The 57,671-nt window shown below is 70.7% G+C and carries 51 protein-coding genes and 1 pseudogene; 26 read left to right on the top strand and 26 right to left on the bottom strand.

What is annotated here, in order from left to right:
• Positions 1–65: 65 nt before the first annotated feature.
• From E9998_RS10770 to E9998_RS10750, 5 genes are all read left to right on the top strand, one after another.
• A complete protein-coding gene (locus E9998_RS10770) occupies positions 66–1,325 on the top strand; it encodes an extracellular solute-binding protein (RefSeq protein ID WP_136529713.1) in 1,260 nt (419 codons plus the stop codon).
• A gap of 105 nt (positions 1,326–1,430) precedes the next feature.
• On the top strand, positions 1,431–2,384 hold the full coding sequence (locus tag E9998_RS10765; protein ID WP_136529712.1) for a carbohydrate ABC transporter permease: 954 nt from the start codon (positions 1,431–1,433) through the stop codon (positions 2,382–2,384).
• Entirely contained in the window at positions 2,381–3,307 is a 927-nt protein-coding gene (locus E9998_RS10760; protein ID WP_136529711.1) for a carbohydrate ABC transporter permease, read from the top strand. The genes E9998_RS10765 and E9998_RS10760 overlap by 4 nt, the downstream gene beginning before the upstream one ends.
• Before the next feature lie 43 nt (positions 3,308–3,350).
• Complete coding sequence (locus E9998_RS10755) at positions 3,351–5,780, top strand: glycoside hydrolase family 2 protein (protein ID WP_136529710.1); 2,430 nt, start codon at positions 3,351–3,353, stop codon at positions 5,778–5,780.
• A gap of 72 nt (positions 5,781–5,852) precedes the next feature.
• Entirely contained in the window at positions 5,853–6,428 is a 576-nt protein-coding gene (locus E9998_RS10750) for a hypothetical protein (RefSeq protein WP_136529709.1), read from the top strand.
• 64 nt (positions 6,429–6,492) lie between these two features.
• Here E9998_RS10750 and E9998_RS10745 read toward each other — a convergent pair whose 3' ends face one another.
• Positions 6,493–7,644, bottom strand: coding sequence for a nicotinate-nucleotide--dimethylbenzimidazole phosphoribosyltransferase (locus E9998_RS10745; protein WP_136529708.1), 1,152 nt, complete (start codon positions 7,642–7,644; stop codon positions 6,493–6,495).
• Positions 7,645–7,694: 50 nt separating this feature from the next.
• Between E9998_RS10745 and dapF the strand changes: the two genes are divergently transcribed.
• A complete protein-coding gene (dapF, locus tag E9998_RS10740) occupies positions 7,695–8,477 on the top strand; it encodes a diaminopimelate epimerase (RefSeq protein WP_136529874.1) in 783 nt (260 codons plus the stop codon).
• Between the two features lie 277 nt (positions 8,478–8,754).
• On the opposite strand, the gene E9998_RS10735 is transcribed toward dapF, so the two are convergent.
• Complete coding sequence (locus E9998_RS10735) at positions 8,755–10,143, bottom strand: NAD-dependent malic enzyme (protein ID WP_136529707.1); 1,389 nt, start codon at positions 10,141–10,143, stop codon at positions 8,755–8,757.
• Between the two features lie 221 nt (positions 10,144–10,364).
• On the opposite strand from E9998_RS10735, the gene hflX reads away from it, so the two are divergent.
• Both hflX and E9998_RS10725 read left to right on the top strand, forming a co-directional pair.
• Entirely contained in the window at positions 10,365–11,765 is a 1,401-nt protein-coding gene (hflX, locus tag E9998_RS10730) for a GTPase HflX (protein WP_240037562.1), read from the top strand.
• A 71-nt stretch (positions 11,766–11,836) separates the two neighbouring features.
• On the top strand, positions 11,837–13,516 hold the full coding sequence (locus E9998_RS10725; RefSeq protein ID WP_136529705.1) for a hypothetical protein: 1,680 nt from the start codon (positions 11,837–11,839) through the stop codon (positions 13,514–13,516).
• A gap of 47 nt (positions 13,517–13,563) precedes the next feature.
• On the opposite strand, the gene lexA is transcribed toward E9998_RS10725, so the two are convergent.
• The gene (gene lexA, locus E9998_RS10720; RefSeq protein WP_051704768.1) at positions 13,564–14,220 is read right to left on the bottom strand and encodes a transcriptional repressor LexA; all 657 of its coding nucleotides are present in this window, start codon (positions 14,218–14,220) and stop codon (positions 13,564–13,566) included.
• 400 nt (positions 14,221–14,620) lie between these two features.
• Between lexA and nrdR the strand changes: the two genes are divergently transcribed.
• The 5 genes from nrdR to E9998_RS10695 all read left to right on the top strand — a co-directional run bounded on the left by nrdR (position 14,621) and on the right by E9998_RS10695 (position 22,317).
• The gene (gene nrdR, locus E9998_RS10715; protein ID WP_136529703.1) at positions 14,621–15,088 is read left to right on the top strand and encodes a transcriptional regulator NrdR; all 468 of its coding nucleotides are present in this window, start codon (positions 14,621–14,623) and stop codon (positions 15,086–15,088) included.
• Between the two features lie 57 nt (positions 15,089–15,145).
• A complete protein-coding gene (locus tag E9998_RS10710; protein WP_136529702.1) occupies positions 15,146–19,276 on the top strand; it encodes a vitamin B12-dependent ribonucleotide reductase in 4,131 nt (1,376 codons plus the stop codon).
• Between the two features lie 222 nt (positions 19,277–19,498).
• Positions 19,499–20,743, top strand: a complete 1,245-nt coding sequence (locus E9998_RS10705) for an Hsp70 family protein (protein ID WP_136529701.1) — start codon at positions 19,499–19,501, stop codon at positions 20,741–20,743.
• Positions 20,744–20,789: 46 nt separating this feature from the next.
• Complete coding sequence (locus E9998_RS10700) at positions 20,790–21,386, top strand: TetR/AcrR family transcriptional regulator (RefSeq protein ID WP_136529700.1); 597 nt, start codon at positions 20,790–20,792, stop codon at positions 21,384–21,386.
• Between the two features lie 16 nt (positions 21,387–21,402).
• Positions 21,403–22,317 carry an alpha/beta fold hydrolase gene (locus tag E9998_RS10695; RefSeq protein WP_136529699.1) on the top strand — a complete coding sequence of 305 codons (915 nt, stop codon included), beginning with the start codon at positions 21,403–21,405 and terminating at the stop codon, positions 22,315–22,317.
• A gap of 78 nt (positions 22,318–22,395) precedes the next feature.
• Here the strand turns inward: E9998_RS10695 and E9998_RS26735 are convergent, their stop codons facing one another.
• From E9998_RS26735 to E9998_RS10670, 5 genes are read right to left on the bottom strand one after another with little or no spacing between them, the layout of a single operon-like run.
• Entirely contained in the window at positions 22,396–23,544 is a 1,149-nt protein-coding gene (locus tag E9998_RS26735) for an FHA domain-containing protein (RefSeq protein ID WP_136529698.1), read from the bottom strand.
• Positions 23,541–24,608, bottom strand: a complete 1,068-nt coding sequence (locus tag E9998_RS10685) for a PP2C family protein-serine/threonine phosphatase (protein ID WP_136529697.1) — start codon at positions 24,606–24,608, stop codon at positions 23,541–23,543. The genes E9998_RS26735 and E9998_RS10685 overlap by 4 nt, the downstream gene beginning before the upstream one ends.
• 12 nt (positions 24,609–24,620) lie before the next feature.
• On the bottom strand, positions 24,621–27,008 hold the full coding sequence (locus E9998_RS10680) for a serine/threonine-protein kinase (protein ID WP_136529696.1): 2,388 nt from the start codon (positions 27,006–27,008) through the stop codon (positions 24,621–24,623).
• 10 nt (positions 27,009–27,018) lie between these two features.
• Positions 27,019–27,999 (bottom strand): glutamate ABC transporter substrate-binding protein, encoded by a 981-nt coding sequence (locus tag E9998_RS10675; protein WP_136529695.1) that lies wholly within the window; start codon positions 27,997–27,999, stop codon positions 27,019–27,021.
• Positions 27,996–29,372 carry an MCP four helix bundle domain-containing protein gene (locus tag E9998_RS10670; RefSeq protein WP_136529694.1) on the bottom strand — a complete coding sequence of 459 codons (1,377 nt, stop codon included), beginning with the start codon at positions 29,370–29,372 and terminating at the stop codon, positions 27,996–27,998. Before E9998_RS10670 ends, E9998_RS10675 begins: the two co-directional genes overlap by 4 nt.
• Before the next feature lie 172 nt (positions 29,373–29,544).
• Between E9998_RS10670 and E9998_RS25830 the strand changes: the two genes are divergently transcribed.
• From E9998_RS25830 to E9998_RS10655, 3 genes are read left to right on the top strand one after another with little or no spacing between them, the layout of a single operon-like run.
• Positions 29,545–30,012: a deaminase gene (locus tag E9998_RS25830; RefSeq protein ID WP_204745378.1), complete on the top strand. Its 468-nt coding sequence runs from the start codon at positions 29,545–29,547 to the stop codon at positions 30,010–30,012.
• Positions 30,013–30,021: 9 nt separating this feature from the next.
• Positions 30,022–30,816 (top strand): sulfurtransferase, encoded by a 795-nt coding sequence (locus E9998_RS10660; protein ID WP_136529693.1) that lies wholly within the window; start codon positions 30,022–30,024, stop codon positions 30,814–30,816.
• Positions 30,813–31,424 carry a hypothetical protein gene (locus tag E9998_RS10655; RefSeq protein WP_136529692.1) on the top strand — a complete coding sequence of 204 codons (612 nt, stop codon included), beginning with the start codon at positions 30,813–30,815 and terminating at the stop codon, positions 31,422–31,424. Before E9998_RS10660 ends, E9998_RS10655 begins: the two co-directional genes overlap by 4 nt.
• 295 nt (positions 31,425–31,719) lie before the next feature.
• Here the strand turns inward: E9998_RS10655 and E9998_RS10650 are convergent, their stop codons facing one another.
• The 5 genes from E9998_RS10650 to E9998_RS10630 all read right to left on the bottom strand — a co-directional run bounded on the left by E9998_RS10650 (position 31,720) and on the right by E9998_RS10630 (position 35,023).
• The gene (locus E9998_RS10650) at positions 31,720–32,376 is read right to left on the bottom strand and encodes a metal-dependent transcriptional regulator (protein ID WP_240037579.1); all 657 of its coding nucleotides are present in this window, start codon (positions 32,374–32,376) and stop codon (positions 31,720–31,722) included.
• Between the two features lie 167 nt (positions 32,377–32,543).
• On the bottom strand, positions 32,544–33,512 hold the full coding sequence (locus E9998_RS10645; protein ID WP_136529690.1) for a sigma-70 family RNA polymerase sigma factor: 969 nt from the start codon (positions 33,510–33,512) through the stop codon (positions 32,544–32,546).
• Between the two features lie 149 nt (positions 33,513–33,661).
• On the bottom strand, positions 33,662–34,285 hold the full coding sequence (locus E9998_RS10640) for a trimeric intracellular cation channel family protein (RefSeq protein ID WP_192907076.1): 624 nt from the start codon (positions 34,283–34,285) through the stop codon (positions 33,662–33,664).
• 80 nt (positions 34,286–34,365) lie between these two features.
• Positions 34,366–34,590 (bottom strand): DUF3039 domain-containing protein, encoded by a 225-nt coding sequence (locus E9998_RS10635; protein WP_136529871.1) that lies wholly within the window; start codon positions 34,588–34,590, stop codon positions 34,366–34,368.
• A gap of 106 nt (positions 34,591–34,696) precedes the next feature.
• Positions 34,697–35,023, bottom strand: coding sequence for a DUF3099 domain-containing protein (locus tag E9998_RS10630; protein ID WP_136529689.1), 327 nt, complete (start codon positions 35,021–35,023; stop codon positions 34,697–34,699).
• Positions 35,024–35,129: 106 nt separating this feature from the next.
• Between E9998_RS10630 and dtd the strand changes: the two genes are divergently transcribed.
• Positions 35,130–35,552 (top strand): D-aminoacyl-tRNA deacylase, encoded by a 423-nt coding sequence (gene dtd / locus E9998_RS10625; RefSeq protein WP_136529870.1) that lies wholly within the window; start codon positions 35,130–35,132, stop codon positions 35,550–35,552.
• A 96-nt stretch (positions 35,553–35,648) separates the two neighbouring features.
• The gene (locus E9998_RS10620) at positions 35,649–37,361 is read left to right on the top strand and encodes a DEAD/DEAH box helicase (RefSeq protein WP_136529688.1); all 1,713 of its coding nucleotides are present in this window, start codon (positions 35,649–35,651) and stop codon (positions 37,359–37,361) included.
• A 99-nt stretch (positions 37,362–37,460) separates the two neighbouring features.
• On the opposite strand, the gene E9998_RS10615 is transcribed toward E9998_RS10620, so the two are convergent.
• The 3 genes from E9998_RS10615 to E9998_RS10605 form a co-directional block, all read right to left on the bottom strand.
• Positions 37,461–37,700 carry a DUF7455 domain-containing protein gene (locus tag E9998_RS10615; protein ID WP_030162469.1) on the bottom strand — a complete coding sequence of 80 codons (240 nt, stop codon included), beginning with the start codon at positions 37,698–37,700 and terminating at the stop codon, positions 37,461–37,463.
• Positions 37,701–38,040: 340 nt separating this feature from the next.
• Positions 38,041–39,636: an RNA polymerase sigma factor gene (locus E9998_RS10610; protein ID WP_275669501.1), complete on the bottom strand. Its 1,596-nt coding sequence runs from the start codon at positions 39,634–39,636 to the stop codon at positions 38,041–38,043.
• Between the two features lie 213 nt (positions 39,637–39,849).
• Positions 39,850–40,323: a LytR C-terminal domain-containing protein gene (locus tag E9998_RS10605; protein ID WP_158299775.1), complete on the bottom strand. Its 474-nt coding sequence runs from the start codon at positions 40,321–40,323 to the stop codon at positions 39,850–39,852.
• Positions 40,324–40,715: 392 nt separating this feature from the next.
• Between E9998_RS10605 and E9998_RS10600 the strand changes: the two genes are divergently transcribed.
• The gene (locus tag E9998_RS10600; protein ID WP_136529685.1) at positions 40,716–41,012 is read left to right on the top strand and encodes a DUF4193 domain-containing protein; all 297 of its coding nucleotides are present in this window, start codon (positions 40,716–40,718) and stop codon (positions 41,010–41,012) included.
• Positions 41,013–41,106: 94 nt separating this feature from the next.
• Here E9998_RS10600 and E9998_RS10595 read toward each other — a convergent pair whose 3' ends face one another.
• Positions 41,107–41,568: a DUF3093 domain-containing protein gene (locus E9998_RS10595; protein ID WP_204745377.1), complete on the bottom strand. Its 462-nt coding sequence runs from the start codon at positions 41,566–41,568 to the stop codon at positions 41,107–41,109.
• 73 nt (positions 41,569–41,641) lie between these two features.
• Between E9998_RS10595 and dut the strand changes: the two genes are divergently transcribed.
• Genes dut through E9998_RS10575 form a run of 4 tightly spaced genes read left to right on the top strand, consistent with a single transcriptional unit; the run spans position 41,642 to position 44,019 of the window.
• The gene (gene dut / locus E9998_RS10590; RefSeq protein ID WP_136529683.1) at positions 41,642–42,118 is read left to right on the top strand and encodes a dUTP diphosphatase; all 477 of its coding nucleotides are present in this window, start codon (positions 41,642–41,644) and stop codon (positions 42,116–42,118) included.
• A complete protein-coding gene (locus tag E9998_RS10585) occupies positions 42,111–42,854 on the top strand; it encodes a DUF3710 domain-containing protein (protein ID WP_158299774.1) in 744 nt (247 codons plus the stop codon). The genes dut and E9998_RS10585 overlap by 8 nt, the downstream gene beginning before the upstream one ends.
• Positions 42,855–42,859: 5 nt before the next feature.
• Positions 42,860–43,222, top strand: coding sequence for an OB-fold nucleic acid binding domain-containing protein (locus E9998_RS10580; protein ID WP_136529681.1), 363 nt, complete (start codon positions 42,860–42,862; stop codon positions 43,220–43,222).
• Positions 43,223–43,269: 47 nt separating this feature from the next.
• Positions 43,270–44,019: a DUF3159 domain-containing protein gene (locus E9998_RS10575; RefSeq protein ID WP_136529680.1), complete on the top strand. Its 750-nt coding sequence runs from the start codon at positions 43,270–43,272 to the stop codon at positions 44,017–44,019.
• A gap of 14 nt (positions 44,020–44,033) precedes the next feature.
• Here E9998_RS10575 and E9998_RS10570 read toward each other — a convergent pair whose 3' ends face one another.
• The 4 genes from E9998_RS10570 to E9998_RS10555 form a co-directional block, all read right to left on the bottom strand.
• Entirely contained in the window at positions 44,034–45,125 is a 1,092-nt protein-coding gene (locus tag E9998_RS10570) for a lytic polysaccharide monooxygenase (protein ID WP_204745376.1), read from the bottom strand.
• Between the two features lie 260 nt (positions 45,126–45,385).
• A complete protein-coding gene (locus E9998_RS10565) occupies positions 45,386–46,453 on the bottom strand; it encodes a lytic polysaccharide monooxygenase auxiliary activity family 9 protein (protein WP_136529678.1) in 1,068 nt (355 codons plus the stop codon).
• Positions 46,454–46,567: 114 nt separating this feature from the next.
• The gene (locus tag E9998_RS10560; RefSeq protein ID WP_136529677.1) at positions 46,568–47,233 is read right to left on the bottom strand and encodes a potassium channel family protein; all 666 of its coding nucleotides are present in this window, start codon (positions 47,231–47,233) and stop codon (positions 46,568–46,570) included.
• Positions 47,230–47,898, bottom strand: a complete 669-nt coding sequence (locus E9998_RS10555) for a potassium channel family protein (protein WP_136529676.1) — start codon at positions 47,896–47,898, stop codon at positions 47,230–47,232. The genes E9998_RS10560 and E9998_RS10555 overlap by 4 nt, the downstream gene beginning before the upstream one ends.
• Positions 47,899–48,043: 145 nt before the next feature.
• Here E9998_RS10555 and E9998_RS10550 point away from each other — a divergent pair, with 145 nt between their 5' ends.
• The 3 genes from E9998_RS10550 (at position 48,044) to E9998_RS25690 (ending at position 52,255) form a co-directional block, all read left to right on the top strand.
• The gene (locus E9998_RS10550; RefSeq protein WP_136529675.1) at positions 48,044–50,014 is read left to right on the top strand and encodes an APC family permease; all 1,971 of its coding nucleotides are present in this window, start codon (positions 48,044–48,046) and stop codon (positions 50,012–50,014) included.
• Positions 50,015–50,165: 151 nt separating this feature from the next.
• Positions 50,166–51,344, top strand: a complete 1,179-nt coding sequence (locus E9998_RS10545; protein ID WP_136529674.1) for a class I SAM-dependent RNA methyltransferase — start codon at positions 50,166–50,168, stop codon at positions 51,342–51,344.
• Positions 51,345–51,454: 110 nt separating this feature from the next.
• Positions 51,455–52,255: a hypothetical protein gene (locus E9998_RS25690; RefSeq protein ID WP_192907075.1), complete on the top strand. Its 801-nt coding sequence runs from the start codon at positions 51,455–51,457 to the stop codon at positions 52,253–52,255.
• 1 nt (position 52,256) lies between these two features.
• Here E9998_RS25690 and E9998_RS10535 read toward each other — a convergent pair whose 3' ends face one another.
• The 5 genes and pseudogenes from E9998_RS10535 to E9998_RS10515 form a co-directional block, all read right to left on the bottom strand.
• Entirely contained in the window at positions 52,257–53,420 is a 1,164-nt protein-coding gene (locus E9998_RS10535) for a DUF5685 family protein (RefSeq protein WP_136529673.1), read from the bottom strand.
• A 420-nt stretch (positions 53,421–53,840) separates the two neighbouring features.
• A complete protein-coding gene (locus E9998_RS10530; RefSeq protein WP_136529672.1) occupies positions 53,841–54,767 on the bottom strand; it encodes a glycine betaine ABC transporter substrate-binding protein in 927 nt (308 codons plus the stop codon).
• Between the two features lie 62 nt (positions 54,768–54,829).
• Complete coding sequence (locus tag E9998_RS10525) at positions 54,830–55,729, bottom strand: ABC transporter permease (protein ID WP_204745375.1); 900 nt, start codon at positions 55,727–55,729, stop codon at positions 54,830–54,832.
• On the bottom strand, positions 55,726–56,787 hold the full coding sequence (locus E9998_RS10520) for a quaternary amine ABC transporter ATP-binding protein (protein WP_192907074.1): 1,062 nt from the start codon (positions 56,785–56,787) through the stop codon (positions 55,726–55,728). Before E9998_RS10520 ends, E9998_RS10525 begins: the two co-directional genes overlap by 4 nt.
• A gap of 298 nt (positions 56,788–57,085) precedes the next feature.
• Positions 57,086–57,671, bottom strand: a pseudogene (locus tag E9998_RS10515) (hypothetical protein); the annotation flags it as partial.

Raw genomic sequence — 57,671 nt, 5'->3', positions numbered from 1 at the left:
GGCCGTATGGCACCTGACCGGCCATCCCCCTCACGAACGGAGTGCATCACCCCGTGATCTCTCGAATGAAGCGATTCAGTGCCGCAGCCGCGGCGGCGGCCGTCGTCCTCGCGGCGACCGCCTGCTCCGACGACGGCGGCGGCGGCGAGGCCACCAGCATGGAGGAGGAGAACGCCGACTCCATCACCGTCTGGCACACCGGCGACGCCTCGCAGCAGCCCATGCTCGACGCGGTCGGCGCCGTCTTCGAAGCCGAGACCGGCGTCAAGGTCGACGTCGAGATCATCGACTGGGCCGACGCGCACACCAAGATCCTCACCGCCATCCAGAGCGGCGACGGCCCCGACATCTTCACCGGCGGCCTCTCCTGGGGCATCGAGTTCGGCGAGCTCGGCGGCCTCCACGACCTCCGCTCCTACGAGACCGAGAACCTCGAGTCGAACGTCATCGAAGGCCTCTGGCAGTCGATCGAGTCGCCCGGCGGCGAGCTCTACGGCGTCCCGCTCAACATGACCACCTACTCCATGTACTACCGCTCCGACATCCTCGAAGCGAACGGCATCGCCGTCCCCGCCACCTGGGACGAAATGGACGCCGCTATCACCGAGCTCCAGGGCGCCGGGTACGAGACCCCGTTCGTCTCCACCTGGGAGCCCATCGGCTGGCTCGACTGGTTCAACTACATGTACGAGGCCGGCGGCAGCCTCTACAGCGAGGACTGCACCCAGGTCACCGTCGACTCGCCCGAGGTCGTCGCGGGCACCGAGTACTGGGCCAAGCGCTTCAGCGAGCAGAACGTCCCCACCGACGCGCCCGACATCTCCGGCTTCGCCAACGGCGAGTACGTGTTCGCCACCGGCGGCTCCTGGAACTACGACGGCCTCACCGCCGGCTTCCCCGAGATCGCCGGCAAGTGGTCCTCCGCGCCGCTCCCCGCCGGGCCCGCCAACGCCGGCTCCTTCATCGGCGGCAACGTCATCGGCGTCATGGCCGAGTCCGACGCACCCGGCACCTCCGCCGCGTTCATCGACATGGTCTACTCCGACGAAGGCGTCGCCGCGACCCTCGCCGCCGCCGAGGAGGGCAACGTCCTCTGGTTGCCCCCGCGCACCGACAAGGTCATGGACACCCATCTCGACGACGCCAACAAGCAGGCCCTGACCGAGATCTTCGAGACCTCCGTGGGCCCGCCGAACTGCACCGGCTGGGAGCCCGCCTCCCCGAACGTCCAGCTCGCACTCCAGTCCATCGTGCTCGACGGCGTCCCCGTCGAAGAGGCCCTCGCCACCGCCAAGGCCGAGATGGAAGCCACCCTCCAAGGCTGAGCGCGCCCGGTCCGGCCGGACCGGCTCCCCCCCACGGTCGCGGCGGCGCGCAGCGCGCCGCCGCGACCCGAGCACCCCGCCCCCTCACCGCTTCGGAGAACTCCCTTGACCGCCAAGCAGACCGACAGCCCCGAGCGGACCGGGGCCCCACCGCGCAACCGCCACCGGCTCCAGCGCTACGGCCCCGCCTACGCCATGCTGCTGCCCTTCGCGCTCCTCTTCGCCGTATTCCTGATCTACCCGCTCATCAGGTCGATGTACTACTCGCTCACCGACTTCAACGCCATCAAGCCGCCCGAGTTCGTCGGCTTCGACAACTTCACCGAGCTCCTCCTCCACGACGACCGGTTCCACAAGGCCATCTGGAACACCTGCAAGTACGTCGTCTTCTCCGTCGTCCTCACCATCGCCCTCGGCATGGTCCTCGCCGTCGCCTTCAAGTCCACCTCGCTGCGCGACCGACTCCTGCGCACGATCTTCTTCCTCCCCTCCGTCTCCGCCGGCGTCGGCGTCATCCTGGTGTGGAAGTGGATCTTCATGGTCGACTCCTGGGGCCTGGCCAACACCGTCGTCCGCTTCTTCGGCGGCGACAACCGCGCCTGGCTCGCCGAACCGTCGATGACCATCCCCATCCTCGTCACGATGGCCGTCTGGGGCGGCGCCGGCTACGCCATGGTCCTCTTCGTCGCCGGCATCAACGCCATCCCCGACGAGCTCTACGAGCAGGCCTCCATCGACGGCGCCTCCAAGAGACGCCAGTTCTGGCACATCACCCTGCCGCTCCTGCGGCCCGTCCTCGTCTTCGTCTTCATCACCTCGACCATCGGCGCGTTCCAGATCTTCGAGCCGATCTACCTCCTGTGGCGACGCTCCGCCTCGATCGTCGGCGGCCCCCTCGACAGCGCCCTCACGATCGTCCCCTACCTCTACGACATGGGATTCAACCGCTTCCAGCTCGGCTACGCCTCCGCGATCGCCTGGATCCTGTTCGCCATCATCTTCGTCGTCACCCTCGTCCAGCTGCGCGTGACGAAGACCTTCAAGGAGTTCGACCGATGAGCGTCCCCACCATCGCCTCGGCGGGCACCGTCACCAAACGGCCCAGGAAGGCCAATCTCGGCGCCGAACTCGCCCGCCTCCCCCTCTACCTGTGGGCCGTCGTCGTCCTCATCCCCTTCTGGTGGATGATCATCGCCGCCTTCAAGACCGTGCCCGAACTCATGAAGAACCCGCCCACGTTCTACCCCGCCGATCCCTCGCTCGACTCCTTCTACGACCCCACCCTCGACGACCCCGACAGCGTCCCCGGCGTCTTCCAGCGCTGGGAGGACGTCGCCGGCGGCTTCCTCCGCTTCGCAGGCAACACCTTCGCCATCACCGTCGTCGTCACCGTCGTCAGCCTGCTCATCGCCTCGCTCGCCGCCTACATGCTCACCAAGACCCAGGCGCCCGGCCGCAGGACCGTCTTCGTCGTCATCATCTCCTCGATGATGATCCCCTGGCAGGTCAGCCTCATCCCCAACTACCTGCTCACCTCCGACCTCGGCATGACCGACTCCTACCTCGGCTACGTCATCCCCGGCCTCGCCAAATCCTTCGTCGTCTTCTTCCTCGTCCAATACCTCAGATCGATCCCCGACGAACTCGTCCACGCCGCCCGCGTCGACGGCGCCAGCGAATGGCGCATCTGGTGGCAGATCGTGCTCCCGCTCCTGCGCCCCGCCCTCGCCGCGATGGCCATCTTCGTCGCACTGGGGGAGTGGAACAACTTCCTGTGGCCGCTCATCATCATCCGCACCGAAGAGCTCTACAACCTGCCCATCGCCCTCTCCAGCCTCAGCAACGCCATCGTCTCCAGCCCCGCCTCCATGGGCGTGGCGATGGCCGCCTCGATGATGGCCACTCTCCCGACCGTCGTGTTCTTCTTCCTGTTCCAGAAGCACTTCATCAAGGGCATAGCGTTGTCTGGTATCAAGGCCTAGCGACCCGCCCGCCACACCAGCACCTGCATACCAAGGAGACCCATTGAGCGCCAAGCGAACCCTGCACGACGGCTGGACCCTCTCCGGAACGCCCGGAGCCCCGGTGGCAGTCGACGGCGTCCCCGCGACCGTCCCCGGCAACGTCCACACCGACCTGCTCGCCGCCGGCCTCATCACCGACCCCTACCTCGACGACGCCGAACGCGCCCTCGCCTGGATCGGCCGCACCGACTGGACCTACCGCACCGCGTTCGACGCCCCCGAAAGCACCTGGGACGGCATCGACCTCGCCTTCGACGGCCTCGACACCGTCGCCACCGTCACCCTCAACGGCACCGTCCTCGGCGAGACCGCCAACATGCACCGCCGATACCGCTTCGACCTGCGCGGCGCCCTCCGCACCGACGCCCCCAACCACCTCGAAGTCGCCTTCACCGCCCCCTACGCCTACGCCGAAGCCCAACGCGACCGCCTCGGCGACCGCCCCAACGCCTACCCCGAACCCGGCAACTTCATCCGCAAGGCCGCCTGCAACTTCGGCTGGGACTGGGGCCCCAACCTCGCCGGCGCCGGCATCTGGCGCGACGTGCGCCTCGAAACCTGGCGCACCGCCCGCATCGACGAAGTCGTCCCCCGCGCCGCCCTCGACGGCGCCACCGGCGTCGTCGACCTCGCCGTCCGCCTCCAGAAGGCCGCCGACACCGACGTCGGCCTCCGCTGCCGCATCGGCGACCACGAGGCCACCGCCACCGTCCCCGCCGGCACCACCACCGCCGACGTCCGCGTCGAAGTCCCCGACGCGCGGCGCTGGCAGCCGCGCGACCGCGGCGACCAGCCCCTCTACGAGGCCGCCGTCACCGCCCTCGCCGACGGCGAGGAACTCGACAGCTGGAGCGGACGCGTCGGCTTCCGCACCGTCGAACTCGACACCGAGCCCGACGAGCACGGCCGCCCCTACGACCTCAAGGTCAACGGCGAGACCGTCTGGGTCAAGGGCGTCAACTGGATCCCCGACGAAGCCCTGTTCAGCCGCATCGACCGGCCCCGCATCGAGCGTCGCCTGCGCCAGGCGATCGCCGCGGGCGTCAACTTCGTGCGCGTGTGGGGCGGCGGGATCTACGAGTCCGAGGACTTCTACGACCTGTGCGACGAACTCGGGCTCCTCGTCGGCCAGGACTTCCTGTTCGCCTGCGCCGCCTACCCCGAGGAGGAGCCGTTCCGGTCCGAGGTCGAGGCCGAGGCGCGCGACAACCTCGCCCGCCTCGCCCCGCACCCGAGCCTGGTGACCTGGACGGGCAACAACGAGAACCTCTGGGGCTGGCACGACTGGAACTGGCAGTCCGAGCTCGGCGACCGCACCTGGGGCGCCGGGTACTACCACGACCTCCTCCCGAAGGTCGTGGCCGAAGTCGACGGCACCCGCCCGTACTGGCCCGGCAGCCCCTACTCCGGCACCCGCGACCTCCACCCGAACGAGCAGGCCCACGCCTCGGTCCACATCTGGGACGTGTGGAACGACCTCGACTACGCCCACTACCGCGACTGGAAGCCGCGCTTCGTCGCCGAATTCGGCTACCAGGCGCCCCCGACCTGGGCCACGGTGCGGCGCATGGTCACCGACGAACCCCTGGAGGCCGCCTCCCCGGCGATGCTGTGGCACCAGAAGGCCATGAACGGCCAGGAGAAGCTCCAACGCGGCCTCGACGCCCACCTCCCGCCCGTGCGCGACTTCGACGACTGGCTGTACTTCACCCAGGTCAATCAGGCCCGCGCCATCGCCCTCGGCATCGAGTACTTCCGCTCCCTCCAGCCCTACTGCTCGGGCGCGATCGTCTGGCAGCTCAACGACTGCTGGCCCGTCACCTCCTGGGCCGCGATCGACGGCGAAGAGCGGCCCAAACCGCTCTGGCACGCCCTCCGCAACGTCTTCTCCGAGCGGATCGTCACCTTCCAGCCCTCCGCCGAAGGCGTCAACCTCGTGGCGGTCAACGACTCCGCCGAACCCTGGAACGCCGTGATCGGCTTCTGGAAATGCGACCCCCAGGGCCGCATCAAGGGCCGCGCGCTCGTACAGATGGAGATCGACCCGCGCGACACCGCGGTCCTGGAGATCGAACCCGGCGCGCTCCCCGCCGACGGCGAATTCCTCGTCACCGGCCGCGAGGACTTCCCCCGTGCCACCTGGTTCACCAAGGAGGACAAGGACATGGACTGGGCCACCGCCCGCTTCGAGTCCGCCGTCGCCGTCGACGGCCACGACACCACCGTGACCATCACCGCCGACACCGTCCTGCGCGACCTCTGCCTCTTCCCCGACCGCCTCGACCCCGACGCCACCGTCGACAAGGCACTCCTCACCCTCCTCCCCGGCGAGACCGCCACCTTCACGGTGACGAGCGCGGCCATCGCCGCCTCCCCGGAACTGCGGGCGGCCCTGACCACCAAACCGGTCCTGCGAGCGATCAACGACTGACACCGGCGGGAGCACGCTCCAGGCGTGCTCCCGCACCGCCACCGCCCTCGCGCCCTGCGTTAATGTGAGCGAGTGCCCAAGACCTCTCATACAACTCAATGGACCCTCGCCCTCGGATCCTCCGTCGCTTTCGCCCTGATCGCATGGATCGTCGCGCTCGCGTGGCTTTCGTCCTCCGACCCGCTGCAATGCGCGTACCCCGACGCGATCCCGAGCGGATGCCCCTTCGAAAAGGCCCGCTACTCGGAGTTCTTCATGGCCGTCTACTGGACGGCCGCCATCGGCGGGCCGCTGCTCGCACTGGGCGCCTGGACGTTCCTGACCCCGGCGGGCCGTCGGGACCGGGCGGCCTGGGCCGTGGTGGCCGGCGTGCTGCTGCTGCCGGGACCGTGGCTCCTCCACGACGCCACGGGCTTCCTCTGGGTCGACGCCGTCCTCGCCGAGATCGCACCGAGCCTCATGGAACCGCGGATCATCCTCGTGGTGCACGGCTTCGGCAGGCTCGCGCTCGTGCTGTGCACGCCCCTCGTGCTGGCGATCCTCATGTTCAGGAGGGAACGGTGGATCTACGCGCTGGGCTGGACCGCCGTCACGCTCAACGTGGTCGTAGCGATGGCGGTCGTCCTGTGGGCGGGCGTCACCGGCTGAGACCGGACGCCTTCCCGGCACCGAGACGCCTCCGCCGGTCCGTCGCCGCGACGACGGACCACCATCAGTCCTCGGCCGGCTTCTCCTCGGCCGCAACCGATTCGACGCCCGCATCGTCGGCCTCGGCCGACGAAGACCCCTCGACCGGAGCCGCTTCCTCCACGGCCGCTTCAGGCTTCGCCGTAGGCGCCTCAGTCTCGGGCGCGGCGGGCTCGGGATCGTCCTTGACCGGCATCGGCAGCGCCTGCGAGACCCGGAGGGCCTGCTGGACGAGGTCCCAGCCGATCGGGAGCGCGACCGCGTCCGGCAGATCGAGACCGAAACCCAGGTCGTCGGCGAGGCTGCCCTGCTTCGCGAGCTTCGTGACGACCGGGTGCGCCGAACGGTTCGGCGCATAGCACCACTTCGGCGCGGCCAGACCGAAGTCGCGCGCGATCATCATGGCGGCCATCGAAGCCGGACCGTCGATGAGCATCGCGGTGGAACGAGTCGCGGCCGTGAAGATCGCCGCGGCCATCGCACCGATCGCGGCGCCGCCGAGACGCGACACGATCGCCTCAGGACCGCGCTTGAAACCGCGGTTGAACGCGACATGGTCGCGCAGCGCCGAGATGCGGCCCATCCACGCGGCGTCGAAGACCGCCCCGCCCGGGGCGTGCAGCTGCGGCAGGTAGGACGTGATGTCCTCCTTGGCGATGAACGAGCAGACGCCGACCGAAGCGGTCGAGGCGCCCGCGCCCAGGCCCGAGATGAGCAGCAGGTCGGCGCCCTCGTCGATCGCGCGGTCGGCCGTCTCGCGACCCAGTCGCAGCGCCGCCTCCGTCTCCGTGTCGTCCAGGAGCGGGCCCTCGGCGCCGGCGCTGGCGCCGGTGCGGACCACGGTGACCGGGAGTCCGGAGCGCGCGGCCTGCTCGGCCAGCGCCCCCTCGCCCTTCTCCAGGGCCGCGGCCTGCTCCTCGACGGGCGCATAGTCGCCGGTGTCCCAGCCCTCGGGGTACTCCCCGGCGAACAGGAGCATCCGCGGGGACGCGAACGGCGCGGGCGCCTCGGTGGCCTGCATCCGGGCGGCCCACCCGACGGCGGCTTGGAGGCCTCCGAGTCCGGCGCCCTCGATGAGGGCGTCCTGGAGCCGCGCGTTCGCGCGGGTGGTCCACACCCCGTTGGGGAACTTCGCTTTCAGGTCGGCGATAGGCCCGGCGTCGGTCGTCTGAGTCACGGCACAAGGCTAGCGCGGGAGCGGTGGGGCACAATTGCCACGTGACCACCATCGACTTCGCCAAGGGCCACGGCACCGGCAACGACTTCGTCATCGTGCCCGACCTGGAGGACGCCCTCCCGCTGAAGGACGCCCAGGTGGCGGCGCTGTGCGACCGCCGGTTCGGCATCGGCGGCGACGGGCTGCTGCGCGTCGCGCCCTCCGACGACCCGGCCGCGGAGTGGTTCATGGACTACCGCAACGCCGACGGCTCGATCGCGGAGATGTGCGGCAACGGCGTGCGCGTCTTCGTGCGCTACCTCCTGGAGCGCGGCCTGGCGACCGGCCCGGAGGTCGCCGTCGCCACGCGCGCCGGAGTCAAGAACGTCGTGGTCGAGGACGACGGCCTGCGGGTCGACATGGGCCCGGCGGTGTTCGGGCCGCCCTCGCAGGCGTCCGTTGAGGGCTTCACGTGGCCCGGACAGGCCGTTTCGATGGGGAACCCGCACCTGGTGTGCCACCTGGGCGACGAGGCCGAACTGGAGGCCCTGGAGCTGTTCCACCAGCCGCGCTACGACGAGGCCGTGTTCCCCGACGGCGTGAACGTGGAGTTCTCGGTTGGCGCCGCGCCGCATGTGCGGATGCGCGTCCACGAACGCGGCGTCGGCGAGACGGCCTCCTGCGGCACCGGCGCGTGCGCCGTCGCGGCCGTCGCCCTGCGCCACGCGGGCCAGGACACCGGCACCTGCCGCGTCGACCTCCCCGGCGGCACCCTCACGGTGACGGTGACCGACGAGACGGTCTACCTGGCGGGCCCGGCCGTGATCGTCGCCGAGGGCACCTTCCGATTCTGAGCGGTCGACGCGAGCGCCCATCGAGGATTTCCGCCCAAGGAACGCCGTAGTTCGAAGGCCGCCTGAAGAAGGCCGCCTGAACACGGAACGCGCACACAGTGCTGAAGGTGGATAAGGCCGTCCCCAACCCCCACCCACCCGGGGAACGTGGCCCAACCTTCGCCGACGGGTACGACAGAACGCCCCGGAGACCGCCGGCCTCCGGGGCATGAACCGTGTCACGTCGCTTGACGAGTCGAGTCACGTACCAAGACGCATCGCTTACCGCAGCACGTCGCTACCGCATGACGCGCTTGACCGCCGCCGCGACCGCCGGAGCCACGTTCGGGTCGAAGACGCTCGGCACGATGTAGGTCGCGTTCACCTTCTCGGAGCCGACGCAGTCGGCGATCGCCATCGCCGCCGCGACCGCCGCGTCGTCGTTCCAGTCCCGCGCCTGCGCGTCGAGGAGCCCTCGGAACACGCCCGGGAAGGCGAGCACGTTGTTGATCTGGTTCGGCTGGTCCGACCGCCCGGTCGCCACGATCGCCGCGTACCGCGCCGCCTCGGTCGGGCTGATCTCCGGGTCCGGGTTCGCCAGCGCGAACACGATCGGGTCCTTCGCCATCTTCGCCACGTCGGAGCCCTTGAGGATGTTCGGCGCGCTCACGCCGATGAACACGTCCGAGCCCTCGACCGCCCCGGAGAGGTCCCCGGAGTAGTCCTCCTTGTTGAAGTGGCTCCCGAGCCACCGCCACGTCTCGTTCTCGCACTCCATCGCCGAATGCAGCGCCCCGTCGCGGTCCACGGGGATGATGTCGCCGATCCCGGCCTTCTCCAGCAGCCGCATGATCGCCGTCCCGGCGGCGCCGCAGCCGACCACGGTCGCGCGCACGTCGGCGAACTCCTTGCCGACCACGCGCAGGGCGTTGGTGAGCGCCGCGAGCACCACGATCGCGGTGCCGTGCTGGTCGTCGTGGAACACGGGGATGTCGAGCCGCTCGCGCAGCCGCGCCTCGATCTCGAAGCAGCGCGGCGCGGCGATGTCCTCCAGGTTGATGCCGCCGTACGTGGGGGCGAGCGCGGCCACGATGTTGACGATCTCGTCGGTGTCCTGCGTGTCCAGGCACACCGGCCACGCGTCGACGTCGCCGAACTTCTTGAACAGGGCCGCCTTGCCCTCCATGACCGGCATCGCGGCGGCGGGCCCGATGTTGCCCAGGCCGAGCACGGCCGAGCCGTCGGTGACGACCGCGACGGTGTTGCGCTTGATCGTAAGGCGCCGCGCGTCGTCGGGGTTCTCGGCGATCGCCATGCACACCCGAGCCACGCCGGGCGTGTACGCCATCGACAGGTCGTCGCGGTTGCGCAGCGGCACCTTGGGGCTGACCTCGATCTTGCCGCCCAGGTGCATGAGGAAGGTCCGGTCGGAGACCTTCTTGACGTCGAAGTCGGGCATCGCCTCGAGGATGTGCGTGACCTGCTCGGCGTGCGCGGCGTCGGAGGTGTCGCAGGTGAGGTCGACGGTCATGCGGCGGTTGTCGGAGCCGACCACGTCGAGCGCGGTGACGATGGCCCCGGCCTGACCGACCACCGTGGCGAGCCGTCCCGCCGCCCCCGGGTCGGCCGAGAGGGCCAGTCGCACGGTGATCGAGAACCCGGCGCTGGGAAGACGGGCTGTAGTCATGCCGCTCCTTAGGTGTGCACTTCGTCGTGGACACCGCCTCGGCGACGCTCGGAAAACGCGCCAAGCCGGATGCCTTGAATGATGCCACCGCGCCACCCGCCCCCGACCATCCCGGGTGGTGGGAATCGGCTCCGCCACTGCCGCCCGGGCGGGGCGGGCGCCATATTCGTTCGCCGTTGTCACCACCGCGTGTCAAGCTTGTGGTGATGCGCGAAGAGGACATGAACTTGCACGAAGACTTCCCGACCACCGCGGCCCCCTCGACGGGGGACCTGGACCTGGAGGCCCGACAGGCGCTGCGGCGCGTGGCCGGCGTCGCCTCCACCGAACTCGAAGACGTCAACGACGCCGAGTACCGGCGACTGCGCCTGGAGCGCGTCGTCCTGGTCGGCGTGTGGACCGAGGGCACGATCGAGGACGCCGAGAACTCCCTGGACGAGCTCGCCCAGCTGGCCGAGACGGCCGGTTCCGAGGTCGTCGACGGCCTGATCCAGCGCCGCTCCAAGCCCGACGCGGGGACCTTCATCGGTTCCGGCAAGGTCCAGGAGGTCAAGGACACCGTCGAGGCCCTCGGGGCCGACACGGTCATCGCCGACGGCGAGCTCTCCCCGGGCCAGCTGATCGCGTTGGAGAAGGCGATCAACGTCAAGGTGATCGACCGGACGGCGCTGATCCTCGACATCTTCGCCCAGCACGCCAAGAGCGCCGAGGGCAAGGCCCAGGTCGAGTTGGCGCAGCTCCAGTACCTGCTGCCGCGCCTGCGCGGCTGGGGCGACGCCATGAGCCGCCAGGGCGGCTCGAACGGCGGCGTGGGCCTGCGCGGTCCCGGCGAGACGAAGCTGGAGACCGACCGGCGCCGCATCCGGGCGAAGGTCGCGAAGCTCCGCCGGGAGCTCGCGAAGCTCACGGTCACCCGCGAGACGAAGCGCGACTCGCGCTCGCGCAACCGGGTGCCGGGCGTGGCGATCGCCGGGTACACGAACGCGGGCAAGTCGAGCCTGCTCAACGCCCTCACCGGCGCGGGCATCCTCGTGCAGGACGCCCTGTTCGCGACCCTCGACACCTCGACGCGGCGCTCCCGCACCGCGGAGGGCCGGGAGTACACGGTGACCGACACGGTCGGGTTCGTCCGGCACCTGCCGCACCAGCTCGTGGAGGCGTTCCGGTCGACGCTGGAGGAGGTCGCCGAGGCCGATCTCATCGTCCACGTGATCGACGGCTCGCACGCCGACCCGCTCGGCCAGGCCGAGGCGGTGCGCGAGGTGCTCGCCGAGGTCGGCGCGGAGGACATCCCCGAGCTGGTGGTGGTCAACAAGCTCGACCTGGTCGACCCGGACGGGCTGCTCCAGCTGCGCTCGGACTGGCCGGACGCGGTGTTCGTGTCCGCGCATTCGGGCGAGGGCATCGACAAGCTCCGGGCCGCGATCGAGGGCGCGCTGCCGCAGCCGGACACGACGCTGACGGTCTGCATCCCGTACGTTCGCGGAGACCTGGTGTCGCGCATGCGATCTCGTGGCGAGGTGCTCTCGACGGAGCACCGCGGCGACGGCACGGTCATCACGGCCCGCGTGGACGACTCGCTGGCCGGTGAATTGCGAGCGTTCGTCCTGGAAACGGATTGAAACGCCGTGGTCCCGAACATGTCTCATGGGGGCCCCGCCGCTGACCGGGCGTGTTCTGGAACACTTGCGTGATGCGAGAGCGCCGTGTGGGCCGAGTGGCCCTGCCTGCGCGGCTCGTCGCCGGGGCGGCTGGTGCCGCAATCCTGGTCACGGCCGCGCCCCCCGTTTACGCCCAGGACGACGAGTCGGGCGGCGGAGAGGTGCTATGCCCCGTCCACGACTCGCGCGTCGCCGACGCGACGGCGATCGTGCCGACCGCGGACGGCGAGGGCTGGTGGGTGCTCCCCGACGGCAACGGCCAGACCGACGGCATGATGACGATCCGCCAGGTCGGCGCCGACTGCACGGTGCACGACACCGAGGCGGGCAGCCTCGCCGTCGAGTGGCAGCCGCGCGACCCGCAGGACATGTCCCTGGAGGCCGAGAAGGGCTTCCTGTGGATCGCCGACATCGGCGACCCGAACGGCGAGCGCTCGGACATCTCGATGACCCAGGTGTCCACTTCGGACGCCGGTAACTTCGACATGACCCGGTACGTCTACCCCGACGGCCCGAAGCACGCCGAGGCGTTCTTCCTGCTGCCGGACCGCACGCCGGTGTTCATCCCCTCCGTCTCCGGCGAGGCGCCCCTGTACTCCTCGAACGGGCTCGGCGAGGAGTACGACACCCCGCTCGAACTCGCGGGCACCGTCGCGCTGCCCGAGGGCGCGGGAGCGGTCACCGGCGCGGCCCTCAACGCCGACGCGAGCAAGGTCGCCCTGCGCACCGACGAGACCGCCTTCGAATGGGACGTCGCCGACGGCGACGTCATCGCCTCGATGACCGACGGCGCCCCCCGCGAGACCCCGCTCGACGACGGCGGCGGCGACATCGCCTACGACGCCGAGGGGAACTTCGTCACCGTCGCACAGACCGGCGACGACGCCGCTCCGGCCGCGATCACCGGCTACACCCCGGCGGCAGCGGCGGCCGAGGAGCCCGCCGCCTCGGAGGACGAGAAGGAGGCCGCCGCCGAGAAGGAGGGGCCGAGCCTGCTCGACCGCATCCTCGACCTCGGCTTCGACACCATCGTGAAGATCCTGGCGGCCATCGCGATCCTCGGCCTCCTGGTGATGGTCATCGGCATCGTCGTGATCCGCAAGTACAAGAAGGCCGCGGGCGGCGAGGACGACGACGCCGAGGCGGGCTTCGCTGCGGAGGAGTCGGTCTTCGGCAAGGAGGAGGCCTACGACGACCCCGTGGACCTCGGCCTCGACGCCGGCCAGCCCGACGCCGACCTCGGCCAGGTGGCCCGCGGCGGGGTCTACGGCGCGCCGCGCTCCGAACCCTCGGGGAACGTCTACGGCGGCGGTTCGCGCTCTTCCGGAGGCGAGGGCGGCGTGTACGGCTCGCCCCGCCCGGAGCCCGCGGGGAACGTCTACGGGGGCGCGCCCCGTCCTGCCCCGCACCAGCCCGGCCCGGTGTACGGCGCCGCTCGCGAGGAACCGCAGTACGGCGCGTTCGAAGGCGGCGGCCACGGCTCCGTCTACGACAACGCCGGCCCCGGCCAGTCCTTCGCCGCGCGCCCCGAGCCTTCGGGGAACGTCTACGGCGCCAGGCCCGCCCAGCCCGCGGCCCCCGCGGGGGGATCGGTGTACGGCGGCGGGGGAGCGGCCCAGGGCTCGGTCTACGGCAACGACCGGTCCCGCGACGCCGACGAAGGCTACTGGGGACCCCCCGAGGGCGGCCCCGCCCGCGGCCGAGGCCGCTGAGGCTGGACCGCCCGCGAATGCAGTTACCGGGTTGAACAGCCCGAGATTCAGATCTTCCGGAGGACGGCCACGATGCGGCCGAGGATCTCCGCCTCGGAGGCGTCGATCGGGTCGTACAGGGAGTTCGCCGGAAGCAGCCACGGCTTGCCGTTCTTGCGCTTCCAGGTCTTCACGGTCGCCTCGCCGTCGATCATGGCGGCGACGATCTCGCCGTTGAGCGCGTCGGGCTGCTGGCGCACGACGACCCAGTCGCCGTCGGTGATGGCCGCGTCGACCATCGAGTCGCCCTTGACGCGCAGGAGGAAGTGCACGCCCTCGCCGACGAACTCGGCCGGCAGGGGCATGACGTCGTAGTCGCGCTCCTCGGCCAGGATCGGCTGCCCCGCGGCGATCTCGCCGACCATCGGGACGTAGCGCGGACGGGGGTGCTGGGAGCAGGTCTGGACGCCCCCGGGCGTCGGCTGGCGCACCCCGACCGCGCGCGGCCGGCCGGCCAGGCGGTTGAGGTAGCCCTTCCTTTCGAGCTGCTTCATCTGGTAGGCGACGGACGAGGCCGAGGCGAGCCCGACTTCGGCGCCGATCTCCCGGACGCTGGGCGGATAGCCCTTGTTGTTGATGAACTCCTCGATGTACTCGAGGACTTGCTGCTGCCGACGCGTCAGCTTGCGCGTTTTCGGTCGGGCTGTAGTGGTCTCGCTGGCCACAGGTGGCTCCTGTAAGACAAATGGGACGGTATGTCTGATTCCGACAATGTAACTCAGGTGCGCGGCCAAGTCAAACATTCGTGCGACATCGGCGTGTCGCGATGCTGGTCGACATGTGTTTCGGCGCAGTTTCACCCGTACGGGTGAACGATAGTCGGTCCCGGGATGGTTGACTGAGGCCGCCCCCGCCGCCTTCATGTTCGCGCCGCCGCCTTCTGCGCTATCCTTGACACAATATCTTGTGGTCTGTTGTATCGTCACTCACTAGGTGTTGGGGTTTCCGCACCGAACGGTACGGGTACGGGCAGACTGTCCAGCGACCCGGCGACATGCGGCCGATCACGGCGTCCGGCGGATCGTCGGACCCCGGGCGGACCATGGCCCTAGGAGGAGACTAGCGATGCGATGTCCTTACTGTCGTCATCCCGACAGCCGAGTGGTCGACTCGCGGGACGCCGACGACGGCAAGATCATCCGGCGCCGCCGGGTCTGCCAGCAGTGCGAGAAGCGCTTCACCACGGTCGAGGAGTCCATCCTCGCCGTCGTCAAGCGCTCCGGCGCCACGGAGCCGTTCAGCCGAGGCAAGGTCGCCAGCGGCGTCCTCAAGGCCTGCCAGGGCCGCCCGGTCGACGCCGACGACGTCGCCAAGCTGGCCCAGGCCGTCGAGGACGAGATCCGCTCCAAAGGCGTCGCGGAGGTCCCGGCCCACGAGGTGGGCCTGGCCATCCTCACGCCGCTGCGCGAGCTGGACGAGGTCGCCTACCTGCGCTTCGCCAGCGTCTATCAGGACTTCGAGTCCCTTGAGGACTTCGAGGCGGCCATCGCGCGACTGCGCGAGGAGCACGCCTCCCGCAACAGCGGCCGCTGACGCCGCGCACCCACCGATTCCCGAGCAATGCCAGGCATGAGAGACAGGGGCGAGCACATGCCGAAGAACACCCGCACCGCCGCGACCGCGGCCAGGTCCGGCACCCGACTTCCGGACGCCAAGGGCCTCAAGGTCCAGCGCGTCTTCACCACCGAGGGCGTCCACCCGTACGACGAGGTCGAATGGGAGTCGCGCGACGTCGTCATGACCAACTGGCGCGACGGCTCCATCAACTTCGAGCAGCGCGGCGTCGAGTTCCCGAGCTTCTGGAGCATCAACGCCACCCAGATCGTCACCTCCAAGTACTTCCGCGGCGCCCTGGGCACCCCCCAGCGCGAGACGGGCCTCAAGCAGGTCATCGACCGCGTCGTGCACGCCTACCACGCCGCCGGCGAGAAGAACGGCTACTTCGCCACCGCCGAGGACGCCCAGGTCTTCGCCGACGAGCTCACCTGGCTCCTGCTCCACCAGTACTTCAGCTTCAACTCCCCGGTCTGGTTCAACGTGGGAACCGCCGCGCCGCAGCAAGTGTCGGCGTGCTTCATTCTCAGCGTGGACGACACCATGGAGTCGATCCTCGACTGGTACAAGGAAGAGGGGTTGATCTTCAAGGGCGGCTCCGGCGCCGGAGTCAACCTCTCCAAGATCCGCTCCTCCGCCGAACTGCTCTCCTCGGGCGGCAACGCCTCCGGACCGATCAGCTTCATGCGCGGCGCCGACGCTTCTGCCGGAACCATCAAGTCCGGCGGCGCGACCCGGCGGGCCGCGAAGATGGTCGTGCTCGACGTCGACCACCCCGACATCGAGGAGTTCATCCAGACGAAGGCCCGGGAAGAGGACAAGATCCGTGCGCTGCGCGACGCCGGATTCGACATGGACCTCGGCGGCGAGGACATGTACTCGGTCCAGTACCAGAACGCGAACAACTCGGTGCGAGTGTCCGACGTGTTCATGAAGGCCGTCGAGGACGGGACGGACTATTCGCTCGTCGCGCGCCAGACCGGTGACGAGATAACGCGAAAGGACGCTCGCAAGGTCTTCCGGAAGATGGCCGAGGCCGCCTGGTCCTGCGCAGATCCTGGAATCCAGTACGACGACACGATCAACGAATGGCACACGAACGCCAATACGGATCGCATCTATGCGTCTAATCCGTGCTCCGAGTACCATTCTCTCAATGACTCTTCCTGCAACTTGGCGAGTCTCAACCTCATGAAGTTCCTGGCGGATGACGGATCATTCGATGTGGAGAGATTCATTTCCACTGTGGAGTTCGTCATCACCGCCATGGAGATCTCGATCTCCTTCGCGGACTTCCCGACCGAGAAGATCGGGCAGACGACGCGGGACTTCCGGCAGCTCGGCATCGGGTACTCGAACCTCGGTGCGCTGCTCATGGCCTCGGGCCATGCGTACGACTCCGAGGACGGCCGGGCGCTGGCGGCCGCCATCACCTCTCTGATGACCGGCGTCTCCTACCGCCGCTCCGCCGAGATCGCCGGCGTCGTCGGCCCCTACGCGGGGTACGAGGTCAACGCCGAACCGCACCAGCGGGTCATGCGCAAACACGCGGAGGCCGCGGCTTCGGTCCGCACCTTCGGCGACGTCGACGCGACGATCCTGGACGCCGCCAAAGCCGAATGGGCCAAGGGCAACGAGATCGGAGCTGTCAACGGCTGGCGCAACGCCCAGGCCTCCGTCCTCGCGCCCACCGGCTGCCTCACCGGCGACACCCTCATCACGACCGACCGCGGCCTGACCCGGCTCGACTCGCTCGGCGACCCGTTCGGCGGCAAGTGGCAGGACCTCGACGTGACGGTCTCCACCGACGAGGGGCCGAAGCAGACCACGAAGTTCTTCGTCAACGGCGAGGAGCCGACACGACGGATCACCACCGAGGCCGGGTACCGGATCCAGGGCACGCTCGCCCACCGGGTCAAGGTCGTCGACGAGACGACCGGACAGTGGGAGTGGAAGCGGCTGGCCGAGATCCAGCCCGGCGACCTCGTCCCCATGCAGCTTCGCCAACTCGTGGGGGAACCGAATCGCGTCCCGCTGCCGGTGCTCGACCAGGCCTACTACACCGAAGACGGCGAACTCACCGTCCCCGACCACGTGAGCGAAGAGCTCTCCGAGCTCGTCGGCTACTTCATGGGCGACGGAAGCCTGCACGCCAAGGGCATCCGACTCTGCGTCGCAGAGGACGACCACGACGTCGCCAACCACCTCTGCCGCCTCAGCGAAAAGCTGTTCAACCTGACTCCGAAGCTGAGCCAGCGCGAGGGCTACATCGAGGTCACGCTGCAGTCCGTGCGTCTCGCGCGCTGGTGGCAGGCCGCCGGCTTCGCGAAGAGCCGACCCAACGAGGAGCACAACGGCAAAGGCTGGAAGCCGCGTATCCCGGCCGCGATCCTGGAGACGAACACCGAGTCCGTGTACGAGGCGTTCCTTCGGGGGCTCTTCGAGGCCGACGGCACCGTTCAGGACGGCGTGCCGAGCGTCTGCACCTGCACGCCGGAGTTCGCAGACGAGATCCGGACGATGCTCCTCGTCCTCGGGTTCGCCACGACCACCCGCACGACCGCTACGGGCTGGGGCGGAGATGCCTCGGTGGTCCGCATCAGGAACCTCGACCATGCGCTCAACTTCGCCGAGCGCATCGGGTTCATCGGCGGCCGCAAGACCGAACTCCAGGCTTGGAAGGAGTCGGACCTGACCGGCAGGCGCGACCGAATCCACCTGCCGCGTGCGGTGTGGGAGGACATCGTCCCCGTCAGCCATGCGCTCCGCAACCGCGTCGTGAACGCGCTCAGGAAGAGCGGCGGCGTTTCCCGGCAAACCGCCGCCGAGCTGTACGCCCACACCAGGGATGAGCGGCTCGGGTTCGCACTCCGCTATCTCTTCGAGCGGGTCGAGGCCAACGAGGACGGCGGCACCGTGCCGACCTACGACCTCTCGGTCCCCGAGAACGTCACCTACGTCGCCAACGGCATGGTCAGCCACAACACCATCTCCTTCATGATGGACTGCGACACCACGGGCATCGAGCCCGACCTGGCACTGGTGAAGTTCAAGAAGATGGTCGGCGGCGGCTCCATGGAGATCGTCAACCAGACGGTGCCCCGGGCCCTTGCGACCCTCGGCTACGGCGAGGACGAGCGTGACGCGATCGTCGAGTACATCGCCGAGCACGGGCACGTCGTCGGGGCGCCGGTGCTCAAGGAGGAGCACTACCCGGTGTTCGACTGCGCGATGGGCGAGCGGTCCATTTCGCCGATGGGCCACGTCAACATGATGGCCGCGGTGCAGCCCTTCCTCAGCGGGTCCACGAGCAAGACCGTGAACCTGCCCGAGTCCGCCACCGTGGAGGACATCGAGGAGGTCTACTTCCAGGGCTGGAAGCTCGGCATCAAGGCCCTCGCCGTCTACCGCGACAACTGCAAGGTCGGGCAGCCCCTGTCCGCCAAGAAGAAGGAGATCGACAAGGCCGTCGAGGCGGCCGTGGAGCAGGCGATCGAGACGGTCTCGGCGCACACGCCGGTGCGGCGCAAGCTGCCGAAGAAGCGTCCGAGCCAGACGATCTCGTTCTCGGTGGGCGGCGCGGAGGGGTACATGACCTCCTCGTCGTACCCGGACGACGGGCTCGGCGAGGTCTTCCTCAAGATGTCGAAGCAGGGCTCGACGCTCGCGGGGGTCATGGACGCGCTGTCGGTGTCGATCTCGATCGCGCTCCAGTACGGCGTCCCGCTGGAGAAGTACGTGGAGAAGTTCACGAACATGCGCTTCGAGCCCGCCGGGATGACCGACGACCCGGACATCCGCATGGCGTCCTCGCTGGTGGACTACATCTTCCGGCGCCTGGCACTGGACTACCTGCCCTACGAGGAGCGGGCCGCGATCGGCATCCTCACCACCGCCGAGCGCACCGCGGAGCTCAACGGGGAGGACCCCTCGAAGGTCTCGCAGCCCGAAGTGGACCTCGACGCGCTGCGCGCCTCGGCCCCCATCGAGGAGGCCGTGGCCGAGCGGGTGGAGATCGAGTCCAAGCCCACGCGCCTGGACGTGCTCAACTCCGCGCAGGCGCGCAGCGCCGACGCGCCGCTGTGCATGAACTGCGGGACGAAGATGCGCCCGGCCGGCTCCTGCTACGCCTGCGAGGGCTGCGGGGCCACCAGCGGTTGCAGCTAGAGAAGAGCGCCTCGTAAGCGGCGCAGGGGAAATCCGCTGACGCGGGGCCGGGTGCAAGGCACCCGGCCCCGCGTTCGCGTTGCGGCGCTGCCGATTGCGCTCTGTAATGGCATCAAAACAACCCAAGACGGGTCGAAGCGCCGTTGTTCAACGTCATAGACTCCCCCCTATGCATACCGTCCCCACGGTCCACCCCGCCCCGGCGACGACGGCGGGCCGTTCATGAGCGGCCTCGGCGACGCGCACGGCGCCTCGCGGATCGACCCCGGGGCCGCCGCGGCGGGCTTCGCCGCCGCGGGCGGCGCCGAACTCGCGCCCGGGGCCGCGCTCGCGGTCTACCGGCTCGGCAGGGCCTCCTTCCACGCGGCCGTGGTGCGCCGCATCGGCGACGCGCACCTCCTGGTCGCCGAGCGCTCCCTCGCCGTCGGCGGCGCCGAGTTCGACGCGCTCCTCCTCGCCTACCTGTCCGGGCGCCACCGCGACGCCGACCGCCGGTTCTGGGACCGCATCGTCGGCTCCGGCGAGGCCGACCGACGCCTGCGGGCCACGCTGCTGTCGAAGATCGCCACGGCCCGCGAGCAGCTCTCCGAGCGCGACTTCACCGTCATCACCGTCCCGGTGGCCGACCTCAAACTCTCGCTGACCCGCGAGGAGCTCGAATCGCGCATCCGCGAACTCGTGGAGGAGTCGGTCGACCTCGTCGAGGAGGCCATGGCCGAAGCGGGCGTCGCCCCGCAGACGCTCGCAGGCGTCCTCGTCGCCGGCGGCGCCTCCCGCACCCCCCTGGCGCTGGCGACCCTGCGGTCGCGGCTGCCGGTGGACCCGGTGGTCGCCGCCGTCCCCGACCCGCTCCTGGACGTCCAGGCGCCCGCCGCGACCCGTGAGATGCCGCTGGTGGACGAGGAGGGGCCGGAGGCACCGCGCAGGCGCCTCGTGCGCCCGCTCGCGGTCCTGGCGGCCCTGCTGGTGCTCGTGGCGGCGGTGGCGGCCTTCGGGAGCCGCCTGGGCGACCACGAGGCCCCCACCGCTGGCTCAGGCGCGGCCGTGACAGGCCCGGCCGCGGGTCCGGCCACGAGCGGCGCCGTCGACTCGCCGGAGTCGCCCGGCGGCTCGGGCGGGGCCGAGGAGAGCTCGGGCACGCCGAGCCCGGAGGTCTCCGAGGAGGCCCCCGCCGACCCCACGAAGTCGGAGCCGACCACCGAGGCGGCGCCGACGACCGAGAGCGCGCCGACCGCGGCGGTGCCCGAACTTGTCGGCCTGTCGACCGCCGAGGCCCACGAGGCGGTCGCCGACGCGGGCTTCTCGGGGGTCGAGCAGTCGGGGGAGTGGCGCTCGGTCTTCGACCTCTCGCACGACGACTGCGAGGTGATCGAGCAGGACCCCGCCCCGGGCGAGGTCGTGGCGCTCGCGGAGACGGTCGCCGTGACGTTCTCCTACAGCGGCGGCGAGGACGAGTGCGAGGTCTGAGGCCGGGCCCCTTCAGTTTCAAGCACGACCGTGCTATTTTGAAGAGGTGCGCAAAGGCGAACTCACCAGACAGGCGATCCTCGACCGCGCGGTCCGCATGGCCCGCTACTCGGGGCTGTCGGGGCTGACCATCGGGTCGCTCGCCGCCGCCGCCGACATGTCGAAGTCGGGGCTGTACGCGCACTTCAAGTCCAAGGAAGCCCTCCAACTCGCCTGCATGGGACGCAATTCCGAGCAGTTCATCGAGGAGGTCTTCCGGCCGGCCCTGGCCGCGCCGCGAGGCGTCACGCGGCTGCGGTCCCTGGTCGAGCACTGGATGGCCTGGTACGCGCACCCGGGGGGCTGCCTGTTCCTGGCCGCCGCCACCGAGTTCGACGACCTGCCGGGCCCCCTGCACGACTACATGGTCACCGAGCAGCGCCGGCTGCTCGACTCCCTCGCGCGGATCGCCGCCACGGCGGTCGCCGAGGGCGAGCTCGACGAAGACACCGACGTCTTCCAGGTCGCGCAGGAGGTCTTCGGCATCCTGCTCTCCTACAACTGGATGAGCCGCATCCTCTCCTATCCCGACGCCGCCGACCGCGCTTGGGCGGCGTTCCACCGGCTGATCGACAGTCACTCCGTCGGCACCCGACGAGTCTGACCAGGAAGGCACACCCATGGCCGCCAACTCCCAGGCACCCGTCTCGCGCAAGAAAAGCACGACCGTTCGTGCCCCTTGGTTCGTGCGGACCGGCTTCGCCGCCGCCGAGCACCTCGCGCCCGGTCCGGCCGCGAAGATCCTGTGCGAACTGTGGTTCCGCCTCCCCGGCGGCCCCGAGAAGCGCCTGCGCGGCGAGGCCCCCGCCGGTGCCGCGGTCTTCGAGCTCGAATGCCTCGGCACCACCGTCTGGGGCTTCGACTGGGCCCCCGACACCCCCGGCGATGCCCCGCTCGTCTACCTCGTGCACGGCTGGGGCGGCTCCACCGGCGACTTCCGCTACATCGCGGCGAACCTCGTCGCCTCCGGCTTCCGCGTGGTGGCCTTCGACTCCCCGAGCCACGGCAACTCCGGCCCCGGCCCCTGGGGCGACCGGCACTCCAACGGCCTGCACCTCATCGAGGCCATGTCGGTCGTCGCCGAGAAGTTCGGCACCCCCCACGGGGTCGTCGCCCACTCGATGGGCTGCATCAGCGCCCTCCACGGCCTGACGCTCAACGGCGTCGACCTCGCCGAGCTGCGCCTGGTCATCCTCGCCCCGTTCATCGGCGGCGTCGAGGGCTTCTCCGACACCATCGGCGCGATCGTCCCCGTGGGTCCGCGCATCCTCAAGCGCCTCGTGCCCCTCGGCGAGGCCAAGGCCGGCATCAGGCTCGACGACTTCTCGCTGTACGGCATCGAGGTCGAGGGCCCGGCGCTCGTCGTCCACGACCGCGGCGACCGGCCCAACCCGTTCCGCCACGGCGAGGCGCTCGCCGCCTCCTGGCCCGGCGCCGAGCTCATGGCCACCACCGGGCAGGGCCACCGCAAGATCCTCGCCAACCCGGCCGTCAACGGCCGGATCTCGCAGTTCCTCAAGGTCGGCCTCGACTGAACCGCAAGGTCGGCACCGACTGCGGCGCAAGCGAAGCGGGGCCCGGTCGAAAGACCGGGCCCCGCTTCGACGTCTCGACTAACCCTCGTAGTGGATCGTCAGGCGCGTCCACGCCCCGATGTTGACGTACGTGCCGTCGCCGATCGGGAACTCCACGTTCGGCGCCAGCGGCTCGTCGGAGCCGTTGAGGAACGTGCCGTTGGAGGAGCCGACGTCCATGATCGACCACGAGCCGTCGGGCTTGGCGAACAGCTTCGCGTGCTGCGCGCTCACGCCCGGGTCGGCCACGTCGCCCGAGAGGTCGATGTCGGGGGTGACGCCCCGCTTGGCGCTGTAGCGGCCGATCGTCAGCTCGCCCTTGTCGAGCGGGAAGCGCCGCGGCTTCGCGAAGGACGGGTACTGGAGCTGCGAGGCGCCGTCGGAGGCCGCGACCTTGTTGAAGTAGCCCTGGTCGGCGGTCACCGCGATGCCCCAGCGGGTGGCGGACTGCCCGGGAGGGGCGTAGTTCGAGGCCAGGTCGCTCGGCTGCGCGTCCGGCATCGAGAAGCCGCCGGTCGGCGAGGCCGAAGGGGGCGCCGAGGTCGGGGCGCCGAACGGCGCGGCCGGGACGCCCGGAGGCGGTCCGGGCGGGGCCGAGGTCGGTGCGGCGCCGTACGCCTGCTGCCCGTAGGGGTCGGGCTGGCCGTAGCCGCCCTGCTGCTGCCCGTAGGGGTCCTGGGGCTGCGAGGGCTGGCCGTACGGGTCCTGCCCGTAGCCCTGCTGCCGGCCGTAGGGGTCCTGCTGCTGCGGCTGCCCGTACGGGTCCTGGCCGTACGCGGGCTGCTGCTGCTGCTGGCCGTACGGGTCCTGGCCGTAACCCTGCTGCTGCTGTTGGCCGTAGGGGTCGGGCTGGCCGTAGCCGCCCTGCTGCTGCCCGTAGGGGTCCTGGGGCTGCGAGGGCTGGCCGTACGGGTCCTGCCCGTAGCCCTGCTGCTGGCCGTAGGGGTCCTGCTGCTGCGGCTGCCCGTACGGGTCCTGGCCGTACGCGGGCTGCTGTTGCTGCTGCCCGTACGGGTCGTTCGGGGCGTAGCCCTGGCCGAAGGCCGGGGACTGCGGGGGCTGGCCTTGCTGCCAGGCCGGGTTCGGCGTACCGCACTGTTCGCAGAACTGCGCCTGCGGGAACGCCCCGCACGCGCATTGGTACCCGCCCGGCTGTGGGGCACCGCCGTAGGTCGGCTGGTAGGTCAAGGTCGTCCCCCTCCAAGCATTTGGGTGTACTCGGCCTCACTGACGACACCGAGCAGCGAGGCGGACCCGTCTCCCTGTTCCGGGGCGTCCGGGCCGGCATGCTCCTGTGCATGCCCTTCGGCCTGGACCGAACCGGGGGATTCGAGTTCCACCACCGCGACACTGATGTTGTCATGCCCGCCGTTGGCGAGCGCTTGTCGTGTCAACGCTACCGCCTTGTCGCCAACACTGCCGTCCGGCAGTGGCAGAAGGTCGTGATCGTCATTGAAGTAGCGCGACAGACCATCGCTGCACACTACGACATGGCCACCGCCCAGATCCACCCGGAGCAGGTTCGGATTCAGGCTCGGCGCGTCCGCCCCGAGCCACGCGAGCAGGGCTTTCGCATACGGATTCTTGTACCTGTCGTCGGCGGGGTCCACCCCCTGATACTCCAGCCTGGCCTGGATCGTGTCGTCCACGGTGAGGCACCGGGCCTCCTTCTCGGCCGCCCAGTACGCCCGGGAGTCGCCGACCCAGCACAGGACCGCCTGGTTCCCCTCCACGACCGCGGAGACGTACGTCGAGGACGGCGGCGAGTTCGGGTACTGCTTGCCGACCGCGGCCACCGCCGAGTGGGCCGCGCCCACCCCGCGCCGCGACGCGTCCTCCGCCGACAGGCCCTCGCCCAGCGCGGCGCGGATCTCCGTGACGGCCGCCTCGACCCCCGCGAGCGAGGCCCGCTCGGAGTCCGAGGCGCCCGACACGCCGTCGCACACGACCGCGATCTTGCGCCCGTCCTCGGCGACCGCGATCGCGATCGAGTCCTGGTTGTAGTGGTGCCGCTTGCCCACGTCCGTGGCCGCGCCGATGCCCGGCAGGCCGAAGGACAGGTGGTCGTCCGAGCCGCCCGGATGCTCCGGGTTCTCCTCGGCCGCGGCCGAGGACAGCCACAGCGCCTCCTCGGCGGGCACCGCGAACTCCTCCAGGTCGCCGCCGCAGTCCTCGCAGAAGCGGCCGAGGTCCGCGGCCAGACCGCAGGCGGTGCACCGCTTCGCGGCGCCCAGGGTGGGTGAGGGCTGCATAGGGCTCCTTCGCTACAGCATCGTGCGGGGGCGGTGGCGGTTGGCCAGGTCGAAGTAGTACACCTGGTCCTCCCGGCGGGTGCAGGCGTGGGCGAGGTCGCGGTAGGCCCGCTCCAGCGCCAGGCGCAGCGACCGCTCCTCGGAGGGCGCCCCGAAGATCCGGGGCTCGTGGGCCGGGCCGGCGCGCAGCACCGTGTCCAGCGCCAGGTGCAGGATGCGCGTCGACACCAGGTGGCGGCGGCGCGGTTCGAGCTTGAGCTCGTCGAGGCGCCCGGCCATGTGGTGCAGGTCCAGCAGCGAGGGCGGCGAGGTGCGGCTGTGCAGCGCGGTCTGGATCGCCGCGGTCTGCGCGATGCCGTACTGCGCCGAGGTCTTCGGCACCTGGTGCAGCGCCGAGATCGCCTCGGTCGAGCTCCCGTCGAGGTCCAGCAGGCGCGCCCGCCCGTACGCCGCCGAGACGAACCGGTGGTCGCACGTCCAGATCCGCGTGTAGTGCGGCAGCGCCAGGTCCCGGCGCCCCGCCAGCTCCGCGCAGGCCGCCAGTGCCAGGCGCGGCGCCAGCTCCCCGGGGAGGTGGGAGTAGACGGCGTCGAAATGGGCTGCGGCCGTGTGGAAGTCGGCGGCCAGGAGCGAGATGGTGCCGCGCAGCCAGGTGACCTGCCAGGTGTTGCCCTCGCGCTGCGCGAAGTGGTCGAGGGCGGCGTTCGCCTGGTGGAGGTCGCCGGCGTTGACGAGGGTGCGCACGCGCCGCAGCTGCACTTCGGGGCTCTGGACGGGTGCGGCGGCGAGTTCGGCGAGGATGCCGGCGGCGTCGGTGGCCTGGAGTGTGGCGAGGAACGCGGCCATGGGGTCGGCGAGGTCGACCATCGGGGTCGGCAGGGAGTGGGCGACGTCGAAGGGGTCGCCGACGGCGTGGACGTCGTATTCGACGTCGGGTTCGCCGAAGACGGACTGCTCGCCGCTGAAGAGCGTAGAGGGCTCGGACTTGGGTTCGCCCTTCTGGACGGACCTGACCTCGTTGAGGACGCCGCGCACCTGGGCGCGCATGTCGTCGGCATCCTGGAAGCGCGAGCGCGGCTCGGGGTTGGTGGCGCGCAGGAGGAGCCGGTGGTAGGACCCGAACTCGGCGAAGACGGGCGCCTCGGCGGCGGGGGGCAGGGAGTCGCGGTAGGTGCTGGTGAAGCCCTTGAAGTCGAGGGAGAGCACGGCCATGGAGCGGCCGATGGTGTACAGGTCGGAAGTGACGGAGGGTCCGATGGAGAGGATCTCGTCGTTGGGCACCGAGTAGCCGGGGGTGCCGTAGATCGCCGACTCCATGTCCTCGACGTGGCGGACGGCGCCGAGGTCGATGAGCTTGAGCCAGGTTTCGACGTGGATCACGTTGTCGGGCTTGAAGTCGCAGAAGAGCAGGCCGCGGTCGTGGAGGTAGGAGAACGCGGGGAGGAGCTCGGCGGTGTAGGTGAGGACCTGTTCCAGCGGCAGGGGCTGGCGTTCGCCCTGGTCGTCGGCGGCGTCGCGGATGTCGCGCAGGGACTTCCCGGCGATGTACTCCATGACGATGTAGGACTGGAGCTGGCCCGAGCGGGGGTCGGCGGCGGTGACGAAGTCGTGGATGTCGACGACGTTGGGGTGGTCGATGCCGACGAGGAAGCGCCGTTCGTTGATGGCGGCCTCGATCGCGTCCTCGTCGGAGGTGTTGATGAGGCCCTTGATGACGACCCACCGCTGGGTGAGGTCGTCGGCGAAGTTGCGGTCGTTGGCGAGGTAGATCCAGCCGAGGCCGCCGTGTGCGATCGCGCCGAGCACTTCGTAGCGGTCGGAGAGGACGTCGCCGGGCTGGAGTGCGGGGGTGAACCAGTACCTGGTGCGGCAGTAGGGGCAGAAACCCTCGACGCGTCCGGCGCGTCCGGCCTGGGGGCGGCCGACGGGTTTGCCGCAGGAGGAGCAGAACCGTTTGTGCTCGGACACCTGCGGGAGGTCCATGACCGCTTCGGCGGGGTCGCGCGGGGGGATGGCGGGCATGTCGGAGAGGCCGCCGCGCTGGCGGGCGCTGGTGGTCGTGGAGCGGGTGACGGGCCCGGTGATGGGCTGCGGCAGCGGCGCGGCGGGGGCGCGGTGTGGCGCGGGCGGCGGGGACTGGACGACGCCGATCGGCGGCATCTGCTGGGAGTGCACGGGCGAGGCGTACTGCTGGGGCGCGGGGGAGAGCGGGTGCATGGCGGCGTTGGTGCCGGGCGGGCCGGGGGGCGCGGGCGCGAAGCCGGGCTGCGGGGGGACGGCCGGGGGCGTGTTGAGGCGCTTGCGGACGCGGAGGGTGTCGGTGGGGTCCTCGGCGGCGGGCTGGTGCTGGCCGGGCTGGTACCGCTGGGTGTGCTCGGGCGCTGGCTGCTGGTCGCTCATGGCGCTTCCCTCAATCCCGGTAGACGGCGGTCGGGGCGGTGGCGGCGGTGCCCAGGGGTTCTTCGAGCCAGTCCCCGTACGAGTTCGCCCAGGTGCCGTCGGCGATGAGGTCTTCGAGGGCGGCGTTGACGAAGCGGGTCAGGTCGGTGTTGTCCTTCTGGACGCCGATGCCGTAGGACTCGACGGAGAAGGCCTCGCCGACGATCTCCAGGGTGGGGTCCTGGACGGCCATGCCGGCGAGGATGGTGTCGTCGGTGGAGATGGCGTCGACGGTGCCCTGCTGGAGGAGCATGAGGCAGTCGTTGAAGTCGGGGACGGTGACCTGCTGCGCCTTGTCGTTGGCGGCGGCGATGTTGCCGCCGGAGGTGGAGCCGGCGCCGGTGCAGACGGTGTGGTCGGCGGTGAGGTCGGCGACGCCTTCGATCCCGGAGTCCTTGGTGACGAGCAGGCGCTGGCCGGCGCGGTAGTACTCGGCGGAGAAGTCGATGTTCTCCCACCGGCCGCAGTTGATGGACATGCTGCGCACGACGAGGTCGACGCGGTCCTCCTTGAGGGAGTCCTCGCGCTGGTTCGAGGTCATGGGGACCCATTTGATGTTGGGGTCCTCGCCGAGCAGGGCGGTGGCGACGGCGCGGGCGATGTCGATGTCGAAGCCCGCGAGGGAGTTGGTGACGGGGTCGCGGTAGCCGAGGAGGTTGGTGGACTGGCTGATGCCGATGGAGATCTGGCCGTCGTTGTCGAGCTGGGCGCGGGCCTGGTCGGCGGTGACGGCGCCGGGGGCGAAGGAGGCGAGCGGGTCGCAGCTGTCGTCGGGAACGGAGGCGGTGACCTCGGGGGAGAAGTCGATGCCGGCCGGGAGCGGGGTGGGGACGTCCACTTCGGGCGGTTCCATGTCGGCGGGTCCGGCGCAGGCGGCGAGGAGGAGGCCGGTGAGGGCCGCCGCCGCGGCGGCGAGCCGGGTGCGGTGCGTTCGGTTTCGTTGCTGGCTCATGCGTAGTACTCCGCCACTCGCAGCTGGATGCCGATCGCGGTGCCGATGAGGGCCGCCAGTGCGAGGGCCGCGAGTCCGGCCGCGGCGCCGGAGAGGGCGCGGTGCGCGTCGGCGGTGGCCTCGATGAACCGGTCGGCGCTGACCTCGGTCGCGTCGGTCAGGGACGTGTTGAGGGCGTCGAAGGAGGTGGCGAGGCTGTCGTCCTCGTCGCCGACGGCCTGTTCGACCGCTTCGGTGTAGCTGCCCTCGGTGGCGAGCTTGACGACGGTGCCGTGTCCGGCGTTCCAGGTCTCGGCCGCTTCGCGCGCGTCGGCGACGGCGGCGGACAGCTCGGGGTCGTCGGCGAAGGCCTCGTCGAGCCGGTCGAGGAGGCCGCCGGAGGCGACGAGCTCTTCGATGTGGGCCTCGTAGCGCTTGGCGGCCTCTTCGTCCTCGCCGCGGGCGATGAGGAGCAGCGATTCCTCGGCGCGGGCCTGCTGGGCGCTGATCTCGGCCTGGGCGAGGAGTTCGAGGGGCACCGCGCCCTCCTCGTGGGACCGGGTGGTGTGGCTCGCGGAGGCGAGCGAGGCCATCGTGAGCCATCCGGCGAAGCCGATGAGGAGCACGGTGGCGGCGACGAGTCCGAGGTTGAAGACGCGGTTGGTCCTGCGCGAGAGCCACACCTGGGCCCACACGAGGGTGCCGAGGGCGGCGGCGGCGAGTGCGGCGGCGGCCCACGGGAAGGCCTCGGCGCCGGAGCGGGACTCGCTGAGCTGGCCGAGGGCGTTGTCCTGGAGGTCGTGCGCGGCGGGGAGCATCTCCTCGCGCATGAGGGTGGAGGCCTGCTCCTGGTAGGTGGCGCCGACCGGTTCGCCGAGCCGGTTGAAGGTCTTGGCGGTCTCGACCAGGCCGGTGTAGACGGGCAGGCGCGTGTTGAGTTCGGCGACGAGCTGGGCGTCCTCGGCGGTCTTGACCTCGCCCGCGGCGGTGGCGAGGGCGACGGTGGCGTCGCGCAGGGACGCGCGGTAGGTCTCGTTCATCTCGTCGGAGGGCGTGCCGGCGCTCAGGTACGAGGAGGCCGCGGTCGCGTCGGCCTGCGAGAGCGCCTGGTAGAGCTGGAGGGCCGCGACGGAGAGCCGCCCGGACTGGCTCGTGGTCTCCTCGATGACGGCGGACTTCGCGAGGATCGAGGTCATGCCGGTGATCCCGGCGCCGAGGACGAGCGCCGCGAGCACGGCCAGGAGGCCGCGCAGCTGCCCGGGGGTGTGGCGCAGGGAGGCGAGGGCGCGGTCGAACCGCCGTCCTGGCGCGGGGCCGTCCGACTGGGCCGGGTTGCGGCTCGCGGGCGCGGGCGGGGCCTGCGCTGGAGGGGACTGGACGGACAACTGCTGCACCTCACTAGGTTCGCGTCTCGCGGGCTCGGGAGCGGCTGCCGGTGCCGCCGCAGCGCGCAGCTCGGCGGAGCCGAGTGTCGGGGGACTCCCACATGGTATCGGCCCGTGGCAACGACCGGTGACTACCGTCTCGGGGCGGTGCGCGCCGCGCCCGGGGCGGTACGGTGGGACCGTGCCGAACGACGAAGCGACCTCCATTGAGGACGACGAACGCTGGATGGCCCGCGCCGTCGAGCTGGCCGGGAACTGCCCGCCCTCCGAGTCCGCCTTCAGCGTCGGCGCCGTGATCGTCGCGCACGGGCGCGTCGTCGGCGAGGGCTGGTCGCGGGCCGAGGGCCCCAAGGACCACGCCGAGGAGGTCGCCCTCCGCCGCATGGTTCTCGGGGCCCTCGGCCCGGTCCGCGGCGCTACCGTCTACTCCTCCATGGAGCCGTGCGGGCGCCGCTCGCCCGGCCACGTCCCCTGCGCGGTCCTCCTCGCCGAGGCCGGGGCCGCCCGCGTCGTCTACGCCCTGCCCGAGCCTCCGAACTTCGTCGACCGCCCAGGCGGCGCCGCCATGCTGCGCGAGAAGGGCGTGGTAGTCGACGTGATGCCCGAATTCGCGGCGGCGGCCGAACGCCCCAACGCGCACCTCCTATAACCTGGGACCATGAGGCCACTGATCGATGCGGCGGAGGCCGCCGCGCTGGCAGGGGCGGTTCGACTCGACGTCCGCTGGACGCTCGGCGGGCCCTCGCGCGAAGCCGACCACCTCGCCGGACACCTGCCCGGCGCCGTGCGGCTCGACCTCGACCGGGACGTGTGCGGCCCCGTCGGCACCGTCGGCGGACGCCACCCGCTGCCCGAACCCGAAGCGCTCCAGGCGGTCCTGCAGGCCGCCGGGATCGACGACGACTCCACCGTCCTCGTCTACGACGACGGCGACGGACTCGCCGCCTCCCGCACCTGGTGGACGCTGCGCTGGGCCGGGATCGAGGACGTCCTGGTCCTCCGCGGCGGCATCAAGGCCTGGACCTCGGCCGGGCTCCCGCTGGCGACCGGACCCGAGTCGCCCGAACCCGGCACCGTCACCGTCCGCCCCGGGCGCCTGCCCGTCCTCGACGCCGACGAGGCCGCCGCCTGGGCGAAGGAACGCGAACTCGTCGACGTGCGCGCCCCCGAGCGCTACCGCGGCGAGACCGAACCGCTCGACCCCGTCGCCGGGCACATCCCCGGCGCCGCCAACCTCTTCCTCGGCGAGGACGACCTCGCCGACGCCGAGCGGCTGCGCGAGCGCCTCGCGCCGCACCCGGACGCCGCCTACTACTGCGGCTCGGGCGTGACCGCGGCCCGCGCCGCGCTCGCCGTCACCGCCGCCGGGATGCCGACCCCGCCGGTGTACATCGGTTCATGGAGCGACTGGGTCGCGCGCGGCCGCGAGGTCGCCACTGGGGAGGAACGATGAGACGCCTGATCCCTGCCGCCGCTCTGCTCGCACTCGCGCTCGCCGCGTGCAGCGACGACCCCGGCGACGTCGAAGAACCCGTCGACACCGCCGCCAACGAGGAGTCGCCCTCCGCGGAGGCGCAGGAGCCGGTCGAACTCGACCTCGCCGAGGCCGAGGGGGCCTGCCCCTTCATCGACTCGGCCGTGCTCGACGCGACCACCGGCGAGGAGTTCCGCTTCGCCTCCGGCGGCCCCGGCGAGGACGCCGAGGGCGAGGACGCCCCCGCGCAGCTCACCTGCGCGGTCCAGACCGGCGAGGCCGCCTACCCGGACCTGACCCTCTTCGTCATCGGGACCGAGGCGAGCGCCGAGGTCTACGAGGAGGAGGTCAACGACAAGGCCGAGACCGTCGACGACCTCGGCGAGGCCGCCTACTGGATCGTCCACACAGAGGACACCGGCGCCGGCCCGGCCCTGGAGATGGGCTGGTACGACGGGGGCACGATCTTCGAGATGCGCTACACCACGCCCGAGGGCACCGAGCCCGCGGCCGTGGAGGAGCTCGTCGGCGGCTTCACCGAACTCGCCGGCGGCATCAACCAGGCCTACGCCGACAGCCTCGAATAGCAAGGCGCCACGACACCACGACGCCGCCCGGGCCAGAGGCCCGGGCGGCGTTCTCGCGTTGATGAGCGCCCTCCCCGCCGGGGGTGCGAGGAGGGCGCTCAGGTGCGGAGTTCGGTTCGAGGGCGTTTCGGATCCCGTTCGCCGGTAGGGCCGCTACCTGCGCAATTGGAAACGTTTGCAACGCTTTGGTCAGCGTACTCCCCGGTAGTCCCGCGGTCAATACTTGTGTGAGCACACCTCATCACACGGTCATCACCGGTGTGAACGACTGCGGCGCAACGGCACCGCGACCCTCCTATTCGGCGGGGGCGGCGAAGATCTTCGCGGCGTCGTCGATCGACAGCCGCAGCGTCCGGCCCTCGGAGGCCACCGCGATCTCGCCCTCGAAACGGTCGATCGCGACCTCCGCTCCCGGGTCCACGCCCGCCTCGTGCAGCGAGGCCAGCAGCTCCGGGTGGGTCTGCGCCGACTCGCACAGGCGCGTCACGCGCACCTTCGAACCCGGCGAGACCACGCTCAACGGCCGCTCGCCCGGCTCGTGCCCGACCGGCACGGCCGCCGAGTCGAGCTCCTCCAGGCCGGGGATCGAGTTCCCGTACGGCGAACGCGTGGGGTGCTCCAACAGCTCGTACACGCGCTTCTCCACCGAGTCGCTCATGACGTGCTCCCACTTGCAGGCCTCTTCGTGGGCCTCGGTGTAGGACATCCCGATGACGTCGACCAGCAGCCGCTCGGCCAGCCGGTGCTTGCGCATGACCGCGACGGCCTGGCGACGACCCTCCTCGGTCAGCTCCAGGTGCCGGTCGCTCTTGACGTTGAGCAGGCCGTGGCGCTGCATCCGGCCCACGGTCTGCGAGACCGTCGGGCCGCTCTGCTCCAACCGCTCGGCGATCCGCGCGCGCAGCGCCGGGACGCCCTCCTCTTCGAGTTCGAGGATGGTCCGCAGGTACATCTCAGTGGTGTCGACGAGGTCCGTGGTCACAGCTTCGTTCCTTCACGTTGTCCGCCCGCAGGGCACCGAGCGGGGTGGGTCGAGTAGCCGCCAGACCCCCTGTCCGCGTCAATGGTATACGGCGATCACGCCGACCAGGAACGCAGCCATACGGACACAGAAGGAACTCAGGCGACGTAATCGGCCAGGCGACCCGCGTAGTCGGGCTGGCGCAGACGGTGCAGCGCGTTCTTCTCGATCTGGCGCACCCGCTCCCGGGAGAGGCCGAAGTCGGCCGAGACCTCTTCGAGCGTGCGCTGGCGGCCGTCGTCAATGCCGAAACGCAGCCGCAGGACCGTTTGTTCCCGCTCGGGAAGACTCGCCAGGACGTTCGCGATGTGGCGGCGCAGCAGCGCGTACGACACGGCGTCGTCGCTCGCGCGCTCGCGCGGCAGGTGCGCGACGAGGTCGCCCAGCGCCGTCGAGTCGTCCTCGCCGACCGTCTGGTCCAGGCTTACCGGCTCCCGGTCGTACGACATGAGTTCGAGCACCTTGCCGGGGGTGACGTCCAGCTCGCGGGCGATCTCCTCGTAGCGCGGCTCCCGGCCCAGCTCGACCATGAGGTCCTGGCGGACCCGGTTCATCCGCTTGATCTGGTCCACCGTGTGCGCCGGCACCCGGATCGTGCGCGACTGGTCGGTCACGGCCCGGTTGATCGCCTGGCGGATCCACCAGGTCGCGTACGTGGAGAACTTGTAGCCCTTCTGGTAGTCGAACTTCTCGACCGCGCGGATGAGGCCCAGGTTCCCCTCCTGGATGAGGTCGAGGAGGCTCAGGCCCGCCCCCGAGTAGCGCTTCGCGACGCTGACGACCAGACGCAGGTTCGACTCCAGCATCCGCTGCTTTGCGGCGCGGCCCTCGGCGGCGACCCGGGCGAGGTCCGAGCGCAGGTCGGGGTCGGTGGTCTCGGAGATCCGGCACTCCGCCATGAGGCCCGCCTCGATCGCCTTCGCGCACTCGACCTCCTCGGAGGCGGTGAGCAGGCGGTGCTTGCCGATGCCGTTGAGATAGGCGCGGACGGGGTCGCCGGAGTACTCGGCCGCGCGCTGCGCCGGTCGCCGGGCCGGACGCTGACGGATGCTGTCGACAGGAGCCATCGAGTTCGCCTTTCGCTGCATACCCTCCGGATGCGGGGGATGTTCCGCACCTGACCCGGCGGGCACCGGGGTCGGGCTACCAGCTTGCAGCGGATTCAGCCGTTTGCGATCCCCCAGCCGGAAGGGTGGCACGAAGTCGGGAGACAGCCTCAGAAGTTCGGCTTCGGGGCCTGCCAGCGATACCTGATGGCCACCAGCCGTACGACGAAGATCGTCGCGATCGCGATGAGCATCAGCGTCCAGTGCCCGATCTGCGACTCCCACCGGGCCCCCACGCCGACCATCACCGCGCCGACCACCGCCGCCATCGCGTAGAAGTCCTCCCGCAGCACCGCCGGGATCTCCTGGACCAGCACGTCCCGCAGGATGCCCCCGCCGATTCCGGAGAGTACTCCCACGATGCAAGCCGCATAGACCGCGAAACCGAAGTCGAGCCCCTTGAGCGTCCCGATCACCGTGAACAGCGCCAGCCCCGCCGCGTCCAGGATCAGCATCGACGTGCGCATCCGCGACAGCGCCGGGTGGAACCGGAAGACCACCAGCGCCGCCACCACCGCCACCAGCGGGTACCGCCAGTCGGTGAGCACCAGCGGCTTCGCGTCGATGAGCAGGTCGCGGATCGCCCCGCCGCCCAGCGCGCAGATCACGCCGATGACGACCACCCCGAACAGGTCCAGCCGCTTGCCGACCGCCGCGCTCGCGCCCGAGGCGGCGAACACGGCCGTGCCGACCAGCTCCGCGAACAGGCTCACCGCGCCGGGATCGAACTCCAAAGAAGGCTCCACCAGTGCGTTATAGCAGGTAGAGCCCCGTCACATGTCCTGTCTGAGCGAAGGTGAGAGCCAGGCTGCCCTCAGCCCTTCATCTTCGCGAAGATCTCCTTGCAGTTCGGGCAGATCGGGAAGCGCTCGGGATCGCGCGTGGGCACCCACATCTTCCCGCACAGCGCCTTCACCGGGATGCCGTCGACCATCGCGGCCATCAGCTTGTCCTTCGGCACGTAGTGCGAGAAGCGGTCCTCGTCGCCGTCCTCGTAGCTGTAGTGGTTCGGCTTGGTCTCGGTCTGCTCTTCGAGCATCGTCGAACCGCCGGTGTCGCCACCGGTCTTGCCGGGAAGTTCGCTCACGCTGACTCACTCCTCAATCGCGGACGGGAACCCGTCAATATTGCCACGTCGCCCGCCGTCATTCGGAATCGATCATGGGGCGCTCCGGCGCCTCCAGCGTCTCGGCCCGGCGCTGGCGACTCGTGAACCTCGGCGGCCGCTTCTTCGCCAGGCGGTCGTTCGCCAGCAGGACCGCCAGCCACGGCAGGGCCGCCATCCCGGCCAGACCCAGCGGCAGCCACAGCCACAGGTACGGCGCCTCGACCATCACCAGAATCCCGCACACGACCACCAGCACGATCCGGATCGACATCATGAGGACGTAGCGGATCTCGCGGAACCGCCGGGCCTCCTCCAGCGACAACTCCGCATCCGTGATGCTCGTTGCCTTCTCACGCCGTGCCACCGTTCGAGCCTACGCCTGCCCGAACCCCCCGGACCGTCCGCATGAGAGACGGCCCGCACCAGAGACGGCGCGCATGAGCGATGGCGTCCATGAGAACCTCATCGACGTGAAAGCAGTAGTGCAGACCGTCGGCGAAGCCGAAGTGACCGTGAACGGCGAACGCGTCGGCGCCATCGGCGAAGGCCTCCTCGTCCTCCTCGGCGTCACCCACACGGATGGAGATGCCGAAGCCCGCTGGATCGCCGAGAAGCTCTGGACCCTCAGGATCATGGCCGAAGAGCGCTCGGCCTCCGACCTCGGCGCCCCGATCCTCCTGGTCAGCCAGTTCACCCTCTACGCCGACACCCGCAAGGGCCGGCGCCCCTCCTGGAACGCCGCCGCCCCCGGACCGGTCGCCGAGCCCCTGTTCGAAGCCGTCGCCGAGCGTCTCCGCGCACTCGGCGCCCACGTCGAGACCGGCCGCTTCGGCGCCATGATGCTCGTCCGCAGCGTCAACGTCGGCCCCAACACGATCCTCCTCGAACGCTGAACGTGACCGTCCCGATGTACGGCGGGCAACCGGGCGCCCCGACGATCCCCGCGGCCTAAGATCAACCGGGTCCGCCGCCGTCCGAGAGGAGCCCGCATGATCCCGGTCGCCCAACCCGAGTCGCTTCCGTCGCTTCGGGTCTGGCAGCGCAAGGCCATGGTCGCCTACCACCGGGGTCAATCGCGCGACTTCCTCGCCGTCGCCACCCCCGGCGCCGGCAAGACCACCTTCGCGCTGCGCATCGCCTACGACCTCCTCGCCGACGGCACCGTCGACACCGTCACCGTCGTCTGCCCCACCGAGCACCTCAAGGTCCAGTGGTCGGGCGCCGCGGCCCGCTTCGGCATCCAGCTTGACCCCGCCTTCCGCAACGCCGACGTCCACAGCGCCGCCGACTACCACGGCGTGGTCGTCACCTACGCCCAGATCGGCGCCGACCCCGCCGTCCACCGCCGCCGCACCCTCGCCCGGCGCACCCTCGTCATCCTCGACGAGATCCACCACGCCGGCGACGCCCGCACCTGGGGCGAGGGCGTCCAGACCGCCTTCGACGAGGCCGAACGGCGCCTCGCACTCACCGGCACCCCCTTCCGCAGCGACGACAACCCGATCCCGTTCGTCGACTACGAGGAGGACGCCGACGGCACCAAGCGCTCGCGCGCCGACGCCCTCTACGGCTACCGGGACGCGCTGGCCGACGGCGTGGTCCGCCCCGTCATGTTCATGGCCTACTCGGGCCAGGCGAAGTGGCGCACGAGCGCGGGCGACGAGCTCGCGGTGCGCCTGGGCCAGCCGCTCACCAAGGACCTCACCGCCCAGGCCTGGCGCACCGCGCTCGATCCGGAGGGGGAGTGGATCAAGCAGGTGATCCGGGCGGCGGACCGGCGCCTCGTCTCGCTCCGCGCGGCGGGCATCCCGGACGCGGGCGGCCTCATCATCGCCTCGGACCAGAACAGCGCCCGCTCGTACGCGGGCATCCTCAAGCGCACCACCGGCAAGAGCGCCACGATCGTCCTGTCCGACGACGCGGGCTCCTCGGACCGGATCGCGAAGTTCGCCGACTCGAACGACGAGTGGCTCGTGGCCGTGAAGATGGTCTCCGAGGGCGTCGACATCCCGCGCCTGGCCGTGGGCGTCTACGCCACGAACGCCCAGACGCCGCTGTACTTCGCGCAGGCCATCGGGCGCTTCGTGCGCTCGCGCCGGACCGGCGAGACCGCCTCGGTGTTCCTGCCGAGCGTGATCCCGCTGCTGAGCCTCGCGGAGAACCTCGAAGCCGACCGCGACCACGTCATCAAGCCCAAGTCCCAGGACGAGGACCCCGAACTGCTGCTGGAGCAGGCGCAGCGGGTCCTCGACGAGGGCACCGAGCTCGGCGGGCAGCGCGAGACCCTGGAGTCGAGCGCGGAGCTCGACCAGGTGATCTTCGACGGCGGCTCGTTCGGCCTGCCGGTGCAGTCGGGCAGCCACGAGGAGCAGGAGTACCTGGGCCTGCCGGGGCTGCTGACGCCCGAGCAGATCCACCTGCTGCTCCAGAAGCGACAGCGCGAGCAGATGGCGAAGCAGTCGGGCGGGACGCGCACGGAGGTCGCCGAGCGGCCCGCCGCGGAGCCGGCGATGACGAACGCGCAGAAGCGGCTCAAGCTCCGCAAGCAGTTGAACGCGCTCGTGGGTGCGCGCTCGTTCGCGACCGACGAGCCGCACGGGAAGATCCACGCGAAGCTGCGGTCCTCATGCGGCGGCCCGCCGAGCGCTCAGGCGACGATCGAGCAGCTGGAGGAGCGCATCGCGACCATCAGGTCGTGGTGAGCGAAGCGCGCGAACGGATCGGGGCGGTGAGCCCCGAGGGGAACGGCAAGGGCCCGAGCGGAGATCCGCTCGGGCCCTTGCGTTCAAGCCTGTTCGCGCCTAGTTCTGCGAGGCCATGAGGTCGGTGCCGCGCCATTCGAATTCGGGGTCGGCGGTGAAGTCGATGGCGATCGGCACGAGCTTCTCGGCGAACTGGTTCGCGTGGTGGCCGCAGAAGACGAGGTCGCCGCCTTCGGCCAGGGTGACGCGAAGCTTCGCCGCGGCGCTACAACGATCGCAGCGCTCGCCCGCGATCGGACGTTCCTCCGTCTGGGGCGGGGGCGTCAGGGTGGATGTCATACCAGGTCCTCCGCTGCGTTCGGTTGCTGTGTCCATGACACTCGGTTGCTTATGTCGGCCTGTTGACCGGCACGTACCGATCAACGCCTGCACTGTACTACCTCTTCCCGACACCGGCCGACTGAGACTCGGCTCACTCACCGGGGCGGTCGCGATAGTTGTTCCACACCGTAGCCCACGAAATGCGGAATCGACAACCCGGCAATGTCGGGGCCGGGCCTGTCGCCTACCCGCGGAGCGGGTCTGCGAAACACTCGTTCGGGTGAGGCGGGGCGTGCGGGGGCGTCGCGCCCGCGGTCCCGGGCGCCGGATCGCGAGTGGAATCGCGAGCGGAAAGGCCCTAGTCGAGGTAGTCGCGCAGGACCTGCGAGCGCGACGGGTGGCGCAGCTTCGACATGGTCTTGGACTCGATCTGGCGGATGCGCTCGCGGGTGACGCCGTACACCTGCCCGATCTCGTCCAGGGTGCGCGGCTGGCCGTCGGTGAGGCCGAAGCGCAGTCGCACGACGCCGGCCTCGCGCTCGGAGAGGGTCTGGAGCACCTGCTGGAGCTGGCCCTGGAGGAGCGAGAAGGAGACCGCGTCGACGGCCACGATGGCCTCGGAGTCCTCGATGAAGTCGCCGAGCTGGCTGTCGCCCTCGTCGCCGATGGTCTGGTCGAGCGAGATGGGCTCGCGCGCGTACTGCTGGATCTCCAGGACCTTCTCGGGGGAGATGTCCATCTCCTTGGCGAGTTCGTCCGGGCTGGGCTCGCGGCCGAGGTCCTGGAGCAGCTCGCGCTGTATGCGGCCGAGCTTGTTGATGACCTCGACCATGTGCACCGGGATGCGGATGGTGCGGGCCTGGTCGGCCATCGCGCGGGTGATGGCCTGGCGGATCCACCAGGTGGCGTACGTGGAGAACTTGTAGCCCTTGGTGTAGTCGAACTTCTCGACGGCGCGGATGAGGCCGAGGTTGCCCTCCTGGATGAGGTCCAGGAAAGCCATGCCGCGGCCGGTGTAGCGCTTGGCCAGGGATACGACGAGGCGGAGGTTCGCCTCGAGGAGGTGGTCCTTGGCGCGGTCGCCGTCGCGGATGATCCATTCGAGGTCGCGGCGCATCTGCGTCGGGATCTCGCCGCCGGCCTCCTTGAGCTGCTTGAGGCGCTCGACGGCGTACAGGCCGGCCTCGATGCGCTTGGCGAGCTCGACCTCCTGGGCCGCGTTAAGGAGCGGCACCTTGCCGATCTGCTTGAGGTAGGCGCGGACCGAGTCGGCCGAGGCGGTCATCTCGGCGTCCTTGCGGGCCTGCTTCAGGGCTTCGGAGTCCTCCTCGTCCCACTCGAAGCCGTCCTCTTCGTCGCCGTCCTCGCCGTCCTTCTTGGACTTGCGGCCGGCGGTCGCCTTCTTCGCGGCCTTCTTGCGGGTGGCCTTCTTGGCGGGGGTCGCGGCGGCGGCCTCGGCGAGCGCGTCGTCCGAGGCGGCGGCGAGGTCGGCCTCGTCGGGCTCCTCGGCGCCCTCGGCGGGCTTGCCCGGCGCGGCCTTCTTGGCGGCCTTCTTCGCGACGGCCTTCTTGGCGGTCTTCTTGGCCGCCTTCTTGACCGGGGCCTCGTCGGCGGCGGTCTCCTCGGCCGCGGGCGCGGCGGGGGCGGCCTTCTTGACGGCCTTCTTCACCGCGGCCTTCTTGGCGGCCTTGGCGGTGGTGGTCCGGGAGGAGGTGGCGGTGCGGGCGGCGGGGACGCGCTTGCGGGTGGAAGTCCAGCCGTTCACGACCACGGTCACGTCGGCCTCGGCCAGCGCGCGGAGCACCTTCTTGCCCTCGGCGGGGGAGGCCTGGGCCGACTCCAGGACCTGGGCGACCGTCGCGGACGTCAGTTGACCGCTGCTCTCTCGGGCCAGAGCGAGCAGCGAGTCGGTCAGGGAATTGACGTCAGTGCCGGTGGGACGTGCGTCAGTCACGAGCAACCTTCCGAGGCAATGGCGGGCACGGCGCAGCCGGGCTCCATGGCGGGTGAGCATTGGATATTGGGTCGGCAGCCCAAGTCGGCGCACGACCGGGCAGGCGTGAATTGTAGCGCCGAAAATCGGCGGCGGCCCGTCCGTGGTGCCGTTTCGAGCTGTGTTTCCGCATTTTCAGTTTCGACGTCGCAGCACGTGGGGTGTGACGGCCGCCTATTCTACCGTGCAGGTGCCCTTGGGCAGCTGTCCTATGCCGCCCTGGGCGAAGGACTGGCGCGCGTCGGAGGCCGAGCGGACCTCGGCGAAGTCGTCGCCGAGGATGATGGTGATCGGCTTGTCCCAGTCGAGGTCGAAGGACTGGTGGCCCTGGTAGAAGTACGCGTGCGTGTGAATGCCGGCGGCGTACTGGTCGGGGCCGAAGAACACCAGCGCGGTGCCGTCGTAGGCCTCCTCCGCGTCGCCGGTTTCAACCACGACGAACCCGCGGTCCTCCAGCTGCGCGGCGGCCTGGTCGGCCAGCCCGGAGCGGTCGGTGCCGTTGAGGACGACCACCTCGATCTCCTCGGGCTTGGGGATCGGGGCGGTCTTGATCTCGATCGCGCCCGGTTCGCACGAGCTGCTCGCCGACACCTGCGAGTCGTTTTGAATCGCCCAGTAGGTGGCGAGGCCCGCCACCAGCGCCAACACGCCAAGTACCGTCAAAGCGCGGATACGAGCGATACGCACGGCTGCCTCCCCGAGTCTCCAAAAAGCGCAAACTGATGTCTGGCCCTTAGACGAGCCGACGTCCCGCAAACGTTGCCACCCGAAGGCTATCGTGCGCCGGGCCGCTTCGTGGGCGAGAGGCCGGACCGCCGAGACCTGCGCTATAGAAGTGTTCCTCGCCACAATAGGGATGAAAAACCCTGGGGGATCGTGTATAGGAATGGACTGCACGCGGTAAGGTACGCCGCCTGCACGGACGGAACCGAACCCGCCAGGAACCCGAGCCGGACCGCTGTGTCACCCGAACACTCCAAGCGGTCCCCCGTCGCGCTCGGTTCAGGTGCCACCAAGCAACCAATGGGAGTGGAAAAACGATGGCAACCGACTACGACGCCCCGCGCCGGGACAAGGAAGAGAACGCCGGGCCCGACGGCATCGAGGCCCTCGCCAAGGGCCGCACCGATCAATCGGGGTCGGTGGACGTCGACGAGGCCGAAGTGGCCGAGAACTTCGAACTGCCCGGCGCCGACCTCGGAGACGAGGAGCTGTCGGTCAAGGTCCTGCCCATGCAGGCCGACGAGTTCCGCTGCTCCAGCTGCTTCCTGGTCCACCACCGCAGCCAGTACGCCAAGGAGAAGAACGGGCTGCCGATCTGCAAGGACTGCGCATAGCGCATAGGCCGCCCCTCAGACGGCGCACGGCTCGCGGGTTCGCCCGCGAGCCGTTTCGCTGTCTCGGACCGCGCCGAGGCGCTCCAGCGCCCGCTCAGACGGCCGTGAGGGCCTCTCGCAGGCGCTCGGGGCTGCGCGAGGCCACTACCCAGTACGGAGTCGGGTCCTCGGGGTCGTCCAGGACGATCCGCACCCCGCGGCCGATCCACGGCCGCTGCACCACGAACGCCAGCGGATGCTGCGCGACGCCCAGGAGGTCGGAGTAGGCGACCGGCTCCAGGACCTCGACGCCGGCGACCGCCGACATCGGCAGGCGCGCGTCGTCGACGTGCAGCCACCGCTCGCCGCCGTCCTCGACCACCCGCACCGGCAGCCGCCCGAACCACCAGGCGCCCGCCAGGGGGACCAGCAGGACCGCCGCGCTCGCGGCCACCCGCCACCACCGCAGGTCGCCCATGTTCGACAGCGCCGCCGCGATGACGGCCAGCGCCGCCACCGCCAGCCAGGCCGCCACGGGCAGCCTCATGCGCTCGGCGTACCGTTCACCGCTCCTCATGTCTGAGACCATAGCCCCGCGCGCGCCGCGACCGGCGCGGCGTGCGACCGCGAGTGAGAGGAACCCGACTGCGATGAGCACCGAGGTGCAGGTCGACATCAAGCGGCTCGACACGGGGCTGCCGCTGCCCGCCTACGCGCATCCCGGCGACGCCGGGGCCGACCTGTGCGCGGCCGAGCGGGTGGAGCTCGCCCCCGGGCAGCGGGCGCTCGTGGGCACCGGTGTGGCCGTTGCGATCCCGGACGGCCACGTCGGGTACACGAATCCGCGCTCGGGGCTGGCGCACAGGCTCGGCGTCACGATCGTCAACGCGCCCGGCACGATCGACTCCGGATACCGCGGTGAGATCAAGATCAACCTCGTGAACCTCGACCCCGAGCGGACCGCCGTCATCGAACGCGGGGACCGTGTCGCACAATTGGTAGTCCAACCGGTTGTGCGAGCCCGTTTCACCGAGGTCGACGACTTCGCGCCGACGCAGCGCGGCGCGAGCGGCCACGGTTCCACCGGCGGGCACCGCCGACTTGCAGAGGAGAGCGAACGTGTTTAAGCGGCGAAAGTCGAAGAAGCAGCGCCCCGCCGAGGGCGCGGTCCTCGACTCCCTGGCCGAGAGCGGGGAGACCGTCGAGCACGAGGCCACCTCCGGCCCGTACGACGTCGCCGACGCCCCCGACGACGACGAGGTGCGCCGCATCGACCTGGGCGCCATCCGCCTGCCCGTTCCCAAGGGCGTGGGCTTCCAGGCCCAGACCGACGCCAAGGGCAACATCAGCCAGGTCCTGCTCACCACCGGCGCCTCCGCGCTCCAGCTGCTCGTGCGCGCCGCGCCGCGCAGCGAGGGCATCTGGGAGGAGTTCCGCGGCGAACTGGCCGCCCAGGTCACCGGCCAGGGCGGGCAGGTCGAGGAGGTCCAGGGCCGCTGGGGCACCGAGCTCATCGCCAAGGTCGCCGCCAAGAAGGGCACCAACTCGGTGCGCTTCTGCGGCGTCGACGGCCCCCGCTGGTTCGTCCAGGCGACCTTCCAGGGCCAGCGGGCCCTCGACGAGGCCGCCGCCCCCGAGCTCGACGAGGCCCTGCGCAACCTCGTCATCGACCGCGGCGCCACCGCCATGCCGGTGCGCGAGCCGCTGCCGCTCAAGCTCCCGCCGAAGATGGCCGAGGAGGCCGCCGCGCGCATCGCGCAGCGCAAGGCCGAAGGCGGCGACGGCAACCGGGCCATCATCGCGGCGGGGGACACCCCCAAGCCGCAGGTGCGCCGCAAGCCCTCCCCGCGCCCCAAGCGGTAGGGCCGGTGGCCTCGGAGCGGCTCAAAGGCTGGCTCAGGCGCCTCGCCGCCCCGTCCCAGGAGCTGTTCGCCGACGAGATCCGCCGCGAGTCCGACCACGGGGCGACGCCGGTCGCCGATCTGGAGCCGCGGCAGCGGGCGGTCGTCGCCGGCCGCCTGCACACCGTGGTGCTGCGCACCGACGGGCGCTCGCCCTCGGTCGAGGCGGAACTCATCGACGGCACCGGTCAGGTCGCATTGGTCTGGATGGGCCGACGGCGTATCGTGGGCCTGGAGGCCGGGACCAGGCTCGTCGCCCGCGGCCGCGTGGCCCGGACGGGCGACGGACGGCTCGTGATCTACAACCCGACCTACGAACTGCGCCCCTGAGGGCGGACCTGTCGCCGCACGCACCGGCGACCTACCGGAAGGCCCGCATGAGCACCGAGACGCCGACCCGCAAGCCCGACCCCGCGGACGGGAACGACCGGGACCCGGACGAGCTCCCTCCGTTCACCGAGCAGCTCTCGCAGCAGCTCGGCGGCGTCAAGGGCGTGGTCGAGGCCGCGGTGCCGATCACGTTGTTCGTGGTGCTCAACCCGCTCCTGCCCGACGCGGGCTTCGGCCCGCTCTCGGGCCTCCAGTGGGCCATCGTCGTCTCGGCGGCGAGCGCGATCGCCATCGCCGCGTGGCGCGCCGTCCGCAAGGAGCCGGTCCGCCACGCGCTCAACGGCCTCTTCGGGATCGCGCTCGGCGCGTTCCTGGCCTGGCGTTCGACCGACGCGCGCAACTTCTACCTGCCGGGGATCATCCAGGGCGGGATCTACGGGGTCCTGCTCATCGTCTCCGCGCTCGTGCGCCACCCGATCATCGGCTGGATCTACGCCGTGGTCGCCCAGGGCGGCAAGAAGGAGTGGCGCGAGAACAAGCCGCTGGTCGACGTGCTGAGCCGGATCACGATCCTGTGGGGGATCGTGTTCCTGCTCAAGAACGCGGTGCGGACCTGGCTGTACTTCCTGGACGCCGACGACGCGCTGGGCCTGGTGACGCTGCTCGGCGGCTGGCCGGTCACGATCGCCTTGACGGCGTTCACGATCTGGGCCGTGCGCCGGCGCATGAGGACCGAGGAGGACCCGCACGCCGAAGCGCGGCGCGGGACCGGGGCCCCGCGCCGCCTAGAGTACTGACCTCCGCTAGTTCACTACGTCGGGAAGCAGTCGAACTCGGGGGCGCCGCTGAGCGCGCCTGAGACGTTGAACCCGAACTCGATCGAGCCGCCCACGGCGATGGCCTGGTTCCAGGAGACGGGCGCCGCCATCTCCATGTCGCCCATCGTGGAATGCTCGGCGTTCCATATCTGGCTGATCGTCACGCCGCTGCTGGGCCACTCCCAGTGCAGCATCCAGTTGTGGATGGCCTGGTCGCCGGTGTTCTCGACCTTGACGGTGACGCCCGCGCCCGAACCCCAGTTGTTGACCGTGGCGGTGGCGGTGCACTCGTACCCGGCCGGGGTGCCCGTGGGCTCCCCGGTCGGCTCGTCGGTGGGGTCGTCCGTGGGCTCCTCGGTGGTCGGGTCCGGGTCGTCCGGGGTGGTCGGCGGGTCGGTCGGCTGACCGGAGCCGAACCACACGTCGGAGCAGGAGTAGAACGACTGGTCGAAGTGGCTGGCCTGCCAGATCATGAACACGACGTGGTGGCCCGAGCGCCCGGGGGCGCTCACCGGGATGTCGACGAGGGTGCCGCCGCCCGAGGGCGGCGTGCGCCCGACGCCGGGATCGATGTCCCCGGTGTCGGCGACCAGTTCGAGGTCGGCCCAGTCGAGCGCGTCCGTCTCCGCGTTGTACCCCTGTTTCGTCACGTAGACGCGGTAGTAGTCCGCGCCGTGGTTGGCCTGGTCCCAGGTGGTGAACGTGAAGCTGGAGTTCACCTGCGTGGTCTTCCAGGGGCCGGGGTCGTCCAGAGGCGCGTACCGGGTGCCGCCCGTCTGCCCGCCGCTGCACAGCTGGTTGTCGGGCAGGGCGGCCTGGTGGTTCCCGCCGACCTGCTCGCGGTAGAGGCCGTTCCAGTTCCACATGGCGCTGGGGTCGTTCTGCCATGCGGCCCAGCACATGGGGTCTTCCTGCTCCATGGCCGGGTTCTGGAAGTCCGAGCCCCAGCGCTCCCAGCAGCTGTAGTGCCGCGAGGAGGGGCCGATGGCGGTCCCGTGGCTGGAGGCGGGCTGGACGAACAGGACGGCGGCGGTCCCGGCCGCGAAGAGCGCGGCCACGAGGACGATGAGGCTGCGGACGGTCATGCGGCGTCCGCCGGGTCGCGGCGGGTCGAGTCGGTGGAGTCCGAATCTTCGGAGGTTGAACATGATAGCGCTCCCAAAACCTAGGAACATTGATACTTTTCAATGTAACCCCAACGAACTGCGCATGTAAACACCCAAGCCGTTCTTTTTGACGCCTGACCGATCGAATTCGTCCCTCGTGTCCCACGCGCACGGACGCGGCCCCGGCCCCGAGGGCCGGAGCCGCGTCCGCGGCGTCCTCTAAGGCGTGTCAGGCGTCCCTAGGAGGCCAGGCAGTCGAGTGCGGGCATCGAACTCAGCGTGCCGTTGACGTTGAACCCGAAGGACACTTCGCCGCCGGGTGCGATCTCCTGGTTCCAGGAGACGGGCGCGGCCATCTCCGAGGTGCCCATCGTGGAGTACTCGGCGTTCCAGATGTTCGCGACCGAGACCCCCGAGTTCGCCCACGTCCAGTGGAGCATCCAGGAGTGGACGGTCGAGGTCCCGGTGTTGGACACCGTGACGGTCACGGTCGCCCCGCTGCCCCAGCTGTTGATCGAGGCGGTGGCCGCGCAGCTCAGGTCACCGGGAGGGTCGGTCGGGTCGGTCGGAGGGTCGGTGGGGTCGGTCGGGGGGTCCGTCGGGTCGGTGGGCGGGTCGGTCGGGTCGGTCGGCTCCTCGGTGGGGCCGCCCTCGCCGAACCACACGTCGGAGCAGGAGTAGAAGGTCTGGTCGAAGTGGCTGGCCTGCCAGACGACGTAGACGATGTGGTGTCCGGTGCGGCCGGGTGCGCTGACGGGGATGTCGACGGTTTCACCGGGTTGGTAGACGCCGGTTTCGACGACGCGTTCGAGGTCGGCCCAGTCGAGGGCGTCGGTGGTGGCGTCGTAGCCCTGTTTGGTGACGTAGACCCAGTAGTAGTCGGCGCCGTGGACCGCTTGGTCCTCGTAGTGGAGGTTGAAGTTGTTGGCGAGTGGGGTGGTGTGCCAGTTGCCGGGTACGTCGAGCGAGGTGTACTGGGAGTTGCCGCCGGAGCAGAGCTGGTTGTCGGGGATGAGCTCCTCGTGCTGGCCGGCCATGCCCTCGCGGAGCAGGCTCATCCAGCTCCACATGGTGTTGGGGTTGGTCTGGAAGGCCTGGTAGCACATGGGGTCTTCGGTGGCCATGTCCGGATTCATGTGGTCGCCGCCCCAGCGTTCCCAGCAGCTGTACTGGCGCGCGGCGGGCGAGGTGGCGGTGCCGTGGCTGTACGCGGGCTGGATGAACACGAGCGCCGAGGCGCCCGCGGCGACCACCGCGGCGGCGATGACGAGCAGCTTGCGCAGCCGCTTCGGTACTTTCTTAAGCATGGTAGCGCTCCCAAAATCATGAAACATTGAGAACTATCAATGTAACGTGATCCCGTGCCGTCTGTAAAGCCCGACTGGACCCTTTTCGGCCCTTGGGCATCGATCCGACCCAGCTCAGCGCCGCTTCCCCAGGATGACCGCGCGCGTGTCGTCCTCGGCGTCCTCGTTGCACACGAACACCAGCTCGTCGCCCGACTCCAGCGTGTCGTCGGGGGACGGCGCGATGACCCGGCGCCCCCGGATGATCGCCACCAGCGCCACGTCGTGCGGCAGCGGCACCTCCGCGACGCTGCGGCCCACGTGCGGGGCCTCCGGCGGCAGCGTGATCTCCACCAGGTTCGCCTGCGACTGCCGGAAGCTCAAGAGCCGCACCAGGTCCCCGACGCTCACCGCCTCCTCCACGAGGGCGGCCAGCAGCCGCGGCTTGGAGACCGAGACGTCCACGCCCCACTCCTCGTTGAACAGCCACTCGTTCTCGGCCCGGTTGACGCGCGCGACCACGCGCGGCACCGCGAACTCCGTCTTCGACAGCAGGCTCACCACCAGGTTCACCTTGTCGTCGCCGGTGGCCGCGACCGCCACGTCGCACTCCTCCAGGTGCGCCTGGCGCAGGTTCTCCAGCTCGCACGCGTCCGCCAGCAGCCACTCGGCCGCCGGGACCCGCTCGGGGCGCATCGAATCGGGGTCGCGCTCGATGAGCAGCACGTGGTGGCCGTTGCCGACCAGCTCCGCGGCGATCGAACGGCCCACGTTCCCGGCCCCCGCGATGGCGACCCTCATGCCGCACCCCCCTGCGGGGCGGTGCCCGCGATCTGCCTGATCATCGCCTCGTCGCCGTCGGCCACGAGCATGAACACCTGGTCGCCGTCCTGGAGCACCGTCGAGGCCGTCGGCAGCGTCGCCCGCCCGAACCGGTTGACGTACGCGATCCGGTGCCCCGTCGCCTGCTCCAACGCCGACAGCGCCAGCCCGTACCAGCCCTCGTCGCACAGGATCTCGACCATCGACAGCGTCGCCGTCGGGTCCCGCCACAGCGGCTCCTGCTCCCCGGGCATGAGGTGGCGCAGCAGCCGGTCGGCCGTCCACCGCACGGTCGCGACCGTGGGGATGCCCAGGCGCTCGTACACGCTCGCGCGCTGCGGGTCGTAGATGCGCGCGATGACCTTCGCGACGCCGTAGTTCTCCCGCGCCACGCGCGCGGCGATGATGTTCGAGTTGTCGCCCGAGGACACCGACACGAACGCGTCGGCCCGGTTGATCCCCGCCTTCGCCAGGACCTCCCGGTCGAAGCCGACCCCGCGCACCGTCGTCTCGTCGAAGTCCGGGCCCAGACGCCGGAACGCCTTCGGGTTCTGGTCGATGATCCCGACCGAATGGCCGTGCTCGACCAGGCTCCGCGCCAAGGACGAGCCCACACGCCCGCAACCCATGATCACCACGTGCACCCGGTCCCACCCCTTCAGCGGTCCAGCGGCGCGAACCGCGCCGCGAACCGATCCTCTCACGCCCCGACCGGCCCCCCGCAGCGCTTCGACCCCGCCAGGCCGCTGCGGGCCTGCCGCCACCGCGCAGCCGGTAAGGTCAGTCGACGTGACCCGGTCCATGTCCGTCTTCAAACGGCTCCTCGTGGGCGAGCCGTTCGCCTCCGGACGCCAGAGCTCCCTCGTGCTCTCCAAGCGCTACGCCATCCCCCTGCTCGCGGTCAACCCCATCTCCTCCATCGCCTACGCCCCCGAGCAGGTCTTCCTCGTCCTCGGCGTGGCCGGCACCGCCGCCTACGCCTACTCGGTCACCACCGGCGTCGCCGTCGCCCTCGTCATGGTCGCCGTCATCGCCTCCTACCGGTACACCGTCCAGGCCTACCCCGGCGGCGGCGGCGACTACCGCGTGGTCGCCGCGAACTTCGGGCCCGGCGCCGGACGCCTCGCCGCCGCCGCCCTCGTCCTCGACTACATCCTCACCGTCGCCGTCTCGGCCTCCGCCGCCGTCGCCGCCCTCTCGGTGCTCCTGCCCGGCATCAGCGCCTGGCGCGAATGGATCGCCGCCGCCGCCATCGCGCTCCTGGCCGCCTACAACCTCCGCGGCCTGCGCGTCTCCGGGCACGTCGCCGCCGCCGTCACCCTCGCCTTCGTCACCGGCATCGCCGCGCTCGTCGTCGTCGGCCTCGTCCGCGCGGGCGCCGGCGACGACCTCACCGCCCCCTCCGCGAACGAGACCGCCGCCGACGACCGCGAATGGACCTCCGCGGCCCTGTTCCTCCTGTGCGCCAGGGCCTTCGCCGCCGGATCGGTCGCCGTCACCGGCATCGAGACCTTCACGACCCGCGTCCGCTTCTTCCGGCCCCCGCGCGGACGCAACGCCGCCGCCGCCATCACCGTCGTCGGCGGCGCCACCGTCGCCCTCTTCACCGGCATCGTCGTCCTCGCCCACCAGACCGGCGCCCGCGCCGCGGCCGAACCCGGCGCCGCCGGATACCTCCAGCACCCCCTCATCGGCCAGCTCGCCGACACCGTCTTCGACTCCTCGCCCGCCGCCGTCTGGCCGATCATGCTCGCCACCGCCGGCGTCCTCCTCCTCGCCGCCAACACCGCGTTCGTCGGCTTCCCGCAGCTCGCCTCGATCTTCGCCGAGGACTCGCTCCTGCCCCGCCAGCTCCACAAGCGCGGCGACCGCCTCGTCTACTCCAACGGCATCCTCATCCTCGCCGTCGCCGCCGCGATCCTGGTCGTCCTCTTCGGCGTCGCCACCAACGGCCTCATGGGCCTGTACATCGTCGGCGTCTTCCTCTCGATGGTCCTCGCCCACGCCGCGATGGTCCGCCACTGGCGCCGCGTCCTCGACGTCGAACGCGACCCCGCCCGCCGCTCGCGCGCCACACGCGCCCGCCTCACCGCCCTCGCCGCCGCGCTGGCCTGCGCGGTCGTGCTCGTCATCGTGGCCCTCACCGACTACCGGCGCGGCAGCTGGATCGCGGTCCTCATCATCGGCGGGTGCTACCTGCTCATGCTGTTCATCGCCCGGCACTACGCGGCGGTGCGCGCCGAACTGGAGCTGCCGCCGGGCCGCCCGCGCCTGCCCGCGCGCAACCACGCGATCGTGCTCGTCTCCTCGGTGAGCCTGCCGCTCATGCGGATGCTCTCCTACGCCAAGGCCACCCGGCCCGACACCGTCACGGCCCTGACGGTGAACGTCGACGCCGCGGCCTCGCGCCAGCTCCTCGCCGAATGGGAGCGGCGGTCGATCAAGGTGCCGCTGACCGTGGTCGACTCGCCCTACCGGGAGATCACCGGCCCGATCGTGGACTACGTCAAGGCCCGCCGCGCCGACGCCCCGCGCGACGTCGTCACCGTCTACCTGCCCGAATACGTGGTCGGCCAGGGCCACCAGAAGGGCCGCCTCTCGCGCGGGTACTTCAACTGGTCGACCTCGCTCCTGCACAACCAGACCACCAAGGCCATCCGCCGTCAGCTCAAGTACGAGCCCGGCGTCATGGTCTGCATCGTGCCGTGGATCCTCGGCGAGAGCACCGAGCCGCCGCCGCTGCGCCGCGTCTTCAAGTGACGCGCCCTCTCCGGGGCCTTGCGCCGCCGGTGTCCCGAATGCGGAGGTCACACCCGCGCGGGAAGTCGCGGCCGCGCCGGGCCCGCCCCGTATCCTGGCGTGCTGGGCGCCGGTCGGCGCCGCAGCCGCTAGCGACCAGAGGATGAGGACGATGATCGTCACCGTTGGAGACATCGCCGCAGGAGGCCACTGCGTGGCCCGCGTCGACGGCGAGGTCTACTTCGTCCGGCACGCACTGCCCGGCGAGACCGTCCGCATCGAGGTCAACGAACGCAAGAAGCGGTTCGCGTTCGCCGACGCCGTCGAGGTCATCGAGGCCTCGCCCGACCGCGTCGAACCCCCGTGCGCCTTCGCCGGACCCGGCAGGTGCGGCGGCTGCGACTTCCAGCACGCCGCCCCCGACGCGCAGCGCCGCCTCAAGGCCAAGGTCCTGTTCGACCAGCTCACCCGCATCGGCGGGATCGACCCCGCGCTCCTCGAAGGCGTCGAGGTCGAGGCGCTGCCCGCGGCCGAGGGCGCGCTCGGCTGGCGCACCCGGATGCAGTACGCCGTGGACGCCGACGGGCGCCCCGGCCTGCGCAAGCACAAGTCCCACGAGCTCGTGCACATCGACCGGTGCGCCATCGCGACCGAGCGCATCCGCGAATCCGACCTCCTCACCCGCAGCTGGATCGGCATGGGCGCCGTCGGCGTCGTAGACGCCGACGACGACAAGCTCGCCGTCTACACGCAACTTCGCCGCACCGCCCGCCCCCACCACAAGAGCGGCCCCGAACTCGTCCACCAGGAAGTCGGCGAGCAGTCGTTCGAGATCGGCTTCGACGGCTTCTGGCAGGTCCACCCCGCCGCCGCCTCGACCTTCCTCGCCTGCGTCCTGGAGCTCCTCGACCCCCGCGAAGGCGAGTCGGCCTGGGACCTCTACGCCGGGGCCGGGCTCTTCGCCTCGGGCCTGGCCGCCGCCGTCGGCGAGACCGGCCGCGTCGTCGCCGTCGAGAACGCGCCCGCCTCGCGCACCGCCGCGAACCTCGCCGAGTGGAAGAACGCCGGGGCGATCGTCGGCGACGTCGCCGACGTCGCGCCCGACCTCGGCCACGTCGACCTCGTCGTCCTCGACCCCCCGCGCAGCGGCGCCGGCCCGGAGGTCGTCGTCGCGCTCGGCGAGGCCCGCCCACGCGCCATCTGCTACGTCGCCTGCGACGCCGGCGCCCTCGCGCGCGACGCGAGCGACCTCGCCGTCGAGGGCTACGCGCTCACCCGCCTCCGCGCCTTCGACGCCTTCCCCATGACCCAGCACTTCGAGACCGTCGCCCTGTTCGAACCGGTCGACTGAACCCGCACGCCGCCCGGCCCGGCGCCGGGCGGCACCGGGTCCGTTGCGACCCTTCATGAAGCGCGCGGTAGCCTGGCGCCGCACCTGACCGCACCCCACGGAGCCGTTCGATGACCATGCCCCCCGGCACCCCCGGACCCCCGGCCGACCCGCGCGATCCCGCAGCGGCCCAAGGCCCCTCGCAGCAGTCGTTCCAGTACCGGCCGCACGACCCCTACGGCGCCTTCGCGGGCCAGCCCTCCGGGCCGGTCCTGCCGCCCCCGCCCACCTGGGCGCAGCGCTGGGGCATCCTGCCCAAGGACGACCGGCCCCGCCAGGTCACCGTCATCCTCCAGGCCCTGTGGATCCACCTCGCCGTCAACGCCCTCGCCGTCCTCATCGCACTCGGCGCGGCCCTCGTCGCGGCACTGGCCTTCTCCTTCATGGGCCTGTTCGGCGGCATCGTGTTCGGCCTCGTCGTCGCCGCCGTCAACCTCGCCCTGATCTGGGCGGTCGCCAGAGAGCAACTGGGCCGCTTCGGATTCCAGGACCCGCGCATGGTGTTCTACATCGGACTCGGCGTGATGGGCCTCAACGCCGTCTGCGGCGCGTTCAGCGTCATCAGGTTCCTGCCCTCGATCCTCGAACTCGCCGCCCTCGCCCTGTGCCTGGTCCTGCTCTACACCCGGCCCGTGCGCGCCTGGCTCCGCGACCGACCCGGCAACTGGCCCCGCAAGGTCCCCGTCCAGCACCCCGACGCGCGCCCCGCCGAACCCGCGCCGCCCGTCTGGCGCGACGCCGGCCCCGGACCCGCCGCAGCGCCACCGGTGCAGCCCCCGCCGCCCGGACCGCCCTCCACGACCCCGCCGCCGCCCGCCCCGGGCACCCCGCCCCCCGCGGCGCCCCCCGGCTGGCCCCAACCGCCCCGCTGACTCAATCGCAACTGCACGGACAGTCGCAACCGCCGCAGCAGCCGTCCCCGTCCGAATCGCCGCCGCAGCACTGGCAGCACTGACAGCACTCGCAGTCACAGCAATCGCAGCAGTCCCGGCAGCACCCCTCCCGCGAACGACCCGACCACGGCCCCTCGTAATGCTCCGCGCAGCACAGCTGACACGTGCACGCCAGCACCGCGAAACTGCACAGACCGGCCCAGAAACCGCGCCTGCGCGCGTGATAGCCGTCGTCCTCCCGGTAGTCCCGCCGCCGCGACCGCCGCTCCTCCGGACGCCGATACGTCGCGCACGCCGAACCGAACGACTTCGACACCGCATGGCGCGCATACCGATCCAACAACAGACCCGTCATCGCCCCGTCCACCAGCGACGCCGACTCCAACGCCGCCCGCATGTCCGACAGCGCCCCGCGCGCCAGCGCACGCGCCCCCTCCACACCCGCACCCGTGGCCGCCAGCGGATTCCACGCCCCGCGGCCCGCGTCCTCCTCGAAATCGTCCGCCGCGTCCAGCAGATGCGCCAACCGCCCGAACGCCGCACCGGCGACCCGGAACGCCCCCGCGTTCTCCGGCCGCCCGCCCAGCACCGCCGCATGGGCGAACAGCGCCGCCGTCGCCGCCTCGGTCGGCGCCGTCACCGCCGACAACGGCGTCCCCGCCGAACAGGCCGCCTCCACCTCGCGCTGCGACTCGATCGAGGCGATCACCGGACCCACGTCCAGCCCGATCGACGAACCGATCGCATCGGCCTTGCGCCGCAACCGGTCCGCAGTCATACCCGCGAGACCCCGCGCACCCGGTCGGGCGACGATCCCGTCCCCGTCCTCCACATGGTCGCGGAGCTTCGCCGAGGCCAGCAGCAGCGAGGCGGTCGCCGCCAGGCGCGGCCCGCCCCCGGTCGACACGCGCTGGCGGCGCATCCCGCGCAGGGCGCACGGGCCCGCGTCGCGGGCCTCGGCCTCGCCACCGAGCTGCGCCTCCACCAGCACCGAGAGCGCGAGTGCGTCGTAGTTCGTGGTGAGGCGCGCGAACTGGCCCGCGTCGTCGCGCAGTTCCAGGCACAGGCCGCAGAAATGCCCCATCCAGCGAGGTTTGAGGTCTTCGGGGGTACGGGAAGGGCAGGGCGCGAGGATGCCGAACAACTGGTCTCCTACCTCGTCGGCGGCGCGCCGGGAAGGAGCGCCGTGGGGGTGCGTCGCCCGGGGATTCTATAGGCGGGACGCAACGCGACCGCCGAGCGCGGGTCGGCGGTCGCGTGCGGGAGGCCTGAAGGGTCGTGGACGCCCGGCGGGCGGGCCCGCGGGACGTCAGAACATATTAGCACATCTGCATGAATCCTGGGGTGGATTCGCGCGCAACCGCGTCCCGTGAACCGCGTCGCGGGCATGGAAAAGGGGTGCGGGACCGCAGGTCCCGCACCCCTCCGCTCGCTGTGGGGCGAGCGGCGCGGCCGAACGGCCGCAGCGCGCGCGATGGCACCGGCGATGGTCCTCTGCCTGCCACGGGTCCCCAGACCCAGGAGCCGGCGCCGCGCGCGGTCTTCGGAGGGTCAGGTCATGAGACTAGGCAACGAGGTCGCCGAAGGCGTTGTCCTGCAACCAGGCCGTCACGCCCGCCTCGACGTCGCCATCGTTGTCGGTGAAGACGATGTTCTCCAGGTCGGCGAGCTGGTCGTCCGAGAGGGCGAACTTCCCGAGCGCGGCGGCCACGTCCGGGAACTCCTCGCTGAAGCCCAGGTGGGCGAGGGTGTTGATGGTCTCGACGTCGCCGAGGGTGCCCTCGGGGTCCTCGAGGTTCTTCAGGTCGTACTTCGCGTAGGCCCAGTGCGGCTGCCACAGGGTGACCACGATCGGCTCCTCGGCGGCGATCGCCGAGTCGAGCTCGCTGAGCATGGTCGCCGTCGAGGAGGTCTTCAGCTCCAGGTCGGTGATGCCGTAGGTCGGGATCGAGGCTTCGAGGACGGCCTCGGTCAGGCCCGCGCTGGGCTCGATGCCGATGATCTCGCCGCCGAAGAGCTCGGCGTTGTCGTTGAGCTCGGCCAGGGAGTTCACCTGGTCGACGTAGGCCGGGACCGCGACGGTCAGGGCGGCGTTGGAGTTCCACGCGCCGATCTGCTCGAGCTGGTCGCCGTAGGTCTCCATGTAGGTCGCGTGGGTGACCGGGAGCCACCCGTCGAGGTAGACGTCCACGTCGCCCGCGGCGAGGCCCTCGTAGAGCAGACCCGCCTCGGAGAACTCCTGGACGGTGACGGTGTAGCCGGAGGCGGTGAGCGCCTGGCGCCACAGCTCGGTGGCGACGACGCCCTCGTCCCAGCCGGGGATCACGCCGAGGACGAGCTCGCCCTCGCCTTCGGGCAGGCCGAAGTCGAGGTCGGACGGGTCGGCCTTCTCGCCGCCCTCGCTCTCGACCGAGCAGGCGGACAGGACGGCGGGCACGGCCACTACGGCGCCGGTTGCCCAGGCGCCCTTCATGATCGAACGACGACGCATGGTTCCTTCTCTCTCCCGCGGGGACACGCGGGCTTCATCGGTGGGGCGTTGGTGTTCGGTGGCTAATGGGCGAGCCGCGCGGCCTTGGCGACCGGCGTGCGGTCGGCCAGGCCCTGCATGACGCGGTCGAGGAAGATCGCGAGGATCACCACGGCGATCCCGGCGTTGAAGCCCTTGGCGATGTCGACGCGCCCGAGCGCGGACACGATGTCCTCGCCGAGGCCGCCGCCGCCGACCATGCCCGCGATGACGACCATCGAGAGCGCCAGCATGATGACCTGGTTGAGCCCGGCCATCACGGTCGGCAGCGCCAGCGGCAGCTTGACCCGCAGGAGCGTCCGGGCCGGCGAGGAGCCGAAGGCCTGCGCGGCCTCGACGACCTCGCGGTCGACCTGGCGCAGGCCCAGCTCGGTCAGCCGCACGCCGGGGGGCATGCAGAAGATGATGGTGGCGATGATGCCGGGCGTCTCGCCGACGCCGAAGAGCATGACCACCGGCAGCAGGTACACGAACGCCGGCAGGGTCTGCATGAAGTCGAGGACGGGCCGCATGACCGCCGAGGCGGCGCGGTTCTCCGAGGCGAGGATGCCGATGGGGATCGCCAGCACCGTCGCCAGGACCGTCGCCACGACGACCATCGCGAGCGTCGCCATCGTGTTGTCCCAGTAAGGAGTCCAGGCGACGACGAACATGCCGACGCCGACGACGGCGGCGAGGCGCCAGCCCTTCGCGACGAAGGCGATCGCGGCGAAGACGAGGATCATCAGGCCCGAGGGCAGCCACAGCAGGGCGTCGGCCAGGGCGAAGTAGAGCGATTCGAGGAAGGTCTCGACGCCGTCGAACAGGGGCGCCCAGGCGAGGCGCAGCCACCTGATGAGCTCGTCGGTCCAGGCGCCGAGCGGCATGTCGGGCAAGGGCTTCCAGACGTACGTCCAGAGCCAGTCGCGGATGTACTGCATCATGCCGGCAGGGCCTCCTCGTCGTCGCTGGCGCGCTCGTCGTCGGCCGCCGGCTCGTGCGCCAGCGACTTGATGATGGACCGGGGCGTGACGACGCCGAGCGGGTCGTCGTTGTCGTCCACGACCAGCAGCGGCGCCTTCGAGTTGAGGACCGGCTCGTACAGCTCGTTGACCGGCACGCCCGACTCGACGGTCGGGAACTCGCTGGTGTCGGTGCCGCCGCACGGCTCCATGACGGCCTCGGCGGTGAGCACGCGGCTGCGGTCCACGTCGGCGGTGAACTCGGCGACGTAGTCGTCGGCCGGGTGCAGCAGCAGGTCCTCGGCGGTGCCGAGCTGCTTGACCTCGCCGTCGCACACCGCGATCCGGTCGCCGATGCGCATGGCCTCGTTGAGGTCGTGGGTGATGAAGACGATGGTCTTGGCGAGCTTCGACTGGAGGTCGAGGAGCTGGTCCTGCATCTCCTGGCGGATGAGCGGGTCGAGCGCGCTGAAGGCCTCGTCCATGAGCAGGATCTCGGTGTCGGCGGCGAGCGCGCGGGCCAGGCCGACCCGCTGCTTCATGCCCCCGGAGAGCTGCGCGGGTAGCTTGTCCTCGTGGCCTTCGAGGCCCACGAGCTGGACGGCCTCCCTGGCGCGCTCCAGTCGCGCGGCCTTGTCGAGGCCCTTGATCTCCAGCCCGAACGCGACGTTCTCGAGGACGCTGCGGTGGGGGAGGAGCGCGAAGTGCTGGAAGACCATGCTGATCTTCTCGCGGCGCAGGCGCCGCAGCTCCCTGGGCGAGAGCGAGCCGAGGTCGACGCCGTCGATGCGGATCGTCCCGGCGGTGGGCTTGATGAGGCCGTTGAGCATCCGGATGAGCGTCGACTTGCCGGACCCCGAGAGGCCCATGACGACGAAGATCTCGCCGGGTGCGATCTCCCAGTTGTGGTCGATGACGGCGGCGGTGACGTTCCGCGAGTTGAGCGCCTCGCGCGGGACGCCGCTGCGGAGCTGCGCGACGGCGCCCTTGGCGCCTTTGCCGAAGACTTTGTACAGGGATTCCACTGCGATCGCGGGCATTACGTCCTTTCCTGGCGCCGCGCGCGAATCGCTGGGGGAGCGGGGTGCTGATCCGGGCGGCGCTGGTTTCCGTTGGGGGCGGCAACGGGAGAAACACTAGTCAACGCCTGTGTTTTTTCAACCCGAGCGCTGCGTGAGAAGGTCAACACGGGAGGGTCCGGATCGGGTGTTTTCGCAGGTGGGAAGCTTGCAATGGATTGTCGAACAATCGCTGGTTCGATTGTCTACAATCCGACATTCCGAGGAATTGACGCTCCTGCTTGACGGTTTCGAGACCGTACCGTGACCGCCCGCGGCGCTACGGCAGCCGCGCGGCCTTCGCGCGTTCGCTCAAGAGCGCCAGGTCGGTGTCGCCGAGCCCCAGCGAGCGCGCCTTCTCGTACTCCCCGGCGATGTCGGTGCCCATCCGCATGGGCGAGTCGGTCCCCAGGACCACGGCGATCCCGGCCTCCAGGAACCGCGGCAGCGGATGCGCCTCCAGGTTCGGCACCATGCCCAGGACCACCGCCGACGTCAGGCAGACCTCCACGATCACCTGGCGCTCGGCCAGCAGTCGCATGATCCCGGGGTCGCCCGCCGCGCCCACGGCGTGCCCGATCCTGCCGATCTCCCCGATCTCCGCGAGCGACGCGAGGTTCGAGGCGTTGAACGCCCCCGCCGGGACCGTGACGCCCAGCCCGGCCGCGCCCGCGGCCTCGGCCACGACCCGGCCCCGCGACCAGTCCGCCTCGGCCGCGTACGGCACGTAGATGATCTCGACGCCGGCCAGTCCCGCGGCGGCCGCGTCGCCGAACGCGTCGCACAGCTCCCGCAGCATCGGGTCCCACAGGTTCATGCTCAGGACCGCGCCCGCGTCGAAGCCCGGGTACTGCTCGGCGACGCTG

Origin of the sequence: Glycomyces paridis (genome assembly GCF_004912155.1) — a bacterium.
Lineage (GTDB): Bacteria > Actinomycetota > Actinomycetes > Mycobacteriales > Micromonosporaceae > Glycomyces > Glycomyces paridis.
This window is presented reverse-complemented; position numbering and strand designations above follow the sequence as displayed.

Bases quoted from the DNA above. Each gene is read 5' to 3' on its own strand.
- E9998_RS10595 (WP_204745377.1), bottom strand. From the start codon at position 41,568: ATGAGGAGCGGTGAACGGTACGCCGAGCGCATGAGGCTGCCCGTGGCG.
- E9998_RS10655 (WP_136529692.1), top strand. From the start codon at position 30,813: ATGAGACGCCTGATCCCTGCCGCCGCTCTGCTCGCACTCGCGCTCGCC.
- E9998_RS10560 (WP_136529677.1), bottom strand. From the start codon at position 47,233: ATGAGGGTCGCCATCGCGGGGGCCGGGAACGTGGGCCGTTCGATCGCC.
- E9998_RS10530 (WP_136529672.1), bottom strand. From the start codon at position 54,767: ATGCGTCGTCGTTCGATCATGAAGGGCGCCTGGGCAACCGGCGCCGTA.
- E9998_RS10710 (WP_136529702.1), top strand. From the start codon at position 15,146: ATGCCGAAGAACACCCGCACCGCCGCGACCGCGGCCAGGTCCGGCACC.
- E9998_RS10565 (WP_136529678.1), bottom strand. From the start codon at position 46,453: ATGCTTAAGAAAGTACCGAAGCGGCTGCGCAAGCTGCTCGTCATCGCC.
- E9998_RS25690 (WP_192907075.1), top strand. From the start codon at position 51,455: ATGACCATGCCCCCCGGCACCCCCGGACCCCCGGCCGACCCGCGCGAT.
- E9998_RS10545 (WP_136529674.1), top strand. From the start codon at position 50,166: ATGATCGTCACCGTTGGAGACATCGCCGCAGGAGGCCACTGCGTGGCC.
- E9998_RS10575 (WP_136529680.1), top strand. From the start codon at position 43,270: ATGAGCACCGAGACGCCGACCCGCAAGCCCGACCCCGCGGACGGGAAC.
- hflX (WP_240037562.1), top strand. From the start codon at position 10,365: ATGAACTTGCACGAAGACTTCCCGACCACCGCGGCCCCCTCGACGGGG.
- E9998_RS10760 (WP_136529711.1), top strand. From the start codon at position 2,381: ATGAGCGTCCCCACCATCGCCTCGGCGGGCACCGTCACCAAACGGCCC.
- E9998_RS10705 (WP_136529701.1), top strand. From the start codon at position 19,499: ATGAGCGGCCTCGGCGACGCGCACGGCGCCTCGCGGATCGACCCCGGG.
- E9998_RS10645 (WP_136529690.1), bottom strand. From the start codon at position 33,512: ATGGCTCCTGTCGACAGCATCCGTCAGCGTCCGGCCCGGCGACCGGCG.
- E9998_RS10570 (WP_204745376.1), bottom strand. From the start codon at position 45,125: ATGACCGTCCGCAGCCTCATCGTCCTCGTGGCCGCGCTCTTCGCGGCC.
- E9998_RS10725 (WP_136529705.1), top strand. From the start codon at position 11,837: ATGCGAGAGCGCCGTGTGGGCCGAGTGGCCCTGCCTGCGCGGCTCGTC.
- E9998_RS10680 (WP_136529696.1), bottom strand. From the start codon at position 27,008: ATGAGCGACCAGCAGCCAGCGCCCGAGCACACCCAGCGGTACCAGCCC.
- E9998_RS10615 (WP_030162469.1), bottom strand. From the start codon at position 37,700: ATGACATCCACCCTGACGCCCCCGCCCCAGACGGAGGAACGTCCGATC.
- E9998_RS10520 (WP_192907074.1), bottom strand. From the start codon at position 56,787: ATGCCCGCGATCGCAGTGGAATCCCTGTACAAAGTCTTCGGCAAAGGC.
- E9998_RS10650 (WP_240037579.1), bottom strand. From the start codon at position 32,376: ATGTACCTGCGGACCATCCTCGAACTCGAAGAGGAGGGCGTCCCGGCG.
- E9998_RS10620 (WP_136529688.1), top strand. From the start codon at position 35,649: ATGATCCCGGTCGCCCAACCCGAGTCGCTTCCGTCGCTTCGGGTCTGG.
- dut (WP_136529683.1), top strand. From the start codon at position 41,642: ATGAGCACCGAGGTGCAGGTCGACATCAAGCGGCTCGACACGGGGCTG.
- E9998_RS10685 (WP_136529697.1), bottom strand. From the start codon at position 24,608: ATGCAGCCCTCACCCACCCTGGGCGCCGCGAAGCGGTGCACCGCCTGC.
- E9998_RS10525 (WP_204745375.1), bottom strand. From the start codon at position 55,729: ATGATGCAGTACATCCGCGACTGGCTCTGGACGTACGTCTGGAAGCCC.
- E9998_RS10695 (WP_136529699.1), top strand. From the start codon at position 21,403: ATGGCCGCCAACTCCCAGGCACCCGTCTCGCGCAAGAAAAGCACGACC.
- E9998_RS10735 (WP_136529707.1), bottom strand. From the start codon at position 10,143: ATGACTACAGCCCGTCTTCCCAGCGCCGGGTTCTCGATCACCGTGCGA.
- nrdR (WP_136529703.1), top strand. From the start codon at position 14,621: ATGCGATGTCCTTACTGTCGTCATCCCGACAGCCGAGTGGTCGACTCG.
- E9998_RS10600 (WP_136529685.1), top strand. From the start codon at position 40,716: ATGGCAACCGACTACGACGCCCCGCGCCGGGACAAGGAAGAGAACGCC.
- E9998_RS10675 (WP_136529695.1), bottom strand. From the start codon at position 27,999: ATGAGCCAGCAACGAAACCGAACGCACCGCACCCGGCTCGCCGCCGCG.
- E9998_RS10660 (WP_136529693.1), top strand. From the start codon at position 30,022: ATGAGGCCACTGATCGATGCGGCGGAGGCCGCCGCGCTGGCAGGGGCG.
- E9998_RS10770 (WP_136529713.1), top strand. From the start codon at position 66: ATGAAGCGATTCAGTGCCGCAGCCGCGGCGGCGGCCGTCGTCCTCGCG.
- E9998_RS10635 (WP_136529871.1), bottom strand. From the start codon at position 34,590: ATGCTCGAAGAGCAGACCGAGACCAAGCCGAACCACTACAGCTACGAG.